Raw genomic sequence first — 54,885 nt, forward strand, 5'->3', positions numbered from 1 at the left:
TCAGGGTGATCAGGTTGGTGCCGTCCTGCACCTGCAGCGTCGGCGTGAACAACGCCGTCCAGGTGATGCCGCCGTCGATGCTGGTTACATTGCCGAGGGTGCCGTTGGCCACGCTCACGTCAAAGTTGTCGAAGCCGTTCACAGCCTCGCTGAAGGTGAAGGTCACCAGCGTGCTTTCGCCAGCGCTCAGCGCGGTGTCGGCCATGCTGATCACGGCAGTCGGGCGCTGGGTGTCGACGGCAAAGCTGTTCGACGCGGTAATGCCGATGCCGCTGTTGCCGGCCTGGTCGACGACGGCAGAGTTGCTCAGGTAAATGAAATTGACAGCGCTGGATACGTTGCTGGCTGGGGTCAGAGTGCCGGTCCAGGTGACCCCGCCATCGCTGCTGGTGAAGCTACTCAGCACGCCACCCGTGACAGACAGGTCAGCCTCGGTGAAGTCGATCACCGCCTCACTGAAGGTGACCGTAACAATCGAGGTTTCGCCGATGCCCAAGAGGTTGTCAGCGACCACGACAGTCGCGGTCGGGCGTTGGGTATCGATGGCGAAGCTGTTCGAGTCGGTGATGCCGATACCGGTGTTGCCCGCCTGGTCGCTGACTCCGCTGTTGTCCAGGCTGATCAGGTTACCGGTGCTGGTGATATCTGCGTCGGGGGTGAAGGTCGCCGTCCAGGTAACGCCGCCGTCGCTGCTGCTGACGCTGCTGAGCGAACCGTTGGCGACGCTCAGGTCAACGTTGCTGAAACCAGTGACGGCTTCGCTGAAGGTAATGGTGACCAAGCTGGTTTCACCGGCCCGCAGCGCCGTATCAGCAACCACAATGCTGGCGGTGGGCCGTGCCGTGTCGACGCTGTAGGCCGGTGACGGAGCCGAGCCGGCGCCGGCGTTGCCGCTCAGATCAGCAACCCCCGCCAAGTTGACGCTGACCACATTGGCGACGCTGGTCGAGTCTGCGGTCGGGGTCAACAGCGCGGTCCAGGTGATGCCGCCGTCGCTGCTGCTCAGACCACTCAAGGCGCCGTTGGAGACGCTCAGGTCGGCCAGGGTGAAGCCGCTCACGGCCTCGCTGAAGGTGATAGTCACCACGGCGGTCTGGCCCGCGAGCAAACTGCTGCTGGACAGGCTCACGACTGCCGTCGGAGGCTCGGTATCGATGGCGTAATTATTCGACTCGGTAGTACCGACGCCGGCATTGCCGGCGGCGTCGGTGACCCCTGCGTTATTCAGGGAAATCAGGTTGCTGCTGTCGGTGGTGGCGCTGCTGGGCGTGAGCGTGGCGGTCCAGGTGATGCCACCGTCGCCGCTGCTGAGGTTGCTCAATACGCCGTTGGCCACCGTGAAGTCGCCAACGGTCAGGCCGCTGACCGCCTCACTGAAGGTGATGCTGACCAGGGTGGTTTCACCGGCCAGCAAGGTGCTGTCGCTGACAACGATGGTTGCGGTTGGCGGCACGGTCTCGCGCACGGCAACCACGACGTTGGCGACGCTTGAGGTCGCGCCGTCACCATCGCTGACGGTCACGCTGAGCGTGCGGCTCGCCTGGCCAATCGCGTTGCTGGCATTGCTGTTGTCGTAGGTCAGGTTGCGCACCAGCGCCTCGACCGCAGCGGCGTTGGCATTGGCGTTGAGGCTGACGACCAGATTGCTACCGCCGCTGCCGCCGCTGAGCGTGCCGATCACGGTGCCGCCGTAGCTGACGCTGCTGCCACTGACGCCGATCTGGCCGGCACCGTTGCCTTGGTTGCGAATCGCCAGGCGGTCCTCGCCCGGCGCGGCATTGCCCGAGACCGACACGGTCAACGCACCACCGGCAAAATCGGTCGAGTCGCTGTCGCTCACCGTAGCGTTACCGCCGGCGTCAATCAGCACCGCGCCGCCACCTTGAGTGAAGGCGGCACTGTCGCCGTTGAGGTTGCCGATCACCGGCGCCGCATTCAGCGGCTGCACCACCACCAGCGCGGTGCGCGCGGTGCTGCCCATGTCATCGTTGACCCGCACTGTCACGCTGCGAGTGCCTGCGGTATAGGCCGGCGTGCTGTTGCTGTACTGCACTGCGGCCAGCACGGCGCGGTACTGGGCCAGCGTGGCGACACCGCTGAGGGCCAGTGTCGAGGTGCCCGAGCCGGTCACGCTGATGCCGTAGCTGGCAGCGGTAGCGAGCTGGCCGGCGCTGAGCAGCAGCACTTCGCTGTTGCCATCGAGGCTGCCGCTCAAGCTAAGGCTGGCCCCGCTGACCTGGGTGTCGCCGTCGCTCTGGGTGATGACGATGTTCGGCAGCAGCGTCACCGCGCTGCCGTTGAAATCGACGCTGCTGTCGTTACCGCCTGTAGTGCTGTCGAGGTCGACCAGCGGTGCGCTGTCGTACAGCACCTCGTAGGCACCGATATCCACCGCGCCGCCGCGCGGGCGCTCGAAGCCACGCAGGTCGGTGGTGGGGGCGCCCGCACTGGTGCCCTGGTTGATCGCATTGCTGGCGCTGGCCGCCAGGCGCAGGTCGCCATTGGCGGCGTCGACGAAGTTGACGGTGGTGCCAATCAGGTTGGTGGTGTTGGTGTAGGCGGTGCCAGCTTGCAGATTGGCATCAACGCTGTTGACCGTATTGCCGCTGATGATGGTGTTCTGCACGGCGATCAGGCCCGTCGCAGTTCCCGTCCAGCCGAGGCCGGCGCTGCTGATGCCGCCCGCGCCGGTATAGGTAAAGACGTTGTTGGCAATGGTGCTGTTGACGATCTGCACCGTGGCCGAGTTCAGGATCAGGATCCCCCCTGAAGCTACTGTGCCGCCGCCGGCATGGGTACCACTGTTGTTGTAGATCGCAACGTTCTCGAGCACATAACTACCGGTGCCGGCCAGCCGCACCAACGAGCTCATGGCGGTTGCCCCAACGATCGTGCTGCTGTTGTCGTGCAAGGTGCTGTTGCGCAGCGTGATGGCGGTGCCCACCGCCGTGGTGGAGTTGATCACGGTGCCCGAGTTGTTCTGGAAGTTCGAGTCTTCAACCGTCAGCGCGCCGCCGTTGGCACGCAGGACGCCGCCGTTGATGTTTCCGGAAAACCCGCGAAAATCCAGATTGCGCACCGTCAGTGCGCCGGAATTAATGGCGAGGCCGGAGGACTCCAGCGCGTCACGCGAGCCGTTGTTGTTGACGTCACCACTGAGGATGATGTCGCCGACGCCGTCGCCGTCGACATCACCGTTGATGGTGATCGTGCTGGTCACGGCCAAGGCGGTCGCAGATGACCAGCGAATGGTCTGGCCCTTGAGGTCCTGGTGGAAGACGATGATGTCACTGCCGCTGCCGGCCGCTGAGCCATCCACCGAGACATCGCTGTTGGCGGCCTGGATGGCCTCGGCGAGCGAGACCTTGCCGTTGACCACGGTCGACGAAGCATCGGTGTCGGTGACGGTGATGGTTGCCAGCGAGGTGGTGAACGCCGACATGTCGCCGCGCTGCACACCGACTCCGCTGGCGACTGCGCCAGCAACGGTTTCCAGCTGCCAATCCTCACCGGCACGGTTGCCGGTGGCGTCATTCGAGGCGCCGACATCAGCGCCGGTCAGGCGCGACACTTCGTTGACGAACTGCTGGCCCTCGGCGCCTGCGCCGGTATTGCAGGCGAAGAAGCGCACATCACCGCCTTCGGCCAGGCTGGCACCGATGCGCGCCAGGTCGGCCGCATGGGCGTCTAGCTGATTGGTCCAGATCGCATCGCCGGCCAGGTAGATATAGCCCGCGTCGCCATGGCTGATGATATCGATCGAGGCAATGTCCTTGCGCCCGTCGAGGTAGTCGGCGATCTGCTTGAGGCCGTCCTTGCTGTTGTCCAGCACTACCACTTCGACGCCTTCGGGCAGGCCGGCGATCAGCTTCTGGTAATCGCTGACCGCCGAGTCGATGAACACCACTTCATGGCCGCCGGCGACATCCGCCGATGCGGTGGCCGGCGCTGCTGTGGCAGGTGCGGGGTCATGCTCGCTGGCGGCATCCTGGCTGCTGGCCGGGTCGTGCCCCGCGGCAGCGGCTGCGGCTTCGACGGCCAGCGCCGCCTGGTCGGCAACCACCGGCACCGAGGCGTCGAACATCATGCGCGGTTCGAGGGCCTGAATCAGGCTCGGCGAACTCACGGAAACGGTAGGTGGGGTGGTGCGCGTGCCGCGTTTCCAGAATGCCATGATGTCCTCGCTCAGCCTTGTGCTGGTGTTTCCAGCCGGCCTCCTGACGGAAACCGGCAATGTCCTTGGGAATTGCCGGCGCCTGCCGCAGCGCGGTAGCTGCGGCAGGCGCCGTACCTGTCAGGCTTAGTTGCGCGACGGGTAAATACCTTCAACCGCAATGATCATGTTCACGCCCAGAGAGGGATTGCGCACGCTGATCGGTAGCGAACTGCCGCCAGCCGTAGCCGATCCGGTCAATGGCGCCTGGAACGCTGTGAGCGCGGTATCGGCGGCGCTTTCGCTGAAGATACTGACGTTCACACCACTACCGTCGGCATCCACCGACTTGGCCAGCACACGGTTGCTCGCAGGCAAGTTGCTGTCGGCGTCACCGCTGAATGCCGGCACAGCAACTGTGGCTTTCACCGCAGCCAGGTTGACCGGCACCTGCGGGATATTGTTCGCGGTCAGAGTGACCGCTTCGCTGCCCGATGATTCGCCCAGATCGATTTGAGACAAGGCGGGGCCTTGGCCGGTGCCGATCGCCGCGCGACCGCGCAAGTCAGGCAGGGCGAAGTTTGTCGTGCCGTTGCCACCGTAATAGGTGCCTAACAATGAGAACAGCGCCTGATTCTGCACGATGGGCAGCAACTGCCCCTGGCAGAGTGCCCAGCCGCGCGGCGCGTACGTGCCGGCGAACATTCTGATTTCACCAAGAAACGGATCACTCATCTACTGCGCTCCTTTGACTGCACTGAAAACCCGAGCCAGATGGCCCGCAAACAATGATTACTTACGCTGCGCTGAGCAAAGGTTGGCGCTGCATGTGCAGATACAAGCCGTCATCCGCGCTCGCTTGAAAACCGTGACGCAGGTACAGCCGCTGTGCCGGATTGCCGGCCAGCACTTGCAGGCTGACGAGCAAGCCGCTGGCATCGGCGCGGGCCAGCCATTGGCCGAGCAGCCGGGTACCGATGCCCTGCCCTTGCCAGGCCGGCAGCAAACTGATGTCGATGATGTGCAGCTGGGCTGCGCTCCAGTGCAGATAAGCGCGGCCGACAGGTTCACCAGCCGCCTCGATGATCATCTGCTGGGCGTCGCCATAGTGGCTTTGGTAGTGCTGCAGCTGAGCCGCGAATTGCTGGGCAACAAAGGCCTCGACCGCAGCCGCTGGCCAGCCCAGCTGGGCCATTTCCGCCGAGCGGGTGTGCGCGTACAGAGCACTCAGGAACGCCAGGTCGGCGTCCACACACGGACGAAGAGAAACCTCGGGCGATGACATGGCGGGATTGCTTCCGTGCAATGTTTCCCCAAGCCGGGGCGCGCTTCCATGATGGACTGTCAGACAATATGGGCGGCAGCGTAGCCGAACTGCCAGCCCGCCTGCTAGCGCAGAAGAAGCCAAATGCCACTATTTTATCAAACGCCTGTATGAGGCCTTTTTGACACCTTGCTTCAGCTGCGCTGCAAGCGAATGGATTCCAAGGAAATATACGCATCAGCCGCCCAGCGAGTGACCGCCTGACGTACCTCGGGGCTGGCGTCATCCCGCTTGCGCTGGCTGTCCGCCGCGAAGGCCATGTACGGCTGCTTGGCATCGAATGCGGCAGTCTGCTGCAACTGCGCGTGGTCCTCGGCAGTGACCGCGAACAGCGGCGCGAGTCGCCCCCAACAGGCGTGCGGCAGCTCGTTGTAGTTGACCGCGACCGCACCGTGGCGCTGGCACAGCTCAAGGCCCGCGCGCAGCACTTCGGCGATCATCCGGCAGGTGTACTGCAGCGGGTCCATGCCTGCTGCGTCCGGCAGCAGTTGATCCAGCGCGGTCACGCCAAGCAGGCCTGGCACCCGCTGCATGCCGGCCTGACGCATCTGCGAAACGACGATTTCCAAGGGGTCGCGGTAGAGAAAAATCCGTGGTGTGTCTGGGTACAACGTGCACAGTTGCGCGCCCTCGAACACGTTCCAGGCATCCAGTTTGATCAGCAACTGCTGCTCGTCACCGCGGCGGCGCTGGCCATAGGCAGACAACAACGCCGACAGCGCGCGCGGCTGCCAGGCGCTGGCGTCGGCATCCACAAGATGCGCGCGCAGCAGGTTGTCCAGCGGTGGTGGCTCTGACAGCACGATGTTGCGCTCAAGCCCCGCCAGCAGTTGTGCGATCAGCGTCGAGCCACACCGCGAGGCATGAAACACCAGCGCGCTGGGACTGATGCCCGGGCTGCGCTGCTGCCAGTCGAGCAACGCCTGGAGGCCGGTTTCGCGGCGAAACGCCTGGTTGAACGGCAGGCGCAGCGCGGCATCGACGTCGTCACGCAAAAACGGTCTGGTCAGGCGCTGCTGGCCAAACCAGCACCAGTCAACCCGCCACTCGCCGGCGCGCTGCCAACTGCGGATCGGCAGCCAGCCGGTAAAATCCAGTTCGGGGTTCACACTCGCCATTGGTCGTTCCATGCTTGTTTGCCTTGGCGCATCGCGCTGCGCACGTCTGCCTCGGCGAAATACAGGCCCGCTGCGGCGCCCAGCTGCCGGGTGTGCTCGATGAATGCCTGCGGCTCGGTCAGCGCCTGCAGGCTCGCGGCCAGCTCAGGCCGCGCCGTCAGCAGCAGCCTGAACTGGGCAAAGGCTTGCCCGGCGCGACTCGCCTGCAACTGCGGAGTTTGCTCAAGGCCTTGCTCGATCAGGCTGAGCAAGGCTGGCGTTGGCTCGCAGTCGAGGACCAGATTGATCCGCTCGGCCTCGCTGCAGTTGTCGACCCGATGCGGCCGCGACAGGTCGAGGAACCAGCATTCACCAGGCTGCATCGGCACCTGCTGGTCATCGAGCAAAAACTCCACCCCGGCCGGGCTGAGTAACGGTACATGCAGGCGCAGGCAGCCGTCGGGGCGGCCAAGGTCAGGGTCGCGGTGCTCATGAATCCGCGCGCCCGGCCCCAGGCGCAGCAACCGCGCCGCGCGCAAATCACTGCCCAGGCTTTCGCGCAGGCTATGCCAGGCGGGCTCGTGCTGCCAGGTCTGCTGCTGCACCGGCGCACCGGCACCGGGCGCCAGCGGCAGGTGCGCATCGGCGGCGGCGATCAGGTCGATGCCACTCCAGTCACCCTGGTGATAAGCGGTGTTGAAGTGGCCTCGCCAGAGGCCACTGTCGACTTGCGCCAAGGCCTGCAACAGCGCGGCCAGATCTACCGCCAGCGGCAACCGCGAACACAGGGGCAGCGGGACTTCAGGCATGGTCACTCCTTACCGTTGAGCACAACTCTAGAAACCGCTTTCGCGCACACCCAGCGCCGCCAGGCGTCGCCACAGACCACCGAGCAACGACTCGCCAGCACCCTCCAGCACCACCACGCCGCGCCGTGGCTGGTCGACTTCCGCTATGTCACTCAGCGGGCTCAGGCGCACGCCATATTGGGCCTGGACCGGCTCGGCGCGGTGCTGAGTGTCGCGGCGTACGGCAATCGGGCCGTGATGATCGGAGGTGAGCGCTTCAAGCTCGACATAGCTAACGCCGGTGGCGTCGATTGTGTCCAGACGCACCTCGATAGCCGCCCGCGCCGGATCATCGGCAATGAAGCGCCCGATACTGCCAGGCGCGACCCGCCACAGCGAGGCTTCGGCCAGATAACCCCGCAAGCGCACGCCAGGCTCGACGATTCGGCCGAGGGTCTGGCTCGGGCTGAGCCCCAGCCCGGGCGTCAACTCAGGCGGCAGGTCGCGCATTACCCCCGCTTGCGGCGCGCGGATCTGCAGGCGCTCGCGCTGAGCCGCCAGGCCGCGGTACTCGGCGACCGCCTCGGCCAGTTGCTGCTCCAGAATGCCCGCATCACCTGCGGTTTCGCTGCGGCTGGCCTGACGCCGTGACAGCAACTGCAGAATCTCGATTTCCCGGCGTACGATCACCTGCCGTGAATCCAGATCGGGCGACTCCAGTTCCAGCAGCAACTGGCCTTGGCTGACTACCTGGCCATCCTGCACATGCAGCGCGGTCAGGCGGGCGGCGACCGGCGCGTGCAATGCCGAAGTTCGTGAGGCTTCCAGCACTGCCGGCACTTCGACTGCGGTGCGCCACGGCAGCAACAACACCGCCAGCACGGCCAGCAAACCGGCGCCTAACCAGAACAACTTGTGCGGGGTCGCCTGAGCGCGCCGCTGCCACCAGTGGCGCAGCTCTTTGTACACCGGCAGGCCGATGAACCAGACCAGCTCCACCGCCATCAGAAATATCCCCAGCACCTTGAAGAACAGGTGATAGACCGCCAGGGCGATACCAAAAAACAGCACTGCGCGCCAGACCCACGAGCAGTAGCCCCACACCAGCAAACGTCGGCGCATCAACGTCGGCCACGGCTCCGGCGCAGGGTCGCCGTAGCCGAACAGCGTCTCGCGCAGCTGCCAGCGGCACAACGCAAACGAGCGGTTCTGCAGGTTCTCCACGCCCCACAGGTCGCTGACCAGAAAATATCCATCAAAGCGCATGAATGGGTTCAGGTTGATCAGCAAAGTGGTCACCCAGGTTGCAGTGGCCAGCATGAATGCCGCCGTGCGCGCCGGTCCGTCCGGCAGCAACGACCAGGCCAGCAGGGCCAACACTGCCAGCACCAGTTCGGCAAACACGCCACCGGCATCGATCAGCAAGCGCGAGCGACGGTCACTGACCCGCCAGGCATCGCTGACATCGGTGTAGAACATCGGCAGCAACACCATGAACGCCAGCCCCATGCTCTGCACTCGACAGCCCGCGCGCTTGGCCATGAACGCATGGCCAAATTCATGCAGCAGCTTGGCGAACGTCAACGCCACGCCAAACGCCAACACCCCGCCGAAGCTGAACAGGTGCGGAAAGGTCGCGATAAATCGCGACCAGTCACGCATCACCAGAAACAGGCCGAAGATGAACAGCAGCGGCAGGCAATAGCGCAGGATCCAGCCACCATTACGCTCAAGCACTGGCCAGGCACGATTGAGGAAAGCATCCGGACGCCACAGCGGGATGCGGAAAAACAGGTACTGGTGCAGCACCCGGGTACCCAGGCTCTGCCGGCTACCGGCGGCCTTGAGGCCATAGCTGGCGCGCTGGCGCGGGTCGAGTGCAGCGATCAGGTCGTGCTGGCCAAGAAATGTCAGCAGCTCTTCCAACAAGCCTTCCTGCAGGGGGATCCCTGGCTCGGCATTGGCAGCTGCCAACACCCGCTGCGGATCACCCAGCGCCCAGTGCCGCAGCAACCGCACCGCCGGGCTGCCCAACTTGAAATAACGCCCGCGCAGCGGGTCGGCCAGGGTCCATTGCGGCGCGCCATCGAACGCCGGGGCGGCCGCTGACAGCTGCAGGTCTGCACGCAGCGCCGGCAGCATCAAACACCCAGCCCTTGGCGCAGCGCGGCCAGCGGTTTACGCAGCAGGTAATACACCAGCGGCGCCCGCGCGCCATAAAGCTTGGCTGTGCCGCGCAGGCCAATGCGCGGCGGGCTGTCGGCAAAACTGGCATCCAGCCGATAGGCCAGTTGCCCGGCGGCGGTCAACTGCGCTTCATAGGCCGCACGTTCCAGGCTGGCGACGTGACGCTGCAACGGGTCACTGTCGAGAAACAGCGCCACTTCAGCGCCGGGCTGCAACGCGATGGCATCGCCCACCGGCAGCTCCATACGAAGCTGCGCCTGATTGGGGTCGGCAATCTGCATCAGCCGTTCACCGGTCTGCACCGGCTTGCCAGTCCAGCGCTCGGCATCGGCAAATACCGCGATGCCGGCGCGTTCGGCGCGAATCTCGCTGCGCGCCAGCAGTTGCCGGGCATAGTCGAGCTCGGCGCGTTTCTGCTCTACCCGCGCGGCGAGCAGATCGAGGCGGGCATTGGACTGCGCATCGGAGAACGCACGCTGGGTGCTGGCCTTGAGTTCAGCCTCGGCCACGTCCAGCGAGCGCTCGGCGACATCGGCCTGGGCCTTGAGGGTGGTAGCGTCGAGCCGCGCCAACAGCTCGCCCGCCTCCACCCGCTGGTTGGGTTTGACCAGGATCTCGGCCACCACCCCATCCAGCGGCGCGGCCACCACACGGCCGCCCAACGGCACCACTTCAGCGGGGGCCAGCACGGCCTGGCGCACCGGTACCAGTAGCACCAGCAAAGCTGCGCCAAGCACCATGGCAATGCGCCGCCGTGGCCAGCGCAGCCGCCACGGCTTGCCCGGGCGCAACGCCAACCAGGCATGCGCGTATGTCTCGGCCAGTTGCCCGAGCAAGGTCAGCTCGGCCTCGCTGAACGGCTGCTCGCGGGCCAGCCAGAGGCCACCGAAGGTTTCCCCCTGGCGATCGTTCAGCGGTAACCAGCAGGCGTGGGCGGCTGACAGCGCCTGCCACTCACCGGCCGTCTGCTCGTCCAGCTCAGCCGGATCAACCGGCCCGGCCTCGGCGCCACGGCTGTGCAAGCTGGCGGCGGCGCGCTCGACGAACGCCACGAACGGCGCGTTGGCCTCGACCACGCTGATGCCGGTCAGCGCCTGCACCTTGCCCGCGATCAACAGCGCGGCATGGCGAAAACCAAACAAGGCCTGGCCATCGTTGACCATGGTGAAGCCCAGCTGCTCGGCCGTGGCCGCCTGCCGGGCCTGGCGCTGCAAGCCGAGAAATACAGCGAACGCGCGCTCGACAGCGCCGCCCGCCGCCGCGGTCATTGCAGCTCCGCGAAGTGCGCCGAACCGCTCATGCCCGCCAGCAACCCGGGGGCCTGTTGCGGCAATGTGCCGATCAGCAGCAAGGTCTGGCTGCCTTCATCGATGCGCGCGCCAACCCGCTTGACCTGGGCCTGCAGCGGCTGGCCGGTTTCATCGGGGACGAACTCAAAGGCTTGCCCAGGCTTGAGCCGGCCGAGCCAGCGCGACGGCACCAGCAACTGAATTTCCAGCGAGCGGTTGTCGACCACTTCCAGTAGCGGCGTGCCGCTGGCGACGCTTTCGTGCGGCTGGGCGCGGCGCTGCACCACGCGGCCATCGAACGGTGCGGTGATCACGCAGCGTTTGACCTGCACCTGGTAGACCTGCGCCTCGGCCTGCGCCTGCGCTTGCTTGGCTTCGGCCAACGACACGGCAAACTGGCCGACCGACTTCAGCGCGGCCAGTTGCTTGTTGTGATTGAGTTCTTCGCGGGCGGCGCGCACGGCGGCCTGAGCGGCATTGAGCTGGGCTTGATAGGCGCTGCAATCGAAGCGCGCCAGCACACTGCCCTTCTGGAACGCTTCACCGTCGCCGTAAGGCATCTCGACGATGCGCCCGGCCAGTTCGCTCGACAGCACCGCCTGGTCGCGCGCCCTGAGCACGCCGCGGGCGCTGGCCGGTGCCGCTTGCGCAGTGGCCTGGGGCGCGTCCAGCAGCGGATCTTTTGCAGGTTCGCTGGCCAGCGCCGGCACCAGATACAACATACCCATAACCACGGCCAATCCAGCAGCACGACGCATGTTGCGCACTCCATTGCGAACTCAGTGCGCGGAGTGTACGAAAAAAGTGATGGCACGGATACATCACGGCCATCCACTCTTTACGCCTGTTATCAGGGCAACTGCGATGAAGATGATCACCAGCCAGGTCAGGTCCGGGGGCAATCGCCGCATGCGTTCTTGGGCAAGCTGAGGGCACTGACAAAGCCGCTCCAGACCGCGCACAGCAATGCCATGCACGGATCCCTGTAGGAGCGGCCTCGTGTCGCGAAAGGGTCGCGTAGCGGCCCCAAATTTTCCGCTTCGCCGCCAACATCGCCGGGCCAGCTGCGCTGGCCTTTCCGACCGGTCCGGCGCTCCGGCAAGGACGCCCCTACAGGGGCAGCGCCTTGGCTGCGGCGGTGCGGGCGTGGCCGCGGGTAGTGATGATGCCAAGGAACGAGATGGCAATTGCCAGGCCCAGGGTTGCCGACACTTCAGCGCGGTGCTCGGGGGTGTACATCATCACGCTCAAGGCCGCGGCGATGAAGATGATCACCAGCCAGGTCAGGTACGGGAACAGCCACATGCGGAACTTGAGCTCGGTGTTCTCCCGCTCCAGGCGGCGGCGCATGCGCAGCTGCGAGATGGCGATCACCATGTACACCAACAGCGCAATCGCCCCAGAGCTGGCCAGCAGAAACTCGAACACACCGGCCGGAGCGAAATAGTTGAGGATCGCAATCGCCGCGCCGATCAAGGTGCTGCCGAACACAGCGGCACGCGGCACGCCGACCTTCGAGGTGTTTTTCAGCAGAGCCGGGGCGTCACCGCGTTTGGCCAGCGAATACATCATCCGTGAGGCGATGTAGATCGACGAGTTCATGCAGCTGGCCACGGCGACCAGCACCACGAAGTCGACCATGAACGCAGCGTTGGGGATGTTCATGATTTCCAGGGCGCGCTGGTACGAGCCTACCACCGCCAGTTGCGGGTCATTCCACGGCACGATCGAGATGATCACGAAGATCGACAGAATATAGAAGGTGCTGATCCGCCAGATCACCGAGCGGGTGGCCTTGGCGATGTTGCGCGACGGGTCGCTGGACTCGGAGGCGGCGATGGTTACGGCCTCGGTGCCGATAAAGCTGAACATCACGGTGATGAACGCGCCGATCACGGCCGACCAGCCTTTTGGTGCGAAGCCGCCGTACTCGTCTACCAACGTGCTGAGGCCGCTGACTTCGCGGTTGGGCAACCAGCCCAGCAACGCAGCAAAGCCCAGCCCGATAAAACCGAGGATGGCCACGACCTTGAGAATGGCAAACCAGAACTCGAACTCGCCGTACTTGGCCACGCTGAACAGGTTGGTGCCGGCCAGCAGAATGATCGAGGCCAGGGCAAAGATCCAACTGTCCACCTGTGGGAACCAGGCGTTGAGCACATGCCCGGCGGCAAGGGCCTCGATGGGGATCACCAGGACCCAGAACCACCAGTACAGCCAGCCGATGGTGTAGCCGGCCCAGCGGCCGATGGCCTGGTCGGCGTAGGTTGAAAACGAACCGGTGTCGGGGTGCGCGACGGCCATTTCGCCGAGCATGCGCATCACCAGCACCACCAGGGTACCGGCAACGAAATAAGAAATGATGGTGGCTGGGCCGGCTGCCGCAATGGCATGCCCGGAGCCGACGAAGAGCCCCGCTCCGATAATGCCGGCGATGGACAGCATCGTGACGTGACGGGGTTTGAACCCTTGCGCGAGGTTACTTCCAGCAGATCCCACGGTGTTCATTGATCTTGTTCTCTTTTTGCTGACACAAGGAAGGACGGGCAGGCGTAGGCGAAAATAATCTCCTTCGAATACAAGGGGGTAGGCACATTTCTTGTGCTCTTGGCGGGACGTTTTACACGCTTTACAGAGCAGCGCGCCAGCTCGAATGCACATCCATTTAACCGGGCCAGAGCGGCTGGAAATTATGCGAGACCGCCTTGCAGGTGCGCGATCACGACAGCGGATATCGAATCGCGGCAAATGTCGTGAATGGCATATCTGATTGCGCCATGGCGCGCTGGAGGGGTAGCAACGGACAGGGTTTTCTGTCGGGTACAGCCGTGGATTGCCGATGATGCGCGGTCTATGCAGGAGCGGCCTTGCCGGGGCGCTCCTACAAAGACCGCGTCGCTGGAATGCTACACGGTCTTCTAGCGCACCAGGCAAGGCCGCTTGTTATCGAATTTCCAGCCCGGAATCAGGTACTGCATCGCCACCCCATCATCCCGCGCACCCAAACCCATGTTGCGATAGCACTCATGCGCCTTGGCCAACTGATCTTCATCCAGCTCCACCCCCAACCCCGGTAGCGCCGGCACGCGCACATGGCCATCGATAATCCGCAGCGGCTCACGGGTCAAACGCTGGCCGTCCTGCCATATCCAATGTGTGTCGATCGCCGTGATCTCCCCCGGCGCCGCGGCCGCCACCTGAGTGAACATTGCCAGGGAAATATCAAAGTGGTTGTTCGAATGCGAACCCCAGGTCAGGCCCCAGTCATGGCACATCTGCGCGACGCGCACCGAGCCTTGCATGGTCCAGAAGTGCGGATCGGCCAGCGGGATATCCACCGACTGCAGCTGGATCGCATGGCCCATCTGCCGCCAGTCGGTGGCGATCATGTTGGTCGCGGTCGGCAGCCCGGTGGCGCGGCGGAACTCGGCCATCACCTCACGCCCGGAGTAACCGTTTTCGGCACCGCAAGGGTCTTCGGCGTAGGCCAGCACATGGTGCTGGTCACGGCACAGGGCAATCGCTTCCTTGAGTGACCAGGCGCCGTTGGGGTCGAGGGTGATGCGCGCTTGCGGGAAGCGTTCGGCCAGGGCGGTAACAGCTTCGATCTCGTCCTCACCCCGCAGCACGCCGCCCTTGAGCTTGAAGTGGCTGAAGCCGTAACGGGCCTTGGCGGCCTCGGCCAGGCGCACGATCGCTTCTGGGGTCATGGCTTTTTCGTGCCGCAGGCGCAGCCAGTCGTCATCGGCATCGTGTTCGTTACGGTAGGCCAGATCGGTCTGCTGGCGGTCGCCGATGTAGAACAGGTAGCCGAGCATCTTCACCGCATCGCGCTGCTGGCCTTCACCGAGCAAGGCGGCGATGGGCACGCCGAGGTGCTGGCCGAGCAGGTCGAGCAGCGCTGACTCGATGGCGGTCACCGCGTGTACGGTGATACGCAGGTCGAAGGTTTGCAGGCCGCGGCCGCCGACGTCGCGCCCGGCAAAGGTCTGGCGCATGGCGTTGAGCACGCGCTGGTAATGGCCGATGGGCTGGCCGACTACCAGGCTGCGGGCGTCTTCGAGGGTCTGGCGGATGGTCTCGCCACCAGGTACTTCGCCCACGCCGGTGTTGCCGGCGCTGTCGCGCAGCACGACGATATTGCGCGTGAAGTACGGGCCATGGGCGCCGCTGAGGTTGAGCAGCATGCTGTCGTGGCCGGCTACCGGCACCACGCGCAAATCGGTGACCACGGGGGTGCCATTGTGAGCCTGGGTGGCGTTCAAGGTGTCTGCTGGGTTATGCATAGTCATTATTGTTGTCCTGCCGGGTCAGTGGGTCTGGCTCAGGGCCGACTGCGGTTTGAGGTCATTGGGCGTGTTGGCCTTGGGGCCGGTGCGCACGAAGAACACCACGATCGCCGCCAGTACCGAGGTCACCGCCAGGCCATACAGGCCGCCCTGGATCGAGCCGGTGTGCTGCTCGAGCAAGCCGAAGGTGGTTGGCGCGACAAAGCCGCCGAGGTTGCCGACCGAGTTGATCAAGGCGATCACCGCCGCGGCGATGCGCGCATCCAGGTAGCCCTGCGGGATCGGCCAGAACAGCGCCGAAGCCGACTTGAAGCCGATGGCGGCAAAGCACACCGCGACAAAGGCGAACACCGGGCCACCGGTGGTGGACATGAACATGCCGATGGCGGCGATGATCAGCGCCGCGGCGACCCACGCTTGCTGGAACTTCCAGCGGGCAGAACCGGCGGCGAAGGCATACATGGCGATGATCGAGATCAGCCACGGGATCGAGTTGAAGAAGCCGACCTGGATGTCGGACAGATCACCCATGCGCTTGATGATGCTCGGCAGCCAGAAGGTCGCGGCGTAAATGGTCAGCTGGATGCAGAAGTAGATGCCGCAAAACAGCAGAATCTGCCGGTCCTTGAGCAGGCGCCAGGCCGAGGTCTTTACCACCCCGCTCGCCTCGCGCTCACGCTGCTCGCGGTCGATGGTCTCGACCAGCGCGTCCTGCTCGGCACGGCTCAGCCACTTGGCGTCGTGGGGTTTGGAGTCGAGCCAGAACCACACCACAAAGGTCAGGCACACCGAGGCCATGCCTTCGATGAACAGCATCCATTGCCAGCCATGCATGCCGAAGCCCTGAATCTGCATGAGCATGCCGGCCAACGGCCCGGAGATCAGCGAGGCGACTGCCGAACCACTGAGGAATATCGCAATCGCCTTGCCACGCTCAGCCGCAGGCAACCAGCGGGTGAAGTAATAGATCACCCCCGGGAAGAACCCCGCCTCGGCCACGCCAAGCAAAAAGCGCAGCACATAGAACTGGGTTTCGGTCTGGACGAAGGCCATGGCGGTTGCCACCAGGCCCCAGGTGAACATGATGCGGGTCAGCCACACACGGGCGCCGACGCGCTGCAGGAGCATGTTCGACGGCACCTCGAACAAGGCGTAGCCGATAAAGAACAGCCCGGCGCCAAAGCCGTAGGCGGCGGCGCTGATGCCGAGGTCGCTCTCCAGGTGCGGGCGGACGAAGCCGATATTGACGCGGTCCAGGTAATTGACGATGAACATGATGACGAACAGCGGCAGGACGTGGCGTTTGACCTTGGCCACGGCGCTGGTCAACACGTCGTCACGCCGTGCGGACGGAGCGAGGGTGTCGTTCACTGCAGAATCTCCCACTAATTGTTTTTGTGCGGGTCGATGGCGGTCACAGCGGCGGGCAGCGCGCTTGGTTGTCTGACATGCCAGTGGAGGCCAGAATAGGCCTCACGCAGTTGTACGACAAGATGCTGAACGGTCAGCAAAAAGCGAAATACAAGCTTATAAAGTGAATAAAATCGGCAAAAATAATGAATAGGGTTTAAACAACGACAGCACCTGTCTGATTTGTGCCGATGAAAATAATTTGAAATTTCAACTTGTCAGACAAGCTCTGATGCTAATCTCGCCGCGAGCCTCTGGCACTTGTCTGAACCGTTGCGGAGCCGCCCATGACCGCCCCCGAAGCCATCGATCCCCCGCGTAAACGTGGCCACAGCCGCGCCCATGATCTGGTCTCGAGCCTGACCCAGCAGATTCTGCTCGGCACCTTCAAGCCCGGCGACAAGCTGCCCTCGGAAAACACCCTGGTACGCGAGCACGCCGTCAGCCGCACCGTGGTGCGCGAGGCGTTATCCAAGTTGCAGGCTTCCGGGCTGGTCGAGCCGCGCCATGGCATCGGCACCTTCGTTATCGAACGCCAGGCACAAAGCGGCCTGCGCGTCGGCGCCGAAAGCGCAGCCAGCGTGCGTGATCTGCTGGAATTACGGATTGGTCTGGAGGGCCAGGCTGCGGCATTGGCCGCGCTGCGCCGGACTGACAGCCAGTTGCAGCGTATGCGCCAGGCGCTGGATGACCATCAGGACCTCGCCGCCGCCGGCGACAGTTGCATCGAACCCGACCGGCGCTTTCACCTGCTGATTGCCGAGGCCACCGGCAACCTGTATTTCAGCGAGACCATGGCGCAACTGGGCAGCGGCTTGATCCCGCGCAACCGCATGGCGGCCGATGAGCGCTCAGGCGCCAAGCTGGCCCGGCATGCCTACCTGGCCAACCTGGAACATGAGGCGATCCTCAATGCCATCCGCCGGCAGGACCCGGATGCGGCGCGGGCAGCGATCTGCCTGCACCTGTCCAACAGCCGCGACCGCTTGCTGCCCGAGTGAAGAGTCGGGGACGCCGGGGGCGCTTCGCGCCCCTTTCGCGACACAAGGCCGCTCCTACAGGTGACCGCGTAAGTCGTTGGTACGCGGTAGTCTGTAGGAGCGGCCTTGAGCCCCCAACGTCCTCAAAACGTCAGGCAGATCTTGCCGAAGTGGCGATTGCTTTCCTGATGCTGGAACGCCTCGACGATCTGTTCCAGCTCGAAGTGCTTATCGACCACCGGCCGCAAGCCATTGGCGTCGATAGCGCGAACCATGGCCTGCTGCTGCGCGCGGCTGCCGACCAGCACGCCTTGCAGACGAATCTGCCGCACCAGTGCCTGCACCAATGGCAACTCCCCGGCGACGCCGGTAAGAATCCCGATCAGCGAGATATGCCCGCCAATCCGCGCCGCGATCATCGACTGCTCAAGGGTGGCCGGGCCGCCGACTTCAATCACATGATCGACGCCGCGATTGTCGGTCAGCTTGCGCACCTGCTCGCCCCAGGCCGGGGTGCTGCGGTAGTTGATCACATGATCGGCGCCCAGCGCCTTGAGCCGCTCCAGCTTGGCATCGCTGGATGAGGTGGCGATCACCGTAGCGCCGGCCAGCTTGGCGAACTGCAGAGCAAAGATAGACACACCACCTGTGCCCTGCACCAGCACGCTATCGCCGGGTTTCAGCTGATCATCGGCCATCAGTGCACGCCAGGCAGTCAGCCCTGCCGTGGTCAGGGTTGCGGCCTCGGCATGGCTATAGCCGCTCGGCGCACGGGTGAACGAGGTCGCGCGCGCAGTAACCTGCTGGCGCGCATAGCCATCGATACCATCGCCAGGCACGCTGGCAAAACCCTCGACCAGCGGCTGGCCGTCGAGCCAGTCGGGGAAGAACGTGCTGACCACCGCATCGCCGACCTTGAACTCGGTGACGCCCGCGCCCACCGCCGTCACTTGCCCAGCGCCATCGGCCATCGGAATGCGCCGCTCGCTCGGCCCCCACATGCCGCTGACCACGGCAAAGTCATGGTAGTTGAGCGAGCTGGCGTGCAGGCGCACGCTGATCTCGCCGGCCTGCGGCGCGGCAGCCTCGCAGGTGCCGATCTGGACGTTGGCGTAACCGCCGCCGGGCTGAACGTAGATGGCCTTGCTGGTCATGACAGCTGTTCCTCTGTGAGTGGTTGGGGGGCTGTGCAGCTTAGCCGAGCAGCGCCTGCAGCTGGCGGCAGTCGGCGGCGTGCCAGTCGGTCAGCTCTGGCCAGGGGTTGTCCGGCAGGTTGACCAGTACCGTGCGTGCGCCCGCGGTGCGGCCGCATTCCAGGTCGATGCGGTAATCGCCGACCATCACCAGCTCGCTGGGATCGACGTCCCAGGCCTGGGCGATTTTCAGCAGACCATCGGGGCTTGGCTTGGGCGCGGCTTCGTCGCGGCCGAGCACCAGCTCCTTGTCGAAACAATCGGCCAGGCCGATGGCCTCAAGGGTGACGTGGGCCAGCTCGCGGGCATTACGGGTGAGGATCGCCAACTGGCAACCACGCCCGGCCAGTTCGCGCACCAGCTCGACCGCGCCCGTTGCGGCAGTCGACGCCACGGCCAGGTCACGCTCGTGTTCGAGCAACCAGGCGTGCTTGGCTTCGGCCTCGGCAGCAGGCAAGGCGGCCAGATGGGTAAGAATATCGTCCTCGGGCGGAATGCCCAGCGCTACCCGGATGGCGGCAAAATCATGCACCGCCACGGTCAGCGTGCCGTCCATGTCGAACACCCAGTTGCGTACTGTCGAGAGGCTCATGACCAGTCCTTGCGATGGCGAATCAGGCCTTCCTGGGCCGATGAGGCAACCAGTTGCCCGGCGCGGTTGTAGATGCTGCCGCGGCAGAAGCCACGGGCGTTGCCGGCCCACGGGCTGTCGGTGGCATACAGCAGCCAGTCATCGGCGCGCAGGTCACGGTGGAACCACAGCGAGTGATCGAGGCTGGCGATCTGCATGTCCTTCTGCCACACCGACTTGGCATGGGGCAGCAGCGCGGTGGTCAGCAGGCCAAAGTCGGAGGCGTAGGCGAGCAGGTATTTGTGCAGCGCGGGCACGTCCGGCAGGCTGCCGCTGGTACGGAACCAGGCGTATTTGACCGGGTCGCCGGGCTTGGGGTTGAACGGGTCGCGCTCGGTTACCGGGCGCACTTCGATCGGCCGATCACACAGCACCTTGTCGCGGATGCGCTCGGGCAGTTGCTCGGCCATGGCGCTGGCCAGTTCGACTTCGCTGGGGAGGTTTTCCGGGCCGACCACATCGGGCATCTGCGCCTGGTGCTCGAAGCTTTCTTCGTCGTACTGGAACGAGGCGCTGCAGGTAAAGATGGTGTGGCCTTTCTGGATCGCAGTCACCCGACGGGTGCTGAAGCTGCCACCGTCACGCACGCGATCAACCGAATACACCACCGGCAGGCTGGCATCGCCCGGGCGCAAGAAATAGCCATGCAGCGAATGCACATGGCGGGCGTCTTCGACTGTCTGGCTGGCAGCCGACAGCGCCTGGCCGAGCACCTGGCCGCCGTACAACTGGCGAAAGCCCAGGTCCTGGCTGCGGCCACGGAACAGGTTTTCCTCGATCGCTTCAAGGCTCAACAGGTCGACCAGGTCGTCCAACACGTGGCTCATGGGGGTGTTCTCCTAGCTAGGCAGCACGGCGCTACAGCATTTTTGAAAGACAAGATGATACAGAATTTGTCATCAGCGCTATGCATGCAGCGCCATTCAGCCGTGCAGGGTGTCCTGCCAGTGGGCGCGGTCGATGCGGTACAGCACATGCCGGCGCAGCGGGTCATCGGCGGCAAGCTTGGGGTGGTCGAAGCTGCCGTCGAGGTCCTGCTGCATGCCGATGGCCTGCATGACCTTCTGCGACGCCAGGTTGCTCTCGCTGGTGAACGACACCACCTGCTCCAGACGCAGCTGGGCGAAGGCGCAGCGCAGGCAGGTCCAGGCCGCTTCGCTGGCAAAACCCAGGCCCCAGTGCCGGCGGGCCAGGCGCCAGCCGATTTCCACCGCCGGGGCGAACGGCGCGTCGAAGTTGACGTTGAGCAGGCCGGTCATGCCGATGAACGCGCCGGTGTCCTTGCGCTCCAGCGCCCACAGGCCGTAGCCGTATTCATTGAAGTGACCGCGCACCCGGCCGATCAACGCAGCCGCCTCGACCCGGCTCAACGGCGCCGGGAAGTAACGCATTACCTGGGGGTCAGCAGACATCGCGGCAAACTCGGCGAGGTCTTCGTCGTGCCACTGGCGCAAGATCAGGCGGGCGCTCTCAAGTTTGGGGATCAGCGTCATCAGCCAGCTCCGAAAAGATCGTATCGCATCTTACAGGGTAGGCCCAGCAACGCGGCGGCGCCCGGCAATAGCCCAACGGCCACCGGAGCTGGCACTATCCACACACATCTCTAGTGCGATCCCATCATGCCGTTGCCGCTGATCTACCACGACGACTACAGCCCGGAGTTTCCCGCCGAGCACCGCTTCCCGATGGACAAGTTTCGCCTGCTGCGCGACCACCTGATCGACAGCGGCCTGACCCGCGACGAAGATTTGCTGCGCCCCGAGATCTGCCCCAACGACATCCTCGCGCTGGCCCACGACCGTAGCTATATCGAGCGCTACATGAGCGGCGAGTTGTCCCGCGAGGACCAGCGCCGGCTTGGCCTACCCTGGAGCGAAGCGCTCGCCCGGCGCACCGTGCGGGCGGTCGGTGGCTCGCTGTTGAGCGCCGAGATGGCCCTGCGCGACGGCGTCGCCTGCCACCTCGCCGGCGGTACTCATCATGCCCACTACGACCACCCGGCAGGCTTTTGCATCTTCAATGACCTGGCGGTGATCAGCCGTTATCTGCTGGAGGCCGGGCGCGTGCACCGGGTGCTGATCTTCGACTGCGACGTGCATCAAGGCGACGGCACCGCACGCATGCTGCAAGACACGCCGGAGGCGATCACCGTGTCGCTGCACTGCGAGCAGAACTTCCCCGCGCGCAAGGCGCAGAGCGATTGGGACATCCCGCTGCCGCGGGGCATGGGCGACGCCGAGTACTTACAGGTGGTGGATGACGCGCTCAACTATTTGCTGCCGCTGTACCAGCCCGACCTGGTGCTGTACGACGCCGGAGTCGATGTGCACAAGGATGACGCGCTGGGTTACCTGCAACTGACCGACGAAGGCCTGGCGGCGCGCGATGAAAAGGTCCTGCGGCATTGCCTGGGGCGGGATATCCCGGTGGTCGGGGTGATTGGTGGCGGCTACAGCAAGGACCGCCTGGCCTTGGCCAAGCGCCATGGCATCCTTCATCACACTGCAGCGCGTGTCATCAGTTGTTCACAATGACTGTGGAACCGCCTGTGGATAACCTGCTGGCAACCCGCTGCAGGCCTCTAGCTGTATGGCCTGCAAAGCACTGATCATTTTTTGACCAGTGCTTGCGAAAGCGTGCTTGGGGTAGAATGCCGGCTCTTTTCCACAGCCCGTTGCCGCCGACCATGTCTGATCTTCACCCTGCTCGCCCTCCTCTGGTTGCCGTTATCGGTGCCGGTCCCGCCGGGCTGATGGCCGCCGAAGCCCTGGCGGCGTCGGGCGCAGCGGTGCAGGTGTTCGACGCCATGCCGTCGGTTGGGCGCAAGTTTCTCCTGGCGGGTGTTGGCGGGATGAACATCACCCATTCCGAGCCCTACCCCGCGTTTGTCGGCCGCTACGCCGAGCGCAGCCGCGAGATCGACGCGCTGTTACGCGACTTTGATGCCGACGCGCTGCGCCAGTGGATACATGATCTCGGCATCGAGACCTTTGTCGGCACCTCAGGGCGGGTGTTCCCCACCGATATGAAAGCCGCGCCGTTGCTGCGCGCCTGGCTCAAGCGCCTGCGCGACAGCGGCGTAGTTATCCACACCCGCCATCGTTGGTTGGGCTGGAATGCCGAGGGCGCGCTGCGGATAGCTTATCCACAGGGCGAACTGAGCGTACAGGCTGATGCCGTGGTGCTGGCGCTGGGTGGCGGCAGTTGGGCACGGCTTGGTTCGGACGGCGCATGGCTGCCATTGCTGGCAGAGCGGGCTGTGGATATCTCGCCATTGCAGCCGAGCAACTGTGGTTTTGAAGTGGCAAGCTGGAGCGAACTGCTGGTGAACAAGTTTGCCGGGGCACCACTGAAGAACATCGCTCTGGCCATGCCCGGCAGCCCGCCGCGCAAGGGCGAATTCATCCTCACCGCCCAAGGCGTCGAAGGCAGCCTGGTGTATGCCTGGTCGGCGCCGGTACGGGAGGCGATCAACCGCGAGGGCCGCGCTACCCTGCTGCTCGATCTGCTGCCAGACAAGCCTGTGGACAAAATCGCCCTGGCCCTGGCCAAGCCACGTGGCTCGCGCTCGATGGCCAAGCATCTGCACAGTCAGTTGGGCATCGATGGCGTGAAGGCGGGGTTGTTGCGTGAGCTGACCGATCAGGCCACGTTTGCTGACCCGCAGGCACTGGCGGCGGCGATCAAGGCGCTGCCGATCGAGCTGGTACGCACGCGGCCGCTGGACGAGGCCATCAGCAGTGCCGGTGGGGTGCGTTTTACTGGGCTGGATGAGGGCTTGATGCTGCGTCAGCTACCGGGGGTGTTCTGCGCTGGCGAGATGCTCGACTGGGAGGCACCGACCGGCGGCTATCTGCTCACGGCGTGCTTTGCCAGTGGCTTGCGTGCGGGCAAGGCTGCGGCCGAGTGGCTCAACGCACGCTGATGGCGAGTCGAGCCGAACGCAGGGTCTGCGCTCGGCTCTGATCAGCCTACGGCTTGCGCTTGCGCGGGCCACCGTTGAAGCTCGGCACCTTGCGCACGGCTTTCACCGCTGGCTTGGCGTCGGCCGAATCAGTGCTGTCCATCCATTTGCCCAGACCACGCTTGGCGCTGTTTTCCTTGGGCTTCTTGGGCTTTTTCGGTTTCTTGATCACTTGCCCGCTGGCGTCGGTCAGCGGCACCCGGTGCTCGGGGATAAAGTCCGGTTCTTCGTGGCGCGGCAGGGTCTGGCGGATCAGCGTTTCAATCGCCGAGAGCATCTGCACTTCATCGGCGCATACCAGCGAAATCGCCTCGCCTTTGTTGCCGGCCCGGCCGGTACGGCCAATCCGGTGCACGTAGTCTTCGGCGACGATTGGCATGTCGAGGTTGACCACCAGCGGCAGGTCGTCGATGTCCAGGCCACGGGCGGCCACGTCGGTAGCAACCAGCACCTGAATCTCGCGGGCCTTGAAGGTATCCAGCGCGCGCTGGCGAGTCGCTTGCGGGCGATCGCCGTGGATGCCGTCGGCCACTACGCCTTCGGCGAGCAGGCGCTCGACCAGTTGATCGACACCGTTACGGGTCTTGGCAAACACCAACACCTGCTTCCAGCGCTGCTTGCGCAGCAGGTAGCAGAACAGGTCGGCCTTGCGCTTCTTGTCGACCGGCACCAGCCACTGTTTGACGGTATTGGCAGCGGCGTTGCGCGGGCTGACTTCGATGCTCAGTGGGTCGTTCAGGGCGAGGCCTGCGAGCATGCGGATCTGCTCGGAGAAGGTCGCCGAAAACAGCAGGGTCTGGCGCTTGCGCGGCAGTGCGGCGTACACCGCTTGCAGTTCTTCGGCAAAGCCCAGGTCGAGCATGCGGTCGGCTTCGTCGAGCACCAGCATCTGCACCTGGCTGAACTTGACCGCTTTTTGCCGGAACAGGTCGAGCAGCCGGCCTGGGGTCGCCACCAGCAGATCGACACCACGGCGCAGGCGCATCATCTGCGGGTTGATGCTGACCCCGCCGTACACGGCGTAGGTCGAGACCGGCAGGTTTTCGGCGTATTGCTGGACGTTGGCATGGACCTGCTCGGCCAGCTCGCGGGTCGGCACCAGGATCAGCGCGCGGATCGAATTGCTGGCGACCTTCTCACCTTCCAGCGCCAGCCGCTGCAACACCGGCAGGGCAAAGCCTGCGGTCTTGCCGGTGCCGGTCTGGGCGGCGGCCATCAGGTCGCGGCCAGCCAGCACGGCGGGGATGGCCTGGGCCTGCACGGGCGTCGGGGTGGAGTAGTCGCGCTGCTGCAAGGTGCGCAGCAGCGGTTCGATCAGGCCGAGTTGGGCGAAATTCATTTCAATACCGTCAGGGGGGTTCAGCGAAGGCGGCAGTTTAACCTGCGAACACCGCTGCCTGACAGATCGAACACGATCCCCGTAGGAGCGGCCTTGTGTCGCGAAAGGGCTGCGCAGCGGCCCCGACTATTTGTGATGCGGCATAAATCCTGGGGCCGCTACGCGACCCCTTCGCGACACAAGGCCGCTCCTACAGAGGGACCGCGTACGATCAGTGGCGCAACAACAGATGCCCCTCGATCGGCACATAGCGGCTGGCCGCGCGTATCAACGACAACGCCGTCAACCCCGGCGTGCCATACACCACTGCTTCTACCCCGTGACGCTGAATCGCCCGCTCCAGCAGCAGATCAAAGTCACCATCGCCAGACGCCAGCACGACCTGGTCGACCCGGCTGGCCGCTTCGATCACATCCAGGGTAATGCCGACATCCCAATCGCCCTTGGCCGAGCCATCGCTGCGCTGGATATACGGCTTGAGGCGCACCTCGAAACCGAGGTTGCGCAGAATCTGCTGAAACTGCTGTTGCTTGCTGTCGCCGCGATCAATTGCATAGGCCACCGCTTCGACAATGGTGCCTTCGCGGCTCACTTCGGCCCACAGCGCTGCATAGTTGAAGTGGCAGCCGTGGGCCTGGCGGACGGTGTAGTAGAGGTTCTGCACGTCGGCGAACAGCGCGATTTTTTTCATCCAGGCCTCGGCTGAGCGGGCAGGCGCCCGCAAAGCTGAGCAGTATGCCAGCTGTCAGACGAAGCTGTCGTCGTCGCTGAAGAAGCCGCCATCGTCATTGCCATAGTCAGTGTCGGCGTAGCCGCCCTGGTCAGCGCCGTAGCCACCGTTGTCGGCAACCTGCTGCTGCGCGCCCTGGTCTTGCCAGCCGCCGCTGTCACTGGCCGGCGCTGGTTCTTCCTTGATCACCTCGACCACTTCGTCTGGCTGCGAGTTGTGGTGGAACATGCTGCTGATGCCCTGCGCCAGCAGCACGCCACCGGCAACTCCGGCTGCCGTCTGCATGGCCCCACCGAGAAAACTCGATGCACCCGAGCGGGCCGGCGCGGCATTGAACGCCGATTGCTGCTGCGGTTGCTGGGCTGGTGCTGGCGCGTTGTACGCAGCAGGCGCAGGGTCACGCCAGCCGCCGCCAGACGTTGCTGGAGCTGCCGGGCGCTGCGGCTGCGGATCAGGGCTGCGGCTACCGGCACCAAAGATGCTCGACAGGAAGCCACCGCTGTTGGTGTTGCTGCTGCGGGTCGCATCGACCTGGGCGCGGGCCTGCTTCAGCTCGGCCTCCAGCTGCTTGTTCTTTTCATCCAGCTGCTTGAGCGCAGCCTCCTGCACCAGGATCGCCTGGGCCATGTAGTACGGCGCCGCCGGTTGCGTGCGCAGGTGCGCTTCGATGCAGGCCTGGGCCTGGGCATCGCGCGGCTGGTTGGGGTCTTCGGCTTGCTTGATGCGGCCAAACAGGCCATCGATCAGCGATTGTTCTTCGGTATTCATGCTTACCTCACGCGCTGGGCGGGACATCGGATGCGTCAAAGATGGGGGGTGGCGGCGCGGGATTCAATCGGCGCACGGGTGAAACTTTTTTCAGCAAGAGCCGGAGTGGGCTAAAGTTACGCCCCTGCTATTACTGCCATGCGATGTTGACTGATGAATCCGCTGAGCGTTCTGCGCGACTCCCTGTACTTTTTCCGCCGCCACCTGGCGAGCATCGTCCAGCTCTGCCTGCCGTTGATCGTGCTCGAGGCACTGGCCACCCAACTGCTCTATCGCCAGCTCGGCGACAGCGCCTCGCCGGTCTACGGCATGCTTGTCAGCCTGCTGCTGTACCCGCTGTACAGTGCGGCGCTGATCCTCTACCTGGACACCCGCAGCCAAGACCAGCACATCGCCAAGCGCGATCTGTTTGCCCGCGCCGTGCAGCTGTGGCCGCCGCTGGCCTTGCTGATCATGATCAGCACCTTGTTGATCATGGCCGGCCTGGCACTGTTCGTGTTCCCCGGCATCTGGATCATGATCAACCTGGTGTTTGCCGAGTACCTGCTGGTGCTGCGCGGCATGCCGTTGATGCAGGCCATGCGCGAAAGCGCGCGGATGACCACTGGCCATTTCATGCGCATTCTGGTCTGCGTGTTCGTTTCGCTGGCACCGGCATGGTTGCTCGACGGCCTGTTGCTGATGGCCTTCCCCGACCCCGCCGGTGGCGTGCAATTGGCCATGGACAGCCTCAGTGGGCTGCTGCAGTTGTTCAGCAGCGTGGTGCTGTTCCGCATCTTCATGCTGCTTGAGGCCAATGCTGGCGCCTGAGCCACGCTGACACGGCGCCACCACCTTGGGTATGCTGGCGCCATTCGCACCGACAAGCCGAGCCGATGATCCGACTACTGCGCAACGTCCTGTTGTTGATTTTCCTGGCGCTGGCCTTGCTTTGGTTGCTGGCCAACCATCTGGGCTGGCAACCTGCCCCGCGTGAGGCGCTGCCAGTCGCCTGTCAGAACCCGGCGCCACTCTTGCAAGCCGGCCAGCCGCTGAAAGTGATGAGCTGGAACGTGCAGCACCTGGCCGGCAAGCGCTATGTGTTCTGGAACGACCAGGGCCAGGGCAGCGATACCCGCGCCACCGCGGAAGACCTGGCGTTCACCCTCGATGAGGTTGCGCGGGTGATCCGTGCCGAGCAGCCTGATGTGGTACTGCTGCAGGAGCTGGACAAAGACGCCAAGGCCAGCGATTACCAGGACCAGCTCGGCCTGCTCCACGAGCGTCTGGCCGACCTCTACCCGTGCAGCGTGCAGAGCTATCAGTGGCAGGCTGGCTTTGTCCCCGACCGGCATATCTTCGGCAGCGTGGGCCGCACCCTGGCTACCCTCAGTCGCTACTCGATCGCCAAGGCCGAGCGCCTGCAACTGCCCAATGACGTGAGCGGCCCGCTGAGCCGGCTGCTCGAGCAGCAACCGGCGTTGCAGGTCAGCTATCTGCCGTTGAGCGACGGCAGCCGGCTGGCGGTGCTCAACACCCAGCTGTCGCCCTACCGCGCCGGCAGCGACCTGCAAAGGCGGCAGATGAACCACGTCAGCAAGGTCGTCGACCGCCTCGAAAGCCAGGGTACGCTGTGGCTGCTAGGCGGCGACTTCAAGCAGTTGCCGCTAGGCCAGTATCGCCGCCTGCCGCCTGCCCAGCGTGGCAGCTACGCCCCGGACAGCGACCTGCACCTGCTCTGGGACAAGTACCCGATGATCCCCAGCAATCCTGAAGCCAGCGGCGCCGAGCGGGCATTGTGGCTGACCCACTTCCCCAACGACCCGGCCCTCAGCGGGCCCGATCGCAGTGTCGACTTCATCTTCCATAGCCCGCGCCTGCTGCGCTTGCAGGCCTATGTGCTGGGCAACGGCACCGAGCAGATTTCCGATCACCTGCCCGTACGCGCCGACCTCGCCATGCCTGGGCCGCAGCGCCCGCCTCGGGGTGAATGAGCACAGCCAGGAAAGGCTTCAGGCTCCGTTGAGCTGAGCTCGCAACCTAAGGTGTAACGCCGCCCGGGACCGTGCGGCTCATTCCCTAGGCACTGCGAGGCACACTCCATGAACCCAAGCATCATCGATACATACGCCAATTCATTTCGCGCCAGGCTGTATCTGCATGAAGAGGGTCGAAATACGCCACTGCGGCTGAGCCAGCCGAACGATAAGTTCTCTTGGGGCGTGAGCCCAGAAAACGACTGGCTGCAAACGGGGGGCAATGAACCTTCATTGATCATCTCCTTCGACTACCACTCGATGGAAGACAACCGCTTGCACTATCACTTGCACATCCCTGGCCGGAGCAAGCAAGGCTCCGCCCCGCAGGTACCGCGCAGACTGGGAGTCAGCACGAACGGCTATCTGGGCTTCTACTGGATCGCAGAGGTGACCGATTACTGGAAAATTGAACCCCTGCAAGAGACCGAAGAAGGCCTGCTGTGTCATCTGCGCGACCACCTCGGACACAGAGTCGGTACCTTGGAAGACACTCCCCATCACCAACCTGGCCGGTTCAACTACCTGAATATCAGCGAAAGTGAGATCGCCACCTTCCTCCTGCAAAAAACCAGCTAGCCCTCACTGCTCAGGTCCCTCGCGGTTTGACCCGCGCGGTGGCCTGCGCGATCAGCGGATCATCAGGCCAGTAGTGCTTGGGATAACGGCCTTTAAGGTCTTTCTTCACCTCGGCATAAGTCATGCGCCAAAAGTTGGCCAGATCCTGGGTCACCTGCACTGGCCGGCGTGCCGGCGACAGCAGGTGCAGCTTGACCTGCTGGCGGCCCTGGGCGATGCGTGGGGTGTCGGCCAGACCGAACAGCTCTTGCAGGCGCACCGCCAGAATCGGCGGCGTCTCGCTGTAGTCCAGGCGGATGCTCGAGCCGGAGGGCACATCCAGATGCTGCGGCGCCCACTCTTCCAGCCGCTGCGGCAGCGGCCAGGGCAGCAGATTGCGCAGGATCGACGACAGATCCAGCTGGGCGAAATGGCTTAGCCGCGAGACTTTGCCCAGATACGGCTGTAACCAAGCTTCGAGGCTGTCGAGCAGGGCCTGGTCAGACAGATCGGGCCAGTCGCTGGCGCCGTTCTGCGCCCTATCAAGCTGGCGCAGCAGAGCCACCCGCGCTTGCCACTGGCGCAGCTCCGGGGTCCACGGCAACAAGGCCAGGCTCTTGCGTCGGACCAGACCGAGCAGCGCCTGCGCGCGGGCTTCATCGTTGAGCCCCGGCAGGGCTTCACGGCTCAGCACCAGCTCACCGACCTTGCGCTGGCGCTCGGCACGCAGGACCTGCTCACGCTCATCCCAGTCGAGCAGGTCGAGGGTTTGCACCTGCTCGGCGAGCACCCCGTCGAACAACCCAGGGTCGAACTCGGCAGCCAGATAGATCCGCTCTTCGCGCTGGCCCTGACGGCTGCCGAGGTCAGCAATCACCAGCCACGGGCACTTCATCAGCCCATCGACCTCGGCAAACAACGCTGCGCGACCATTGGCCAGACGGTACTCGGCACTGCCTTCACGGCGCTGTTGGGCGACGCGGTCTGGATAGGCCAGCGCCAGCAGTGCCCCGAGCCAGCGTGGATGCTGCGGGTCGGCGACCGGCGTCTGCGCGCTGCCACGCAGCAGACCGCGGTATTGGCGCGCCAACTGGCGGGCACGCTGCACGCCGCCTTGCGCACCGCGCACTGCTTTGCTCTGGCCGCTGAGCAGTGCCAGCCGGCTGTGCAGATCAGCGCCGCCACCGCGCTGGATGTCACGCTCGCCCAGCAGCGCGGCGACGTCACAGGCCATTTCGCTCAGACCCAGTTGCTGCCCGCGCAGCAACAGATGGGCGATCCGTGGATGCGCGGGCAGTTCGGCCATGGCCTGGCCATGACTACTCAGGTTGCTGCGGCTGGCCGGTTTGAAGGCGCCAAGCCGGGCCAGCAGGTCTTGTGACTGGGCGTAGGCAGCGGCAGGCGGCTGGTCGAGCCAGCTCAACTGGTCCGGGCTCACGCCCCAGCGCGCCAGTTGCAGCGCCAGCCCGGCCAGGTCGGCCTGGAGAATTTCTGCGGTGCCGTGGGCGGCCAATTGTTCATGCTGCGCTTCGGACCACAGCCGGTAGCACACGCCCGGCTCCAGCCGCCCTGCCCGCCCGGCGCGCTGGGTGGCGCTGGCGCGGGAGATGCGTTGAGTGTCGAGGCGGGTCATGCCGCTGCCCGGGTCAAACCGCGGCACCCGCGCCAGGCCGGCGTCGATCACCACCCGCACGCCATCGATGGTCAGGCTGGTTTCGGCAATGTTGGTCGCCAGCACCACCTTGCGCTGGCCGCTGGCAGGCGGCTCGATGGCAGCACGCTGGGCGTTCAGGTCAAGCTCGCCGTGCAGCGGGCAGAGGATGATGTCGGAGCGCTCGCCGACGGCTTCCTGCAAGCTTTGATGGACTCGGCGGATCTCGGCCTGGCCGGGCAGAAACACCAGCAGGCTGCCGCTTTGATCGGCCAGCGCCTGCAGCACGCAGTCGACCACCCGCGGCTCGACGAACTCACCCGGCTGCATCGGCCGGCCCCACTGGATCGTTACCGGGTGCATGCGGCCCTGGCTGCTGACCACCGGGGCGTCGTCGAGCAGGCGCGCCAAGCGCTCGCCTTCGAGGGTTGCCGACATCAAGAGGATTTTCAGCGCTGGCTCGTCGCGCAGCAGCGCCCGCCCGTTGAGGGTCAGCGCCAGCGCCAGATCGGCGTCCAGTGAGCGCTCGTGAAACTCGTCGAAAATCAGCAGGCCTACACCTTCCAGCGCCGGGTCCGACTGCAGCCGGCGGGTCAGGATGCCTTCGGTGACCACTTCGATGCGGGTGTTCGGCCCGACCTTGCTGTCCAGCCGAATCCGATAGCCGACCGTTTCCCCGACCTGCTCGCCCAGCTCGCTGGCGAGCCGCTCGGCTGCGGCCCGGGCGGCCAGGCGGCGTGGCTCGAGCATGATGATGCGCTGGCCGGCCAGCCACGGCTCGTCGAGCAGGGCCAGCGGCACGCGGGTGGTCTTGCCGGCGCCAGGCGGCGCTTCCAGCACGGCTTCGTGGCGCGCGCTGAGCGCCTGGCGCAGGGCGGGCAGTACGGCATCGATTGGTAATGAAATCATGGTGGTCCTCGAACGAGGCGCCGAGTATAACGGCGAACCGGGCGAGGCCCGATAGGTCATACTATCGGCAGCAGGCCGCTGGCCTGTTTCGTTGCGATTTTCCATCGGAGATTTACATGCGCATTCATTCCCGCGTCATCGGTGGCGCCCTGGTTGCCACCCTGCTGACTCAGCTGACGGCCTGCGGCACGTTGTTCTATCCAGATCGCCGTGGCCAGATCGAAGGCAAGGTCGACCCGGTGATCGTCGCCCTCGATGCCATCGGCATTCTGTTCTACGTGATCCCGGGCCTGATCGCCTTTGGTGTCGACTTTGCCACTGGCGCGATCTACTACCCCGGCGGCACCACCGCCCAGGTCGACCCGGCCAAGCTCAAGCCGGCGGTGAATGCCGATGGCAGCATCGACAACAGCAAGCTGCAGGCTATTCTCGAAAGCGAACTGGGCCAGCGCCTGCCGCTCAACGACCCGCGCCTGATCCAGCACCGCGGCAGCGTCGAGCAGTTGGCCAGCTACGGCCTGATCCCGGCCGCCTGACACTTCGCAGGATGCTCAACGCATGACGCCCACTGCCGAACAGCAACGCTTGCTCCGCCTGGCCACTCGCGCTTCGCTGGCGGTGGCCTGCATTCTGGTGGTGAGCAAGGCGATTGCCTGGTGGCTGAGCGACTCGGTCAGCCTGCTGGCCGGGCTGACCGACTCGGCGCTGGATGCGGTGGCCTCGCTGCTCAACTTGCTGGCAGTGCACTACGCCCTGCGCCCGGCCGACGACGATCACCGCTTTGGCCATGGCAAGGCGGAAGCGCTGGCCGGCATGGCCCAGGCGTTGTTCATCGGCGCCAGCGCGGTGCTGATCGGGGTGCAGGCGGTGAGTCGTCTGCAGTCACCGCAGCCGCTGGGTGATACGGCGGCCGGTATCGGTGTGATGGTGTTATCGCTGGTGCTGACCGTGGCCCTGCTGGCGCTGCAGCGCAAAGTGATCAAGGCCACCGGCTCGACCGCAGTGCGTGCCGATTCCCTGCATTACCGCTCCGACCTGTTGCTCAACGGCAGCATCCTGCTGGCGTTGCTGCTGGCCGGTTATGGCTGGCCGCAGCTGGACGCGCTGTTCGGCCTGGGCATTGCCTTGTATATCCTCTGGAGTGCAGTGCAGATTGCTCGGGAAAGTACGGCGATCCTGATGGACAAGGAGCTGCCCGGCGATGTGGCCGAGCAGATGCTGGCGCTGGTCACGGCTATCCCCGGGGTGCTCGGCGCGCATGATCTGCGTACGCGCGTGTCCGGCAGCTACTGGTTTGTGCAACTGCACCTTGAGCTGCCCGGCACGCTGTCACTGCATGATGCCCACGAGCTGTGCGTGCAAGCCTCGGCAGTGATCCGCGAGCGCTATCCGCAGGCGGATGTGATGGTGCATGCCGACCCGCTGTGATGGCAGTCAGGAAGCCGGGGGGCGCTCTGCGCCCCTTTCGCGACACAAGGCCGCTCCTACAGGGACCGCGTAGCGCCTGGCTTGCGCGGTCAACTGTAGGAGCGGCCTTGTGTCGCGAAAGGGCTGCAAAGCAGCCCCCGACATACTCGAATCAGACAAAAAAATCAGAAACGAGCGCTATCAGTTGATGCTGTACCCACGCCCACTAAGACACGCCCCAAGCGAGCGCCGATACAGGTCGGCGACATTTGCCGCCGGCGCATAGCTGGCCTGGGCCGGATCGAAGCCGGACTGCTCGACAGCCCAGCGATGGCACTGATAGCGGTCCTGATCCTGCTGCTGTTGGTTTTGCCCGTAGCTTGGGTAAGCGACCACGTCATAACCACTGCTGGCCTGCAACGGCGGCACCGGTTGGCTGATCGGTGGATTCACCACCACGTACTCACGACTGTCGGCCAGGTATTGGTAGTAGGTGTCAGCGACCAGAAAGAACAGCGCACCGCCGCGCCAGACTTCTCGCGCATACGGCGGCAGGTAACCGACGCGCACGCCGTAAGGTGGGCGCACCACTACGTAGCGCGGTCCCTGCGGCTGATACCAGTAGCCACCGGAGTAGAAATAATCGCGGCCGTGATAGGGCACCTTCCAGTGCTGTTCGGGGAAGCGGTCGATCGCCTGCCCGGGGTGGTACTGCGGGCCTGGCCCCCAACCATTGCCGTGACCATCGGGGCGACCTGACCAGTTTTCACCGGGGCGCTGACCGGGGCCGCCCGCCTGCCAATGGCGATTGTCGGGGCCACGGCGCGGGATGTCCTGGTAATAACCCTGACGGGGTTGCTCGGTCTGGCGTACTTCATCCCGAGAATTCAATGACGAGCCGGAACTACCGCCGCCATTCGGGTCTTGTGGCCCACGGCCATCGCCAGGCCCTTGCGCCTGCACTGCGGCGCTGATAGCCATTGCCAGCACACCTACCCCTGCCAACTGCCAGCCGCGCGACCTCATGGTATTCCTCTCGACAAGTAAAACCGCAACTGCCGCCAGTTTACCGCGCAGCATGCGTGGGCAGATGAAAATCCAGCCATAAAAAAGGGAGGCCAAGTGGCCTCCCTTTGCAATTGTCGTCCGTGCTCGGCACTTGTGGCGCCGGCTCACCTCACCCCGTCTGGTAGACAGTGCGTAGCCCGGGGGCCGGCTAATCGTGTTGATCGCGGGCCGCGAGCGGCCTTCTGGGCCGGTCGCCGTGGACTGATGTCCGGGCAGTGATTCTGTTGATAAAGATACCGGCCAGAGCCCGGCACAGGATTGCGAAGATTGCTCAGATAAATAGCACTTGCGCAATTTTTAACCCTGGATTGATAATTCGCCGCAATCCGAACAGAAAAGGCCCCTTTCATGAGCAAGCTCGACCGCTACGACCTGAGCATCCTTGCCGAATTGCAGCGCGATGCGCGCATCTCCAACCAGGAACTGGCCGAACGCATCGGCCTGTCGCCCTCGCCGTGCTCGCGTCGGGTCAAGCAACTGGAAGACGACGGCTACATCTCGCGCCAGGTTGCACTGCTGGACCGCAAGAAGCTCGGCTTGAGCCTGACCGCCTATGTTTTGATCGGCATGGACCGGCATACCCCTGAGCGTTTCGAGACGTTTGAAGCCGCCGTGCGCAGCCTGCCGCAGGTGCTCGAGTGCAGCCTGGTGACCGGCATGGATGCCGACTATCAACTCAAGGTGGTGGTGCCGGACATGGACCATTACCAGAAACTGCTACTGGGCAGTCTGACCCGCATCGAAGGCGTTACCAGCGTGCGTTCCAGCTTCGTGCTCAACCAGGTGCTGGCCAGCACCGAGCTGCCATTGACCCATCTGCGTTAACAGCTTCGAGGCCCGGGCGTATACTCCGCCGCTTGAGCCTGCCTGGAGCGCACAGATGGATCCTGAAAAATTCGAAGAATGGATGATGATCATCCTGGTGACCATTCTCATCGGTTTCATGGGATTCATCGTCTGGGACCTGGCGAAAAAATCCAAGGCAGGCCGCTTCGGCACGCTGATCCTGTTCTTCGTGCTCGGCCTGGGCGTGCTCGCGTTCATCATCAAGAGCGTGGTGGTGGGAATGATCGAGGGCGTCTGACGCACACGCCCTGCTCATCTACAGCTTGGGCGGTGCGTCGCGCCAGCAGCCCTGATCCAACCCGTCCAACGTCCAGTCGCCGATCTTCACCCGCACCAGACGCAAAGTCGGCAAGCCGACCGCAGCGGTCATGCGCCGCACCTGACGGTTGCGCCCTTCACGAATCACCAGCTCCAGCCAGGCCGTCGGCACGCTCTTGCGAAAGCGCACCGGCGGCTCGCGTGGCCACAACTGCGGCTCGGCCAACAGCCGCGCCTCGGCTGGCAAGGTCATGCCGTCATTGAGCTCGACGCCCTGGCGCAAGCGCTGCAACTGCTCCTCGCTGGGCTCACCTTCAACCTGGACCCAATAGGTCTTGGCCAGCTTGTGCTTGGGGTCGGCAATCCGTGCTTGCAGGCGACCGTCGTTGGTCAGCAACAGCAAGCCTTCGCTGTCGCGGTCCAGGCGCCCGGCGGGATAGATCCCGGGGATATCGATGAAATCCTTGAGGGTGGCGCGGCCGTCGCCGTCACTGAACTGGGTCAGTACGTCGAACGGCTTGTTGAACAGCACCAGGCGCGGCTCGGCCGGTGGCGCCTTGGCCGGCCGGCGGGGGCCGGCAGGCCGCGGCGCTGGGGTGCGGCGCGGCTTGGAACGGGGTGGCAGGGGCATGGATCCTCAGCGGAACGGCGGCTCATCGAAGCTGCGCAGTTTACGCGAGTGCAACGAATTGAGCTCGGTACGCAGCAGATCCAGCGCCGCGATGCCGATTTTCAAGTGCTGGCTGACCGCGCGGTTGTAGAACGCATTGGCCGAACCTGGCAGCTTGATCTCGCTGTGCAGGGGTTTGTCCGACACGCAGAGCAAGGTCCCGTAAGGCACCCGCAGGCGATAACCCTGGGCGGCGATGGTGCCGCTTTCCATGTCGACCGCCACCGCCCGCGAGAGGTTGATCAGCGGCCGTTCCTGGGCCCAGCGCAGCTCCCAGTTGCGGTCGTCGTAGGTCAGCACGGTGCCGGTGCGCAGGCGTTTTTTCAGCTCGTCGCCGCGCTCGCCGGTGACTTGCGCCGCTGCTTCCTGCAACGCCATCTGCACCTCGGCCAGGGCCGGGATAGGAATGTTCGGCGGCACCACTCGATCAAGAATGCCGTCGCGGCGCATGTAGGCGTGGGCCAGCACGTAATCGCCGATGGTCTGCGACTGACGCAGGCCGCCACAGTGGCCGATCATCAGCCAGCAATGCGGGCGCAGCACGGCCAGGTGGTCGGTGATGTTCTTGGCGTTGGACGGGCCGACGCCGATGTTGACCAGGGTCACACCGTCGCCATCGGCGGCGATCAGGTGATAGGCCGGCATCTGGAAGCGGTGCCAGACCACGCTGGCCACCAGCGCCTGGGTCTCGCCTTCGTTCAGGCCTTTATCGATGACCACGTTGCCGGGCAAGACCATGCGCACAAAGCGCGGGTCGTCACGCAGCTGCTCAAGGCCATGGGCGATGAACTGGTCAACGTAGCGGTGGTAGTTGGTCAGCAGGATCCATGGCTGCACATGGCGCCAGTCGCTGCCGGTGTAGTGCACCAGGCGGCGCAGCGAGAAGTCCACGCGGGCGGCGTCGAACAGCGCCAGCGGCAGATTGTCGGCATTGCTCCAGTCCCACAGGCCGTCGGCGATATCGTCGGTGGCAGCCGACAGGTCGGTGCTGGGGAACACCCGCGCCAGGGCGGCGGCGGTGATGCCGGTGCCGGCCAGTTCATCGCCCTGCTCGACCACGTACGGGTAGGGGATGTTCTGCTCGCTGACGCCGACTTCCACGGTCACCGTGTAGTCGTGCATCAGGGGCCGCAACTGGTCGAGCAGGTAACTGCGGAAGGCTTCAGGCTGGGTCACGGTGACGCTGTAGGTGCCAGCGACCTGGACCTTGCCATAGGCACGGGTGGTGGCCGCGACTTCGCCGTTGCTGTAGTAGGTCAGGCGCAAGGCTGGGTAGCGGTACAGGGCGCGCTCTTCGGCGTCCGGTTCGGTGCGGTCCTTGAGGTAACGCTTGAGGGCCTGACTGAGGGCACCGGTGGCCTGTTCATGCAGGGCCGCCAGACGGTCGACGGCCTGTTCGGGGGTATCAACGACTACAAACGCTTGGCTCACGCTGGGCTTCCTGTTTTCTGTCATGCGTGCAGCCATCTTGCCTTGCTTCGGTAGCAAATACACCCCTGCGGATGCATTAGCCTCAGCACGGCCACGGCGGCGTCGCCCGCGCGACCAGCGCCTGCACGTCGACACCGCGCGGCAAGGCGCCGTAGACCCTGCCCGAGCCGCCCAGGCGGCTGGCGATGAAGCCATCGCTGACCTGCGCATTGCCCGCTTCGAGGAGTAGTTTGGCCTGCACCGCCAGGGCAATGTCTTCGCTCAGCTGGCGGGCGCGGTACTGGATGTCACTGGTGTCGGCCAAGGCGCTCTTGAGCCTGGCAATATGCGCCGCCAGCCGCGGTTCGCCGTGGCCATCGCCCAGCTCGGCGAACAACGCGTCCTGAATACCGGGCTCCTTGCTCAGTGCACGCAGCACATCCAGACACTGCACATTGCCCGAGCCCTCCCAGGTCGAGTTGACCGGCGCCTCGCGGTACAACCGCGGCAGGATACTGTCTTCGACGTAGCCCGCGCCGCCCATGCATTCCGCCGCTTCGTTGATCATCGCCGGGGCGCGCTTGCAGATCCAGTATTTGCCTACCGCAGTCATCAGCCGGGCGAAATGCGCCTGCTGCGGATCTTCGAGCTGGTCCAATGCCTGGCCCATGCGCAGGCTCAGCGCCAGCGCGGCCTCGCTTTCCAGGGCGAGGTCAGCGAGCACGTTCTGCATCAAGGGTTGCTCAGCGAGCAGGCGCCCACCGACCTGGCGATGGGCGCAGTGGTGCGCGGCCTGGGTCAGCGCCTGGCGCATCAGCGCGCTGGAGCCGACCATGCAGTCGAAGCGGGTCATCGCCACCATTTCGATGATGGTCGGCACGCCGCGGCCCTCTTCGCCGATCATCCACGCCAGGGCGCCGCGCAATTCGATTTCGCTGGAAGCATTGGAGCAGTTGCCCAGTTTGTTTTTCAGGCGCTGGATATAGAACTGGTTGCGGCTGTCATCGGGGCGATGGCGCGGCAGCAAAAAGCAGCTCAAGCCTTTGTCGGTCTGCGCCAGGGTCAGAAACGCATCGCACATCGGCGCCGAGCAGAACCACTTGTGCCCGACCAGCTCGTACGCCTGGCCGGGGCCACCGGCGCCGACCGGATAGGCCCGCGTGGTGTTGGCGCGCACGTCGGTGCCGCCCTGCTTTTCGGTCATGGCCATGCCGAGGGTGACACCGGCCTTGTGCCGGTCGCCGACATTGCGCGGGTCGTAGTCGCGGGCCAGCAGCTTGGGCAGCCAGTACTCGGCAAGCTCCGGCTGTACGCGCAGCGCAGGCACCGCGGCAAAGGTCATGGTCAGTGGGCAGCCGGTGCCGGCTTCAGCTTGCGAGTGCAGATAGGTCAGCCCGGCGCGGGCAACATGCGCACCAGGCTGCGGCGCAGCCCAGGGCAAGGATGGCAAGCCATGCTCGACAGCAGTGCGCATCAACTGGTGATAGGCCGGATGAAATTCGACCAGGTCGATGCGATGGCCATAGCGGTCGTGGCTGTGGAACTCGGGCTTGTGCGCGTTGGCCAGAAACCCCGCCGCCATCAGCGGCCCACCGGCCAGCGCGCCATAGCTGTCCAGCTGCGCCTGCGCCCAGCCGGCGCCAAAGCGCTGTGACCATTGCTGCAACGGCAGATCGAGCCGGTACAGGTTGGCGCCATCCAATGAAGGCGGCTGATTGCTGACCTGGTGAGTCTCTGCGTACTGGTGCAGGTTCATGGGCGCGCTCCTGGTGCCGTGCTGGCCTTGGACTGCCAGTGAAGCACCGTTGCGCGGTCAGTCAAAGTGACGAATCGGCCTATCGCGGCGGCGCTTTACGACAACGCCGTGCACTCAGAACCTGGCAACGCGGCCCGGCGGCGCCTGAACCTGGGCCGCGCTCAGGTTCAGGGTCAGTTCGAAACGGCTGCCCAGCCCGCGGGTCGACTCATGCGACAGGCTCGCTTCAAGCAAATCGCCCAACTGCCGGCAGATCGACAGGCCGATGCCCAGCCCGCCATAGCGCCGGGTCATCGAGCCATCGACCTGGAAGAAGCGCTGATAAAGCGTGGCCTGATCAAGGTCATCAAAACCAATGCCGCTGTCACTGACGATAAACGACAGCGCCAGGCTGTGCGGGCCAACCCGGCGGCCACGGACCTTGATCATCACCCCACCCTGCTCGGTGAACTTCAAGCCGTTGTCGACCAGGCAACGCAGGCAGCGCATCAGCTTTGGCGCATCACCGACCAGCTCGTCGGGCAGGTCGGCCGGGATATCCAAACTCAGGTACAGGCCTTTGCTCAACGCCAGCCCGGCAAAGCTGGCGCGCAGTTCCTGCAACTCGCGGCGCAGGTTGAACGACAACGGATGCGCACGCAGCCTGCCCGCCTGCAGTTCGCTCAGGATGAGGATGTCGTCGACCATCACCATCATGTCTTGGGCGGAGCGTGTGGCGGTGTGTTGGTACTGGCTGAGTTCGCTGTCCATCGGCAGGGTCTGCATCAGCTGCAGCGAGCCGATCACGCCATTCATCGGGGTGCGCAGCTCGTGGGTCACGGTCGACAGGAACTCGTCCTTCAAACGGTTGCTGCGGGCCAGTTGCTGGTTGAGCTGCTCCAAGGCCTGGCCGGTGTCGCGCAGGGTCTGCGCCTGCTGCTCGCGCAAGCTGTTGATGCGATCGGCCAGAGCCAGCGACAGCAAGGCGACTTCCAGCGCGGAGCCGAGCTGGCTGGCGTACATGGTGATGAACACGTTGGGCAGATAGCCCAGCACCATCAAGGTATTGACCAGCCCGCCGAGCAAAAACGCCGACCAGGCGATGATGAACCAGCGCGCCACCCGCAGCCCGCGCCACCAGGCATACAGCCCGGCGCTGAAGATACTCACGGTGAACAGCAGCGCCAGCACCGTGGCCATGCGCAGAGCCACGCCGTAGCGCAGGGTCACCGCCAGCACCATGACCAGCGCGCCGCCGAGCATCAGCACTTGCAGCAGCCGGTCGAAGCCGCGGCTGAGCAGGCCCATCTGCAGGAAGTGGCGGGCAAACTGGCAGCCGAACAAGCCGGCGGCACCGATGAACAGCGGTGTCGCCGCGTTTGCCCACCACGGGCTGTCCGGCCAGAAATACGCCACTCCGGCGCCGTTGACCGACACCTGGTACAAGCCGAACGAGGCTATATAGAGGATGTAATAGAGGTAGCTGACGTCGCGCACACTGATGTAGATGAACAGGTTGTACACCAGCATCACCAGCAACACGCCGTAGATCATCCCCAGCACATACAGGCGGGTAGGCTGATCTTCCATGTAGGCATTCACCGACCATAGCGTCAGCGGCGCCTGAACCGAGCCTTCGCTCTGCAGGCGCAGATACACCGTGGTCGGCTGGCCGGGCTGCAGCGGTAGTTCGAACAGGTAGTTGTTCTGCTGGATCTGCCGGCTGGCATACGGCAAGGCATCACCGGTGCGCTGCGCCAGCTTGAAATGGCCATGGGCGTCGGCCAGGTACAGCTCGAGGTGATCGAGCGGCGGGTAGGCGAGTTCCAGCAGCCATTGGCGGGCGGCCTGGGTGGCCGGCGCGACGTAGCGCAGATCAAGGCGCAGCCAGAACACCGAGTTGGAATAACCGGCGTTGAGCACGTCTTCTTTATGGGTGACAAAACGCTCGGCAAATTCCGCCGAGCTGACCTCGGCAATGGTCGCACTGGCCGTGCGGTCCTCATACACCTGCATGATTTTGCCTAGCGGCAGACGCCGGGTCGCGTCGTCAAAATCCACAGCTGCGGCGAGCACGGGCAAGCAGCCCAGCAAGATGATCAGCAAATAGCGCATTACAGCCCCAGCATGGCCCTTTCGGTTGCGTCGCGTTGGCCCCCTTTCCCTTTGAGGCGACGTAATCCGGTAGAGCCCGTTATCGAATTATTTGTGCACTCTAGCATAGCCATCAGTGATGGCGATCAAGTCCGCATGATTTTGACTGAACAGCTCTAGCACGCCATTTACAGGCGAAATAACCGTCCCATCCCGAGCAACGCCCTGCACTATCGACACGCGGGGCGCTTCGCCGAAATAGGTTTGGTGGTAAGCTCGCCGACCATGAATATCTACAGCTCCCGCCCCGTTGTCCTCTGTCTCTCCGGCCACGACCCCAGTGGCGGCGCCGGCCTGCAGGCAGATATCGAAGCCCTGATCGCCCAAGGCTGTCACGCCGCGCCCGCCGTGACCGCTCTGACCGTGCAGGATACCGTCAACGTCTCCGACTTCCGCGTGCTCGACCGCGAGTGGGTGCTGGCCCAGGCCAACGCCGTACTCAACGACTCGCAGGTGGCGGCGGTGAAGCTGGGCATGCTCGGCTCGATCGAAATGGTCGACACCGTAGCCGAGCTGCTGGCCGCGCACCCGCACCTGCCGCTGGTCTGTGACCCGGTACTGCGCGCTGGCGGCGGTGGTCGGCTGGGCAAGGATGAGGTCGGCTATGCCGTGCGCGAACGGCTGTTGCCGCTGGCGACCATCGCCACGCCCAACCTGCCCGAGGCACGCATTCTCGCCGAGCTGCCCGAAGGCACTGCCGACGAGTGCGCAGCCAAGCTGCTGCCGTTCTGCAAAAACCTGTTGATTACCGGCGGCCACGGTGACGAAGACGCCATTCATAACCGCCTGTACAGCCGCGATGGCAGCAGCCAGACCTGGCTCTGCCAGCGCTTGCCGGGCAGCTATCACGGTTCCGGTTGCACCTTGGCCAGCGCTCTGGCCGGTCGCCTGGCCCTTGGCGAAGAACTGCAAAGCGCCGTACGCAGCGCCCTCGACTACACCTGGCGGACTCTGCGCGACGCCGAACAACTGGGCCGTGGCCAATTCGTGCCGCGCCGCCTGCCGCTGGATTTCTGCTCCTGAGCTACGCACACGAGGCCTGACATGAAGCTACGCGGTCTGTACGCGATCACCGACAGCCAGCTGCTCGCTGGCCGCTTTGAATCCCATGTAGAAGCGGCGCTGGCCGGCGGTGTGCGCCTGCTGCAGTACCGCGACAAGAGCGACGATGCGGCCAAGCGCCTGCGCGAAGCGGAAGCCTTGAAGGTGCTCTGCGAGCGTTACGGCACCCAACTGATCATCAACGACGACGCCGAGCTGGCCGCGCGCCTGGGCGTCGGCGTGCACCTGGGCCAGACCGACGGCCCGCTGACACCTGCCAGAGCCTTGCTCGGGCGCAATGCAATCATCGGCTCGACCTGTCACGCTCAACTCGAGCTGGCCGAGCAGGCCGCCCGTGAAGGCGCCAACTATGTCGCTTTCGGGCGCTTTTTCAACTCCGTGACCAAACCCGGCGCGCCGGCTGCCAGCCTGGAGTTGCTGGCCCAGGCCCGCGCCACGGTGAAACTGCCGATCGCCGTGATCGGCGGCGTCACCCTCGACAACGCCTCGGCATTGATCGACCACGGCGCCGACCTGCTGGCCGTCATTCATGGCCTGTTTGCGGCTGACGACGCCCACGAAGTCACCCGCCGGGCCCGCGCGTTCAACGCGCTGTTCGCTTCCTGAATTCGAGAGAAAACCATGTCCCGTTCCGAACTCCTTTTTGCCCAGGCCCAGAAGCACATCCCCGGTGGCGTCAACTCGCCGGTGCGTGCCTTCAAGAGCGTCGGTGGCACGCCGCTGTTCTTCAAGCACGCCCAGGGCGCCTACGTCATCGATGAAGACGACAAGCGCTACGTCGACTATGTCGGCTCGTGGGGGCCGATGATTCTCGGCCACAGCCACCCGGACGTGCTCGACTCGGTGCGCAAGCAGCTCGAACACGGCTTGTCGTACGGCGCGCCGACCGCGATGGAAACCGAGATGGCCGACCTGGTCTGCTCGCTGGTGCCGTCGATGGAGATGGTGCGTATGGTCAGCTCCGGCACCGAAGCGACCATGAGCGCCATTCGCCTGGCTCGTGGCTACACCGGCCGCGACGCTATCATCAAGTTCGAAGGCTGCTACCACGGCCACTCCGACAGCCTGCTGGTCAAGGCCGGCTCCGGCCTGCTGACCCAGGGCGTGCCGAGTTCGGCCGGGGTCCCGGCAGACTTTGCCAAGCACACCCTGACCCTGCCGTTCAACGACCTCGCCGAAGTCGAAAAGACCCTCGCCGAAGTCGGCCAGAGTGTCGCCTGTATCATCGTCGAGCCGGTTGCCGGCAACATGAACTGCGTGCCGCCGGCGCCGGGCTTTCTTGAAGGCCTGCGCGAGCAGTGCGACAAGCATGGCGTGGTGTTGATCTTCGACGAAGTGATGACTGGCTTCCGGGTATCGCTGGGCGGCGCCCAGGGTCATTACGGCATCACCCCGGACCTGTCTACCTTCGGCAAGATCGTCGGTGGCGGCATGCCGGTCGGCTGCTTCGGCGGCAAGCGCGCGATCATGGAATGCATCGCCCCGCTCGGCCCGGTCTACCAGGCCGGTACCCTGTCGGGTAACCCACTGGCCATGGCCGCCGGCCTGACTACCCTCAAGCTGATCAGCCGTCCGGGCTTCCACGATGAGCTGAGCCGCTTCACCAGCAACCTGCTCGACGGCCTGCAACAGCGCGCCGATGCTGCGGGCGTGCCGTTTGTCACCACTCAAGCGGGTGGTATGTTTGGCCTGTACTTCACCGGCGCGGACGATATCGTCACCTTCGACGACGTCATGGCCAGCGACACCGAGCGCTTCAAGCGCTTCTTCCACCTGATGCTAGAAGGCGGTGTGTACCTGGCGCCAAGCGCTTATGAGGCTGGTTTCACCTCGATCGTGCATGGCGATACCGAGCTGAAAATCACTTTGGATGCGGCCGAGCGGGCGTTTGCCAAGCTGAAGTAAATCAGCGCGGCTGAGGGCCTATTCGCGGCGGTCCGCCGCGAATAGGCCCCCGCAGACCCACCTTCAACAGAAAATCGAGTAAAACTTTGTAAGGTTGGCGCTGCTTATCCCATAATGTGCCACCAGAGACATCGGACAGCTTGCAGAGGTAAGTCGATCCCCATGAACCGCACCGGCCGCGCCCTGACCCTGGGCTGCCTGTTGCTCCTTCAGCCCCTGCTGGCCTTGGCAGAGGGCGGTAACTCGTTGCTGATTCCAGCGACGGGCCGCTGCACTCTCAACGTTCAGCCAGAGGACCTGCAGAACGCCCTCAAGGCGTGCGAGCACACTGCCGAGTCTGGGGATGCCCAGGCGCAGTACGAGCTGGGCGAGTTCTACTACAGCGGTAACGGCGAGCAAGCCGCACGCGACCTCAACAAAGCCCTCAACTGGTTCCAGCAAGCCTCGTTGCAAGGCCATGCTCAGGCCCAGTATCGGCTTGGCTCGATGTTCTTCCATGGTGAAGGGGTCAAGGCCAACAATGTCCAGGCGTACATTCTGCTGAAGATGGCCGCGGTCAACGGTGCCGAGGATGCCCTCGACCTGGCTGACGAAGTCACCGAGCAGATGCCCCGCGACGAACTCGAGCATGCCACCCAGGTGCTCGGCCAGATCTTCCGCAAATACCTGCTCGAACTGCAGAACGCCGAGGGCCGCAGCCCTTTCGCCCCGCTGCCGTAAGGATTATTTGGTAGGTATTGGCATCGGGAACGGCATCACGTTGCCGGTGATCTTGGCTTCGCTGATCTTCGCCGTACCCAACCGCTCGACTTCATCGATGCGCACGATCGAGTGCATCGGCACGAAGCTGCGGATCACTCCCTCAAACTGGGCCTTGAGCTTTTCTTCGCTCGGATCGACCACCACCTGGGTGCGCTCGCCGAAGACGAACTCTTCGATTTCGAGAAAACCCCAGAGGTCGCTCTGGAAGATCTGCTTGGCATACATTTCAAAGACCTGCCCCTGATTGAGGAAGATCACTTTGTAGATCGCGGGTTCGCTTTTGCTCATGATCGGCGTATAGGCACACTGGTCTGAAAATGGCCCGCATCATAGCAGAGCCCGGCCCACTGCGAGGCCTCACATGGCGCCGACGGCGGGTCAATTGGTCGGCAAAAGCGCCCGCACCGACCCTTGATCGTTTCAGTGCTTTCGCCACTGTCAGACAAGGGTTATTCTTGAGTTCACCTCTATAGCCGGCGAGCGGCCTAAAACGACCTTGAACGCACCCATAGAACCCCATCGTTTCATCCTCGAACCCTTCGAGGCCCATCGTTTCGCCAACCTGTGTGGCCAGTTCGACGAGCACCTGCGGCTCATCGAGCAGCGTCTGTCCATCCAGATCCGCAACCGCGGCAACCAGTTCGAACTGGTCGGCGAACCCAAGACCACCTCCGCTGCCGAACAGCTGCTGCGCCGTCTCTATCGTGAGACCAAGGCCACCGAGCTGTCGCCGGAAACGGTCCACCTGTATCTGCAGGAGTCGGCGGTCGAACACATCGCCAACCCGGCGGTCAACGAGGTCAGCGTTTCGCTGCGCACGCGCAAGGGCAAGATCACCCCGCGCGGTGCCAACCAGCAACGCTACGTCAAAGAGATCCTCGCCAACGACATCAACTTCGGTGTTGGCCCGGCCGGTACCGGCAAGACCTACCTGGCCGTAGCCTGCGCAGTCGATGCGCTGGAGCGCGAACAGGTGCGGCGCATCCTGCTGGTGCGTCCGGCGGTCGAAGCGGGCGAAAAGCTCGGTTTCCTGCCCGGCGACCTGTCGCAGAAGATCGACCCGTACCTGCGTCCGCTGTACGACGCTCTCTACGAAATGCTCGGTTTCGAGCATGTGGCCAAGCTGATCGAGCGTCAGGTCATCGAGATCGCGCCGCTGGCGTACATGCGCGGTCGTACCTTGAACAACAGCTTCATTATCCTCGACGAAAGCCAGAACACCACGCTCGAGCAGATGAAGATGTTCCTCACCCGGATCGGCTTCGGCTCGACCGCGGTGATCACCGGTGACATCACCCAGGTCGACCTGCCACGCGGCACCAAGTCGGGCCTGACCCATGTCATCGATGTGCTCAAGGACGTGCAGGGCATCAGCTTTACCCACTTCCAGTCCAAGGACGTCGTGCGTCATCCATTGGTGCAGCGCATCGTCGAGGCCTACGACCGTTTCGAGAGCCGCCAGGCCGAGGCACCCGCACGCGATGCTTGAACTCGACCTGCAACGGGCTACCGATGCGGCCAGCCCTGATGACGCCGACTTCCGCCGCTGGTGTGAGCTGGCCTTGCGCCAGCGCACTGCCGATTCGGAAATGACCATTCGCCTGGTCGATGAAAGCGAAGGCCGTGAGCTCAATCACACCTACCGTCATAAAGATTACGCAACCAATGTGTTGTCATTTCCTGCCGACGTCCCCGACGAACTGCTCGATATTCCCCTGCTGGGCGATCTGGTGATCTGCGTGGCCGTGGTCGAGCGCGAAGCGGCCGAACAGGGCAAGGCACTTGAAGCACATTGGGCACACCTGGTTATCCATGGTTGCCTGCATCTGCTTGGCTACGATCACATCGATGATGACGAAGCCGAAGAGATGGAAGCACTGGAACGAACATTGCTGGCAGAACTGGGTCACCCTGACCCGTATGCCGACGACCACCTCCCTACTACCGACATCAGCAAGGAACACGAGTAACCGCCATGAGCGAAGACCGATCGAGCAACGGGCAAAAGTCCTGGCTGGGCAAACTGACCCAGGCTTTTGCCCATGAGCCGAAAAACCGCCAGGAGCTCCTCGAGCTGCTGCGCGAAGCCCATCAGAACAAGCTGCTCGACAGCGAAGCGCTGACCATCGTCGAAGGTGCAATTCAGGTCGCCGACCTGCAGGTACGCGACATCATGGTGCCGCGCTCGCAGATGATCAGCATCAAGGCCAGCCAGACCCCGCGCGAGTTTCTGCCGTCGGTGATCGATGCCGCGCACTCGCGTTATCCGGTGGTCGGCGAAAGCCATGACGATGTGCTCGGGATCCTCCTGGCCAAGGATCTGCTGCCGCTGATCCTTCAGGAGAACGGCGACAGCTTCAACATCAAGGACCTGCTGCGCCCGGCCACCTTCGTGCCGGAGTCCAAGCGCCTGAATGTGCTGCTGCGCGAGTTTCGCGCCAACCACAACCACATGGCCGTGGTGATCGACGAATACGGCGGCGTCGCCGGCCTGGTCACCATCGAAGACGTGCTTGAGCAGATCGTCGGCGACATCGAAGACGAACACGATGTCGAGGAAGACAGCTACATCAAGCCGCTGCCAAGTGGCGACTTCCTGGTCAAGGCGCTGACGCCGATCGAGAACTTCAACGAGTTCTTCGACAGCGAGTTCTCCGATGACGAGTTCGACACCGTCGGCGGCCTGGTGATGAGTGCCTTCGGTCACCTGCCCAAGCGCAACGAAACCACCGAAATCGGCGCGTATCGCTTCCGCGTGCTCAACGCCGACAGCCGCCGCGTGCACTTGCTGCGCCTGACCCCGATTAGCCGTTAAGGAACACCATGCGTTGGATCACCCGCCCCGGCTGGCCCGGTAACCTGCTGGCCATGGCGGCCGGCGCGTCTACCCTGCTGGCCCTGTCGCCGTTCGACCTGTGGCCGCTGGCCCTGCTTGCCGTCGGCCTGTTCTACGCTGGCCTGCGCGAGCTGAGCCCACGCCAGGCCCTGGGTCGCGGCTGGTGCTTCGGCTTCGGTCTGTACGGCGCCGGCACCAGCTGGATCTACATCAGCATGACCACCTACGGCGGCGCCTCGCCGTTGTTGGCGGTACTGCTGCTGGTGGCATTCTTTGCCGCCATTGCCTGGTTCTTTGCCCTGCCCGCCTGGCTCTGGGCGCGCTGGCTGCGCCGGAACGAAGCGCCGCTAGCCGACGCCTTGTGCTTTGCCGCGCTGTGGCTGCTGCAAGAGGCCTTCCGCGGCTGGTTCCTGACCGGCTTCCCGTGGCTGTACTCCGGTTACAGCCAGCTGCATGGCCCGCTAGCCGGCCTCGCGCCGCTCGGCGGGGTGTGGCTGATCTCGTTCGCCCTGGCCCTCAGCGCTGCATTGCTGTGCAACCTGCACCGACTGCGCGCACGCCCGGCATTCATGGCAGTTGGCGCACTGTTGCTGGTGGCGCCATGGGGACTCGGCATGGCCCTCAAGGACCACGCCTGGACGCGCCCTGCCGGCGAGCCGCTGAGCGTCGCCGCCGTGCAAGGCAATGTCGAGCAGGACCTGAAGTGGGACCCGGCGCACATCGACGCGCAACTGGCGCTGTACCGCGACATGAGCTTTACCTCCAAGCGAGTGGATCTGCTGGTCTGGCCCGAGACGGCCGTGCCGGTCCTCAAGGATCAGGCCCAGGGCTACATCGACGTGATGGGACGCTTTGCCGCCGAGCGCAACTCGGCCTTGATTACCGGGGTACCGGTGCGCGAAGTGGTGCATCAGCAACGGCGCTACTTCAACGGCATCACCGTGACCGGTGAAGGCGATGGCACCTACCTCAAGCAGAAGCTGGTGCCGTTTGGCGAGTACGTGCCGCTGCAGGACATGCTGCGCGGGGCGATCGAATTCTTCAACCTGCCGATGTCGGACTTCGCCCGCGGCCCGGATGACCAGCCGCTGCTGCAGGCCAAGGGTTATCAGATCGCCCCGTACATCTGCTACGAAGTGGTCTACCCCGAGTTTGCCGCCAGCCTGGCGGCGCGCAGCGATCTGCTCCTGACCATCAGCAACGACACCTGGTTCGGCACCTCGATCGGCCCGCTGCAGCACCTGCAGATGGCGCAGATGCGTGCGCTTGAAGCGGGGCGCTGGATGATCCGTGCGACCAACAATGGCGTTACCGCGCTGATCGACCCGTTTGGCCGCATCACCACGCAGATCCCGCAGTTCCAGCAGGCGATCCTGTATGGCGAAGTGGTGCCGATGCAGCAACTGACGCCCTACCTGCAATGGCGCTCGTGGCCGCTGGCGATTGTTTGCCTGCTGCTGATGGGCTGGGCGTTGGCCGCCAGGCGCATAGCCAAAACCGTGTGAGCCAACCGCGCAACACCTGCCGGCGCGGTCCCCTGTAGGAGCGGCCTTGTGTCGCGAAAGGCCCGCAAAGCGGGCCCGGGGATCTCGGCGGCGAAGCTGAAATCTGGGGCCGCTACGCAGCCCCTTCGCGACACAAGGCCGCTCCTACAAGGGGCGGTGTAATGAGCGGAAGGCGCATTGCCTCAGTAGAACAGCCGATAACCGATCATACCCGCCACCTCATTGAGCAATTGCCCGCTCTGCCAGACTGCTCTGCTTTCAGGCAGCAGCCCGGCAAACGGCCGCGCATGATCCTGGCCGAGGAAGCCCACCGGCGCCGGCACTACCTCGAAGCCCGCCTGCTCGAAGCTCCAGCGCGAGCGCTGCATGTGCCAGGCCTGGGTCACTACCACCACCCGGCGAATGCCCAACGGCTGCAACAGTTGCGCACTCATCTGGGCGTTTTCCCAGGTGGTTCGGCTGGCCTGCTCCTGCCACTTCACCGTAACGCCAAAGTCATCGCGCAGCCGATCGGCCATCAACTGCGCCTCGCTGGGCGGGGTACCGTAGTGTAAGCCACCGCTGGTCAATACCGGCAAACCAGAGGCCTTGGCCAATTGCGCGGCATAGCGCATGCGCTCCAGCGCGTGCCCGGTAGGTTGATCCTGACCACCCCAGGCAGGATCGCCGCGCTCGCGGCCGGCGCCGAGTACCACGATCGCATCTGCCCGCTGGGCCAGCCCCGACCACTGCGCCAGGCTCAGCGGCGTCTCGGTTTCCAGCTGGCGCGCGACCTGCTCCACCACCAGCGGCAGACTCATCAGCCATAAACCGCCCAGCCCCAACGTAAAGCAGGCAAATGCCAGCCGCGGCCGGCGCTTGCGCAACCACCACGCGGCCAGCAGCAAGATGAACAGCAAGCCAGGCGGCATCAGCCACTGCTTGATAAAGAATCGAATAGGCATTGCCTGCACCTCCTGTGAAGGCGTGCAGACTAAGAGGATCGACACCGAGCGACAAGTAGCGCCCGGCGCCGATCATGCTATGTAGATGATTGAACCGGCGCGCGGCGTTTTGCGCGCCAGCAGGCCAGCACGGCTACCGATGCGGCAGCGTCCTGGATCTGACCGGGGCGACGGAGCGCTTCCTGTCCTTGAGCCAGATGATCTTGGCTGAGCTCGGCTCCGCTGGTTTGACCGCAGCGGCGCTGGCAATGCGGCTCTCTGGAAAGATCTCCAGATAGGCCTTGATCACTTCGAACTCTGCGGGGCTCAGGCCACGCAACTCAAGTTCCGCTGGCATCTCGTCGCGCAATCGCACCGCCGTGCGGGCAGCTTCCAAGGCCAGCCCAAGGCGGTCGATCAAGCGTTCATACAGCTCCGGTTTGCTTGCGGGTAACTGCGACTCTCCCATCCGTTCACCTCATTGAAGATAACGATATCTCCCCCCACACCTGAGCTTAGCGGCGTTGTGCAAAGCAGCAGAGCGCTGCGACCAACGGCCCCCGGCGCCGCTGCGGGCCAATTGGGTTTCCCACGATACACAGCGCTCATGTATGCTACGGCGTTCACTCTCACCGACACCGGAGTGCCGGATGCAGCGAGGTTCCGCTGCCGGGAACAAGGTCTTCTCTCTCTCAGCCAAAAGTAGCCATGCACGAACAATACACGCCCCGTGACATAGAAGCCGCCGCCCAGAAATCCTGGGACGAGCAACAATCGTTCGCTGTTACCGAACAGCCAGGCAAAGACACTTTCTATTGCCTATCGATGTTCCCGTACCCGAGCGGCAAGCTACACATGGGCCACGTGCGCAACTACACCATTGGTGACGTGATCGCGCGCTACCAGCGCATGCTCGGCAAGAACGTGCTGCAGCCGATGGGCTGGGACGCCTTCGGCATGCCGGCGGAAAACGCCGCGATGAAGAACAACGTCGCCCCGGCCAAGTGGACCTACGAAAACATCGACTACATGAAGACCCAGCTCAAGAGCCTGGGTCTGGCCATCGACTGGTCGCGTGAAGTCACCACCTGCAAGCCGGACTACTACCGCTGGGAACAGTGGCTGTTCACTCGTCTGTTCGAAAAAGGCGTCATCTACCGCAAGAACGGTACGGTCAACTGGGACCCTGTCGATCAGACGGTACTGGCCAACGAACAGGTTATCGACGGCCGTGGCTGGCGTTCGGGCGCGCTGATCGAAAAGCGCGAAATCCCGATGTACTACTTCCGCATCACCGCATACGCAGACGAGCTGCTGGAAAGCCTCGACGAGTTGCCGGGCTGGCCTGAACAGGTCAAGACCATGCAGCGCAACTGGATCGGCAAGTCGCGCGGGATGGAAGTGCAGTTCCCCTATGACCAGGCAAGCATTGGTCATCCCGGCGCACTTAAAGTCTTCACCACCCGCCCCGACACGCTGATGGGCGCGACCTACGTCGCCGTCGCCGCCGAGCACCCGCTGGCTACCCAGGCTGCCCAAGGCAACCCGGCGCTGCAGGCGTTCATCGACGAATGCAAAGGCGGCAGCGTTGCCGAGGCCGACATGGCCACCCAGGAAAAGAAAGGCCTCGCCACGTCACTGTTCGTCGAGCACCCACTGACCGGTGAGAAACTGCCGGTCTGGGTCGCCAACTATGTGCTGATGCACTACGGCGACGGCGCTGTCATGGCGGTGCCGGCCCACGACGAGCGTGACTTCGAGTTCGCCCAGAAGTACTCGCTGCCGATCAAGGCCGTGGTGCGCACCAGCGCTGGCGACGAAGTCGGCAGCACCTGGGAAGCCGCCTACGGCGAGCACGGCACCCTGATCAACTCCGGCGCCTTTGACGGCCTCGACTTCGCTGGCGCGTTCGACGCCATCGAAGCCGCGCTGATCAGCAAGGAGCTGGGCAAATCGCGCACGCAGTTCCGTCTGCGCGACTGGGGCATCAGCCGCCAGCGCTACTGGGGCTGCCCGATCCCGATCATCCACTGCCCATCGTGCGGCGACGTGCCGGTGCCGGAAGACCAACTGCCAGTCACCCTGCCAGAGAACGTCGTACCCGATGGCGCCGGCTCGCCACTGGCACGCCTGCCTGAGTTCTATGAATGCAGCTGCCCCAAGTGCGGCGCTGCGGCCAAGCGCGAAACCGACACCATGGACACCTTTGTCGAGTCGTCCTGGTACTTCGCCCGTTACGCCTCGCCGAACTACGAAGGTGGCATGGTCGACCCGAAAGCGGCCAACCACTGGCTGCCAGTCGATCAGTACATCGGTGGCATCGAGCACGCCATCCTGCACCTGCTGTATGCGCGCTTCTTCCACAAGCTGATGCGCGATGAAGGCCTGGTCACATCGAACGAGCCGTTCAAGAACCTGCTGACCCAGGGCATGGTTGTTGCCGAAACCTACTACCGTGTAGCCAGCAATGGCGGCAAGGACTGGTTCAACCCGGCTGATGTCGAGCTGGAGCGCGACAGCAAGGCCAAGGTCATCAGTGCTCGCCTCAAGACCGACGGCCTGCCGGTGGAAATCGGCGGCACCGAGAAGATGTCCAAGTCGAAGAACAACGGCGTCGACCCACAGTCGATGATCGACGTCTACGGCGCCGACACCTGCCGCCTGTTCATGATGTTCGCCTCGCCGCCGGACATGAGCCTGGAATGGTCCGATTCCGGCGTTGAAGGCGCAAGCCGCTTCCTGCGTCGCGTCTGGCGCCTGGCCCAGGCCCATGTGAGCCTCGGCTTGCCGGGCAAGCTGGACACTGCGGCACTGGATGACGGGCAAAAGGCGATCCGCCGCGCGATTCACGTGGCGATCAAGCAAGCCAGCAGCGATGTTGGCCTGCACCATAAATTCAACACTGCCATCGCCCAGGTGATGACAGTGATGAACGTACTGGAAAAAGCCCCGACCGCTACCGCCCAGGACCGTGCCCTGCTGCAGGAAGGCCTGGAAGCAGTCACCCTGCTGCTGGCACCGATCACCCCGCACATCAGCCATTCGCTGTGGCAGCACCTGGGCCACAGCGAGGCGGTGATCGACGCCACCTGGCCGAGCGTGGATGAAAGCGCCCTGGTGCAAGACAGCGTGACACTGGTGGTACAGGTCAACGGCAAGCTGCGTGGTCAAGTCGAAATGCCCGCCACTGCCAGCCGCGAAGAAGTCGAAGCTGCGGCGCGCGCCAACGAAAACGTGGTGCGCTTCACCGACGGCCTGACCATTCGCAAGGTCATCGTGGTTCCAGGCAAACTGGTCAACATCGTCGCCAACTGATGGCAACGCTCGCCCGCAGGCACTGCGGGCGAGCGGAATCGGCCCACAAGGGAGCTTCAACATGATCAAACGCAATCTGCTGGTAATGGGCCTGGCCGTCATGCTCAGCGCCTGCGGTTTCCAGCTGCGCGGCACCGGCACTACCGAGCTGACCATCAAGGAACTTGATGTCAGCGCGCGTGACGCCTACGGCCAGACCGTTACCCAACTGCGCCAGGTACTTGAGCGCAGCGGCGTCAGCCTGCGCAGCGGTGCGCCGTATCGCCTGTCGCTCGACAACGAGCAGCAGACCCAGCGCGCAGTCACCTACAGCAGCGGCAGTCGCTCGGCCGAGTACGAACTCACCACCGTGCTCAACTACAGCATCAACGGCCTGAACAACGTGCCGCTGCTAAGCGACAAGCTCGAAGTGCGCAAGATCTACGTGCGTGACGGCGACAACATCACCGGTTCCGACCAGGAAGGCACCCAGACCCGCGACGAGATGCGCCGTGATCTGGTCCAGGCCATGGTCGTACGCCTGCAGATGCTGACCCCAGCTCACCTCGACGAACTGCAGCAGCAAGCGGATCAACGTGCCAAGGCTGAAGCCGAAGCCGCCGCAGCCGCGCAGCGCTATCGTGACGAAACCCCGCAGCAGTCGCCACTGGAAATCCCGGGCACCTAAGCCCGTGCGGGGCACCGCCAGGTGCCCCGACCTCTGCTCATGAAGCTCGCCCCCGCCCAACTCAACAAGCATCTGCAAGGTACTCTTGCGCCTGTCTATATCGTTAGCGGCGATGACCCGCTGCTGTGCCAGGAGGCCGCCGACGCGATTCGCGCCGCCGCCCGCCAGCAGGGTTTTGACGAGCGCCAGGTGTTCAGTGCCGATGCCAACTTCGACTGGGGTACGCTGCTGCAAGCCGGTGCCAGCCTGTCGCTGTTCGCCCAGCGGCGCCTGCTCGAGCTGCGCCTGCCCTCGGGCAAGCCTGGTGACAAGGGCGCGGCGGCGCTGATCGAGTACTGCTCGCGGCCCGCTGAAGACACTTTGCTGTTGATCAGCCTGCCCAAGCTCGACGGCAGCGCGCAGAAAACCAAATGGGGCAAGGCGCTGGTCGAGGGCAGTCAGTGCCAGTTCATCCAGATCTGGCCGATCGATGCGCAGCAGTTGCCGCAGTGGATCAATCAGCGTTTGGCCCAGGCCGGGCTGTCGGCCCAGCGGGATGCGGTCGACCTGATTGCGGCGCGGGTCGAGGGCAACCTGCTCGCAGCCGCCCAAGAGATCGAAAAGCTCAAGCTGCTCGCCGAAGGCAACCAGATCACCGTCGAAACCGTGCAGAGCGCGGTGGCCGACAGTGCTCGCTTCGATGTGTTTGGCCTGGTCGATGCCATTCTCAAAGGCGATGCGACCCATGCCCTGCGCATGCTTGAAGGCCTGCGCGGCGAGGGCGTCGAGCCCCCGGTGATTCTCTGGGCCCTGGCCCGCGAGCTGCGCCTGCTGGCGGGTATCGCCTTGCAGTTCAGCCAGGGCATCCCGCTCGACAAAGCCTTCAGCCAGGCGCGTCCGCCGGTATGGGACAAGCGCCGGCCACTGGTCAGCAAGGCCCTGCAACGGCTGTCGGCGCAGCGCTGGGCGCAGTTGCTGCAGGATGCTCAGCGTATCGATGCGCAGATCAAGGGCCAGGCGCCTGGTTCGCCTTGGACGGGGTTGACGCGGTTGGCGCTGTTGATGGCTGGGCAGCGATTGGTATTGCCTTCGGAATAGCCGGGGCCGC

General features: G+C 64.3%; 48 protein-coding genes. 21 read left to right on the plus strand and 27 right to left on the minus strand.

All coding sequences use genetic code 11. The features are described from left to right. The 11 genes from IDM28_RS19485 to IDM28_RS19535 all read right to left on the minus strand — a co-directional run. Nucleotides 1-4,174: Ig-like domain-containing protein (locus tag IDM28_RS19485; protein WP_262500173.1), on the minus strand; the 4,174-nt coding region annotated here is incomplete at its 3' end. A 126-nt stretch (nucleotides 4,175-4,300) separates the two neighbouring features. Then, the gene (locus IDM28_RS19490; RefSeq protein ID WP_188036706.1) at nucleotides 4,301-4,888 is read right to left on the minus strand and encodes a phage tail protein; all 588 of its coding nucleotides are present in this window, start codon (nucleotides 4,886-4,888) and stop codon (nucleotides 4,301-4,303) included. A 61-nt stretch (nucleotides 4,889-4,949) separates the two neighbouring features. Next, on the minus strand, nucleotides 4,950-5,438 hold the full coding sequence (locus tag IDM28_RS19495) for a GNAT family N-acetyltransferase (protein WP_150573883.1): 489 nt from the start codon (nucleotides 5,436-5,438) through the stop codon (nucleotides 4,950-4,952). A 173-nt stretch (nucleotides 5,439-5,611) separates the two neighbouring features. Further along, nucleotides 5,612-6,595: a sulfotransferase family protein gene (locus tag IDM28_RS19500; RefSeq protein ID WP_188036707.1), complete on the minus strand. Its 984-nt coding sequence runs from the start codon at nucleotides 6,593-6,595 to the stop codon at nucleotides 5,612-5,614. Then, entirely contained in the window at nucleotides 6,583-7,383 is an 801-nt protein-coding gene (locus tag IDM28_RS19505; protein WP_188036708.1) for an aspartyl/asparaginyl beta-hydroxylase domain-containing protein, read from the minus strand. Before IDM28_RS19505 ends, IDM28_RS19500 begins: the two co-directional genes overlap by 13 nt. Before the next feature lie 27 nt (nucleotides 7,384-7,410). After that, nucleotides 7,411-9,507, minus strand: a complete 2,097-nt coding sequence (locus IDM28_RS19510) for a biotin/lipoyl-binding protein (protein WP_188036709.1) — start codon at nucleotides 9,505-9,507, stop codon at nucleotides 7,411-7,413. Then, nucleotides 9,504-10,817: an efflux RND transporter periplasmic adaptor subunit gene (locus tag IDM28_RS19515; RefSeq protein WP_150571270.1), complete on the minus strand. Its 1,314-nt coding sequence runs from the start codon at nucleotides 10,815-10,817 to the stop codon at nucleotides 9,504-9,506. The genes IDM28_RS19510 and IDM28_RS19515 overlap by 4 nt, the downstream gene beginning before the upstream one ends. After that, entirely contained in the window at nucleotides 10,814-11,596 is a 783-nt protein-coding gene (locus IDM28_RS19520; RefSeq protein ID WP_150571271.1) for an efflux RND transporter periplasmic adaptor subunit, read from the minus strand. Before IDM28_RS19520 ends, IDM28_RS19515 begins: the two co-directional genes overlap by 4 nt. Before the next feature lie 352 nt (nucleotides 11,597-11,948). Further along, complete coding sequence (gene gabP / locus IDM28_RS19525) at nucleotides 11,949-13,346, minus strand: GABA permease (protein WP_101322219.1); 1,398 nt, start codon at nucleotides 13,344-13,346, stop codon at nucleotides 11,949-11,951. A 410-nt stretch (nucleotides 13,347-13,756) separates the two neighbouring features. Beyond that, entirely contained in the window at nucleotides 13,757-15,124 is a 1,368-nt protein-coding gene (gene gudD, locus IDM28_RS19530) for a glucarate dehydratase (protein ID WP_188036727.1), read from the minus strand. Between the two features lie 24 nt (nucleotides 15,125-15,148). Beyond that, nucleotides 15,149-16,498 (minus strand): MFS transporter, encoded by a 1,350-nt coding sequence (locus IDM28_RS19535; protein ID WP_101322220.1) that lies wholly within the window; start codon nucleotides 16,496-16,498, stop codon nucleotides 15,149-15,151. 326 nt (nucleotides 16,499-16,824) lie between these two features. Here IDM28_RS19535 and IDM28_RS19540 point away from each other — a divergent pair, with 326 nt between their 5' ends. Continuing rightward, nucleotides 16,825-17,538, plus strand: a complete 714-nt coding sequence (locus tag IDM28_RS19540) for a FadR/GntR family transcriptional regulator (RefSeq protein WP_101322221.1) — start codon at nucleotides 16,825-16,827, stop codon at nucleotides 17,536-17,538. A 122-nt stretch (nucleotides 17,539-17,660) separates the two neighbouring features. Here IDM28_RS19540 and IDM28_RS19545 read toward each other — a convergent pair whose 3' ends face one another. From IDM28_RS19545 to IDM28_RS19560, 4 genes are all read right to left on the minus strand, one after another. Next, nucleotides 17,661-18,671: a zinc-dependent alcohol dehydrogenase family protein gene (locus tag IDM28_RS19545; protein ID WP_150571272.1), complete on the minus strand. Its 1,011-nt coding sequence runs from the start codon at nucleotides 18,669-18,671 to the stop codon at nucleotides 17,661-17,663. 40 nt (nucleotides 18,672-18,711) lie between these two features. Beyond that, nucleotides 18,712-19,302, minus strand: a complete 591-nt coding sequence (locus tag IDM28_RS19550) for an HAD family hydrolase (protein WP_188036710.1) — start codon at nucleotides 19,300-19,302, stop codon at nucleotides 18,712-18,714. Next, the gene (gene tesB, locus IDM28_RS19555; RefSeq protein ID WP_101322224.1) at nucleotides 19,299-20,168 is read right to left on the minus strand and encodes an acyl-CoA thioesterase II; all 870 of its coding nucleotides are present in this window, start codon (nucleotides 20,166-20,168) and stop codon (nucleotides 19,299-19,301) included. The genes IDM28_RS19550 and tesB overlap by 4 nt, the downstream gene beginning before the upstream one ends. Nucleotides 20,169-20,264: 96 nt before the next feature. After that, a complete protein-coding gene (locus IDM28_RS19560) occupies nucleotides 20,265-20,834 on the minus strand; it encodes a GNAT family N-acetyltransferase (RefSeq protein ID WP_101322225.1) in 570 nt (189 codons plus the stop codon). Nucleotides 20,835-20,960: 126 nt separating this feature from the next. Here IDM28_RS19560 and IDM28_RS19565 point away from each other — a divergent pair, with 126 nt between their 5' ends. Together IDM28_RS19565 and IDM28_RS19570 are read left to right on the plus strand one after the other, a co-directional pair. Continuing rightward, nucleotides 20,961-21,875: a histone deacetylase gene (locus IDM28_RS19565; RefSeq protein ID WP_188036711.1), complete on the plus strand. Its 915-nt coding sequence runs from the start codon at nucleotides 20,961-20,963 to the stop codon at nucleotides 21,873-21,875. Nucleotides 21,876-22,027: 152 nt separating this feature from the next. Beyond that, nucleotides 22,028-23,266 (plus strand): TIGR03862 family flavoprotein, encoded by a 1,239-nt coding sequence (locus tag IDM28_RS19570; RefSeq protein ID WP_188036712.1) that lies wholly within the window; start codon nucleotides 22,028-22,030, stop codon nucleotides 23,264-23,266. A 46-nt stretch (nucleotides 23,267-23,312) separates the two neighbouring features. Here the strand turns inward: IDM28_RS19570 and IDM28_RS19575 are convergent, their stop codons facing one another. From IDM28_RS19575 to IDM28_RS19585, 3 genes are all read right to left on the minus strand, one after another. Next, complete coding sequence (locus tag IDM28_RS19575) at nucleotides 23,313-24,644, minus strand: DEAD/DEAH box helicase (RefSeq protein ID WP_188036713.1); 1,332 nt, start codon at nucleotides 24,642-24,644, stop codon at nucleotides 23,313-23,315. A 211-nt stretch (nucleotides 24,645-24,855) separates the two neighbouring features. Then, on the minus strand, nucleotides 24,856-25,335 hold the full coding sequence (locus IDM28_RS19580; RefSeq protein WP_101322228.1) for an NYN domain-containing protein: 480 nt from the start codon (nucleotides 25,333-25,335) through the stop codon (nucleotides 24,856-24,858). Nucleotides 25,336-25,389: 54 nt separating this feature from the next. Further along, complete coding sequence (locus IDM28_RS19585) at nucleotides 25,390-26,142, minus strand: DUF2076 domain-containing protein (RefSeq protein ID WP_188036714.1); 753 nt, start codon at nucleotides 26,140-26,142, stop codon at nucleotides 25,390-25,392. Between the two features lie 153 nt (nucleotides 26,143-26,295). Between IDM28_RS19585 and IDM28_RS19590 the strand changes: the two genes are divergently transcribed. From IDM28_RS19590 to IDM28_RS19600, 3 genes are all read left to right on the plus strand, one after another. Continuing rightward, on the plus strand, nucleotides 26,296-26,952 hold the full coding sequence (locus tag IDM28_RS19590; RefSeq protein ID WP_101322230.1) for a YciC family protein: 657 nt from the start codon (nucleotides 26,296-26,298) through the stop codon (nucleotides 26,950-26,952). A 65-nt stretch (nucleotides 26,953-27,017) separates the two neighbouring features. After that, nucleotides 27,018-28,115 carry an endonuclease/exonuclease/phosphatase family protein gene (locus IDM28_RS19595; protein WP_188036715.1) on the plus strand — a complete coding sequence of 366 codons (1,098 nt, stop codon included), beginning with the start codon at nucleotides 27,018-27,020 and terminating at the stop codon, nucleotides 28,113-28,115. A 108-nt stretch (nucleotides 28,116-28,223) separates the two neighbouring features. Then, on the plus strand, nucleotides 28,224-28,736 hold the full coding sequence (locus tag IDM28_RS19600) for a hypothetical protein (protein WP_188036716.1): 513 nt from the start codon (nucleotides 28,224-28,226) through the stop codon (nucleotides 28,734-28,736). Between the two features lie 10 nt (nucleotides 28,737-28,746). On the opposite strand, the gene hrpB is transcribed toward IDM28_RS19600, so the two are convergent. Continuing rightward, nucleotides 28,747-31,275, minus strand: a complete 2,529-nt coding sequence (gene hrpB / locus IDM28_RS19605; protein WP_188036717.1) for an ATP-dependent helicase HrpB — start codon at nucleotides 31,273-31,275, stop codon at nucleotides 28,747-28,749. Nucleotides 31,276-31,391: 116 nt separating this feature from the next. Here hrpB and IDM28_RS19610 point away from each other — a divergent pair, with 116 nt between their 5' ends. Together IDM28_RS19610 and IDM28_RS19615 are read left to right on the plus strand one after the other, a co-directional pair. After that, nucleotides 31,392-31,811: a polyribonucleotide nucleotidyltransferase gene (locus IDM28_RS19610; protein ID WP_101322234.1), complete on the plus strand. Its 420-nt coding sequence runs from the start codon at nucleotides 31,392-31,394 to the stop codon at nucleotides 31,809-31,811. Nucleotides 31,812-31,833: 22 nt separating this feature from the next. After that, the gene (locus IDM28_RS19615; protein ID WP_101322235.1) at nucleotides 31,834-32,703 is read left to right on the plus strand and encodes a cation diffusion facilitator family transporter; all 870 of its coding nucleotides are present in this window, start codon (nucleotides 31,834-31,836) and stop codon (nucleotides 32,701-32,703) included. A 180-nt stretch (nucleotides 32,704-32,883) separates the two neighbouring features. Here IDM28_RS19615 and IDM28_RS19620 read toward each other — a convergent pair whose 3' ends face one another. Next, nucleotides 32,884-33,708 (minus strand): DUF6515 family protein, encoded by an 825-nt coding sequence (locus IDM28_RS19620; RefSeq protein WP_188036718.1) that lies wholly within the window; start codon nucleotides 33,706-33,708, stop codon nucleotides 32,884-32,886. 390 nt (nucleotides 33,709-34,098) lie between these two features. Between IDM28_RS19620 and IDM28_RS19625 the strand changes: the two genes are divergently transcribed. After that, nucleotides 34,099-34,575 (plus strand): Lrp/AsnC family transcriptional regulator, encoded by a 477-nt coding sequence (locus IDM28_RS19625; protein WP_101322237.1) that lies wholly within the window; start codon nucleotides 34,099-34,101, stop codon nucleotides 34,573-34,575. A 55-nt stretch (nucleotides 34,576-34,630) separates the two neighbouring features. Beyond that, nucleotides 34,631-34,834, plus strand: coding sequence for a DUF2788 domain-containing protein (locus tag IDM28_RS19630; protein WP_101322238.1), 204 nt, complete (start codon nucleotides 34,631-34,633; stop codon nucleotides 34,832-34,834). 18 nt (nucleotides 34,835-34,852) lie between these two features. On the opposite strand, the gene IDM28_RS19635 is transcribed toward IDM28_RS19630, so the two are convergent. From IDM28_RS19635 to IDM28_RS19650, 4 genes are all read right to left on the minus strand, one after another. Continuing rightward, entirely contained in the window at nucleotides 34,853-35,485 is a 633-nt protein-coding gene (locus IDM28_RS19635; protein WP_101322239.1) for a pseudouridine synthase, read from the minus strand. 6 nt (nucleotides 35,486-35,491) lie between these two features. After that, nucleotides 35,492-36,979, minus strand: a complete 1,488-nt coding sequence (gene amn, locus IDM28_RS19640; RefSeq protein ID WP_188036719.1) for an AMP nucleosidase — start codon at nucleotides 36,977-36,979, stop codon at nucleotides 35,492-35,494. A gap of 58 nt (nucleotides 36,980-37,037) precedes the next feature. Further along, complete coding sequence (locus tag IDM28_RS19645) at nucleotides 37,038-38,690, minus strand: acyl-CoA dehydrogenase family protein (protein WP_188036720.1); 1,653 nt, start codon at nucleotides 38,688-38,690, stop codon at nucleotides 37,038-37,040. Nucleotides 38,691-38,804: 114 nt separating this feature from the next. Continuing rightward, on the minus strand, nucleotides 38,805-40,784 hold the full coding sequence (locus tag IDM28_RS19650) for a hybrid sensor histidine kinase/response regulator (protein ID WP_188036721.1): 1,980 nt from the start codon (nucleotides 40,782-40,784) through the stop codon (nucleotides 38,805-38,807). Nucleotides 40,785-41,048: 264 nt separating this feature from the next. Between IDM28_RS19650 and IDM28_RS19655 the strand changes: the two genes are divergently transcribed. From IDM28_RS19655 to IDM28_RS19670, 4 genes are all read left to right on the plus strand, one after another. Then, the gene (locus IDM28_RS19655; RefSeq protein WP_188036722.1) at nucleotides 41,049-41,846 is read left to right on the plus strand and encodes a hydroxymethylpyrimidine/phosphomethylpyrimidine kinase; all 798 of its coding nucleotides are present in this window, start codon (nucleotides 41,049-41,051) and stop codon (nucleotides 41,844-41,846) included. A gap of 21 nt (nucleotides 41,847-41,867) precedes the next feature. Continuing rightward, complete coding sequence (gene thiE, locus IDM28_RS19660; RefSeq protein ID WP_188036723.1) at nucleotides 41,868-42,491, plus strand: thiamine phosphate synthase; 624 nt, start codon at nucleotides 41,868-41,870, stop codon at nucleotides 42,489-42,491. 15 nt (nucleotides 42,492-42,506) lie between these two features. Further along, a complete protein-coding gene (gene hemL, locus IDM28_RS19665; RefSeq protein ID WP_101322245.1) occupies nucleotides 42,507-43,790 on the plus strand; it encodes a glutamate-1-semialdehyde 2,1-aminomutase in 1,284 nt (427 codons plus the stop codon). 162 nt (nucleotides 43,791-43,952) lie between these two features. Then, complete coding sequence (locus IDM28_RS19670) at nucleotides 43,953-44,510, plus strand: tetratricopeptide repeat protein (RefSeq protein WP_101322246.1); 558 nt, start codon at nucleotides 43,953-43,955, stop codon at nucleotides 44,508-44,510. A 3-nt stretch (nucleotides 44,511-44,513) separates the two neighbouring features. Here IDM28_RS19670 and IDM28_RS19675 read toward each other — a convergent pair whose 3' ends face one another. Further along, nucleotides 44,514-44,840 carry a DUF1820 family protein gene (locus IDM28_RS19675; protein WP_101322247.1) on the minus strand — a complete coding sequence of 109 codons (327 nt, stop codon included), beginning with the start codon at nucleotides 44,838-44,840 and terminating at the stop codon, nucleotides 44,514-44,516. Nucleotides 44,841-45,048: 208 nt separating this feature from the next. Here IDM28_RS19675 and IDM28_RS19680 point away from each other — a divergent pair, with 208 nt between their 5' ends. Genes IDM28_RS19680 through lnt form a run of 4 tightly spaced genes read left to right on the plus strand, consistent with a single transcriptional unit; the run spans nucleotide 45,049 to nucleotide 48,893 of the window. Continuing rightward, a complete protein-coding gene (locus IDM28_RS19680; protein WP_101322248.1) occupies nucleotides 45,049-46,041 on the plus strand; it encodes a PhoH family protein in 993 nt (330 codons plus the stop codon). Further along, nucleotides 46,034-46,522, plus strand: coding sequence for an rRNA maturation RNase YbeY (gene ybeY, locus IDM28_RS19685; protein WP_101322249.1), 489 nt, complete (start codon nucleotides 46,034-46,036; stop codon nucleotides 46,520-46,522). Before IDM28_RS19680 ends, ybeY begins: the two co-directional genes overlap by 8 nt. A gap of 5 nt (nucleotides 46,523-46,527) precedes the next feature. Then, on the plus strand, nucleotides 46,528-47,367 hold the full coding sequence (locus IDM28_RS19690) for an HlyC/CorC family transporter (protein WP_101322250.1): 840 nt from the start codon (nucleotides 46,528-46,530) through the stop codon (nucleotides 47,365-47,367). Nucleotides 47,368-47,375: 8 nt separating this feature from the next. Beyond that, nucleotides 47,376-48,893: an apolipoprotein N-acyltransferase gene (gene lnt / locus IDM28_RS19695; protein WP_188036724.1), complete on the plus strand. Its 1,518-nt coding sequence runs from the start codon at nucleotides 47,376-47,378 to the stop codon at nucleotides 48,891-48,893. Nucleotides 48,894-49,075: 182 nt separating this feature from the next. Here the strand turns inward: lnt and IDM28_RS19700 are convergent, their stop codons facing one another. After that, the gene (locus IDM28_RS19700) at nucleotides 49,076-49,837 is read right to left on the minus strand and encodes a YdcF family protein (protein WP_101322252.1); all 762 of its coding nucleotides are present in this window, start codon (nucleotides 49,835-49,837) and stop codon (nucleotides 49,076-49,078) included. Nucleotides 49,838-49,970: 133 nt separating this feature from the next. Beyond that, nucleotides 49,971-50,285 carry a hypothetical protein gene (locus IDM28_RS19705; protein ID WP_101322253.1) on the minus strand — a complete coding sequence of 105 codons (315 nt, stop codon included), beginning with the start codon at nucleotides 50,283-50,285 and terminating at the stop codon, nucleotides 49,971-49,973. 239 nt (nucleotides 50,286-50,524) lie between these two features. Between IDM28_RS19705 and leuS the strand changes: the two genes are divergently transcribed. From leuS to holA, 3 genes are all read left to right on the plus strand, one after another. Next, the gene (gene leuS / locus IDM28_RS19710; RefSeq protein ID WP_188036725.1) at nucleotides 50,525-53,131 is read left to right on the plus strand and encodes a leucine--tRNA ligase; all 2,607 of its coding nucleotides are present in this window, start codon (nucleotides 50,525-50,527) and stop codon (nucleotides 53,129-53,131) included. Nucleotides 53,132-53,192: 61 nt separating this feature from the next. After that, nucleotides 53,193-53,798 carry an LPS assembly lipoprotein LptE gene (gene lptE, locus IDM28_RS19715; protein WP_101322255.1) on the plus strand — a complete coding sequence of 202 codons (606 nt, stop codon included), beginning with the start codon at nucleotides 53,193-53,195 and terminating at the stop codon, nucleotides 53,796-53,798. Between the two features lie 39 nt (nucleotides 53,799-53,837). Continuing rightward, nucleotides 53,838-54,875: a DNA polymerase III subunit delta gene (holA, locus tag IDM28_RS19720; protein ID WP_101322256.1), complete on the plus strand. Its 1,038-nt coding sequence runs from the start codon at nucleotides 53,838-53,840 to the stop codon at nucleotides 54,873-54,875. Nucleotides 54,876-54,885 lie beyond the last annotated feature (10 nt).

The organism is Pseudomonas sp. EZ-C24 (assembly GCF_014525325.1).
Taxonomy (GTDB): domain Bacteria; phylum Pseudomonadota; class Gammaproteobacteria; order Pseudomonadales; family Pseudomonadaceae; genus Aquipseudomonas; species Aquipseudomonas shirazensis.

What these genes read in the sequence shown, in the direction of transcription:
- IDM28_RS19540 (WP_101322221.1), top strand. Translation starts at nt 16,825, where the DNA reads ATGACCGCCCCCGAAGCCATCGATCCCCCGCGTAAACGTGGCCACAGC.
- IDM28_RS19655 (WP_188036722.1), top strand. Translation starts at nt 41,049, where the DNA reads ATGAATATCTACAGCTCCCGCCCCGTTGTCCTCTGTCTCTCCGGCCAC.
- IDM28_RS19675 (WP_101322247.1), bottom strand. Translation starts at nt 44,840, where the DNA reads ATGAGCAAAAGCGAACCCGCGATCTACAAAGTGATCTTCCTCAATCAG.
- IDM28_RS19585 (WP_188036714.1), bottom strand. Translation starts at nt 26,142, where the DNA reads ATGAATACCGAAGAACAATCGCTGATCGATGGCCTGTTTGGCCGCATC.
- IDM28_RS19520 (WP_150571271.1), bottom strand. Translation starts at nt 11,596, where the DNA reads ATGCGTCGTGCTGCTGGATTGGCCGTGGTTATGGGTATGTTGTATCTG.
- IDM28_RS19595 (WP_188036715.1), top strand. Translation starts at nt 27,018, where the DNA reads ATGATCCGACTACTGCGCAACGTCCTGTTGTTGATTTTCCTGGCGCTG.
- IDM28_RS19580 (WP_101322228.1), bottom strand. Translation starts at nt 25,335, where the DNA reads ATGAAAAAAATCGCGCTGTTCGCCGACGTGCAGAACCTCTACTACACC.
- IDM28_RS19505 (WP_188036708.1), bottom strand. Translation starts at nt 7,383, where the DNA reads ATGCCTGAAGTCCCGCTGCCCCTGTGTTCGCGGTTGCCGCTGGCGGTA.
- ybeY (WP_101322249.1), top strand. Translation starts at nt 46,034, where the DNA reads ATGCTTGAACTCGACCTGCAACGGGCTACCGATGCGGCCAGCCCTGAT.
- IDM28_RS19575 (WP_188036713.1), bottom strand. Translation starts at nt 24,644, where the DNA reads ATGAATTTCGCCCAACTCGGCCTGATCGAACCGCTGCTGCGCACCTTG.
- holA (WP_101322256.1), top strand. Translation starts at nt 53,838, where the DNA reads ATGAAGCTCGCCCCCGCCCAACTCAACAAGCATCTGCAAGGTACTCTT.
- IDM28_RS19620 (WP_188036718.1), bottom strand. Translation starts at nt 33,708, where the DNA reads ATGAGGTCGCGCGGCTGGCAGTTGGCAGGGGTAGGTGTGCTGGCAATG.
- tesB (WP_101322224.1), bottom strand. Translation starts at nt 20,168, where the DNA reads ATGAGCCACGTGTTGGACGACCTGGTCGACCTGTTGAGCCTTGAAGCG.
- leuS (WP_188036725.1), top strand. Translation starts at nt 50,525, where the DNA reads ATGCACGAACAATACACGCCCCGTGACATAGAAGCCGCCGCCCAGAAA.
- IDM28_RS19545 (WP_150571272.1), bottom strand. Translation starts at nt 18,671, where the DNA reads ATGACCAGCAAGGCCATCTACGTTCAGCCCGGCGGCGGTTACGCCAAC.
- IDM28_RS19705 (WP_101322253.1), bottom strand. Translation starts at nt 50,285, where the DNA reads ATGGGAGAGTCGCAGTTACCCGCAAGCAAACCGGAGCTGTATGAACGC.
- hemL (WP_101322245.1), top strand. Translation starts at nt 42,507, where the DNA reads ATGTCCCGTTCCGAACTCCTTTTTGCCCAGGCCCAGAAGCACATCCCC.
- lptE (WP_101322255.1), top strand. Translation starts at nt 53,193, where the DNA reads ATGATCAAACGCAATCTGCTGGTAATGGGCCTGGCCGTCATGCTCAGC.
- IDM28_RS19670 (WP_101322246.1), top strand. Translation starts at nt 43,953, where the DNA reads ATGAACCGCACCGGCCGCGCCCTGACCCTGGGCTGCCTGTTGCTCCTT.
- IDM28_RS19625 (WP_101322237.1), top strand. Translation starts at nt 34,099, where the DNA reads ATGAGCAAGCTCGACCGCTACGACCTGAGCATCCTTGCCGAATTGCAG.
- hrpB (WP_188036717.1), bottom strand. Translation starts at nt 31,275, where the DNA reads ATGATTTCATTACCAATCGATGCCGTACTGCCCGCCCTGCGCCAGGCG.
- IDM28_RS19495 (WP_150573883.1), bottom strand. Translation starts at nt 5,438, where the DNA reads ATGTCATCGCCCGAGGTTTCTCTTCGTCCGTGTGTGGACGCCGACCTG.
- IDM28_RS19635 (WP_101322239.1), bottom strand. Translation starts at nt 35,485, where the DNA reads ATGCCCCTGCCACCCCGTTCCAAGCCGCGCCGCACCCCAGCGCCGCGG.
- IDM28_RS19590 (WP_101322230.1), top strand. Translation starts at nt 26,296, where the DNA reads ATGAATCCGCTGAGCGTTCTGCGCGACTCCCTGTACTTTTTCCGCCGC.
- IDM28_RS19490 (WP_188036706.1), bottom strand. Translation starts at nt 4,888, where the DNA reads ATGAGTGATCCGTTTCTTGGTGAAATCAGAATGTTCGCCGGCACGTAC.
- IDM28_RS19570 (WP_188036712.1), top strand. Translation starts at nt 22,028, where the DNA reads ATGTCTGATCTTCACCCTGCTCGCCCTCCTCTGGTTGCCGTTATCGGT.
- IDM28_RS19690 (WP_101322250.1), top strand. Translation starts at nt 46,528, where the DNA reads ATGAGCGAAGACCGATCGAGCAACGGGCAAAAGTCCTGGCTGGGCAAA.
- IDM28_RS19650 (WP_188036721.1), bottom strand. Translation starts at nt 40,784, where the DNA reads ATGCGCTATTTGCTGATCATCTTGCTGGGCTGCTTGCCCGTGCTCGCC.
- IDM28_RS19565 (WP_188036711.1), top strand. Translation starts at nt 20,961, where the DNA reads ATGCCGTTGCCGCTGATCTACCACGACGACTACAGCCCGGAGTTTCCC.
- IDM28_RS19700 (WP_101322252.1), bottom strand. Translation starts at nt 49,837, where the DNA reads ATGCCTATTCGATTCTTTATCAAGCAGTGGCTGATGCCGCCTGGCTTG.
- IDM28_RS19560 (WP_101322225.1), bottom strand. Translation starts at nt 20,834, where the DNA reads ATGACGCTGATCCCCAAACTTGAGAGCGCCCGCCTGATCTTGCGCCAG.
- IDM28_RS19610 (WP_101322234.1), top strand. Translation starts at nt 31,392, where the DNA reads ATGCGCATTCATTCCCGCGTCATCGGTGGCGCCCTGGTTGCCACCCTG.
- IDM28_RS19550 (WP_188036710.1), bottom strand. Translation starts at nt 19,302, where the DNA reads ATGAGCCTCTCGACAGTACGCAACTGGGTGTTCGACATGGACGGCACG.
- gudD (WP_188036727.1), bottom strand. Translation starts at nt 15,124, where the DNA reads ATGCATAACCCAGCAGACACCTTGAACGCCACCCAGGCTCACAATGGC.
- IDM28_RS19630 (WP_101322238.1), top strand. Translation starts at nt 34,631, where the DNA reads ATGGATCCTGAAAAATTCGAAGAATGGATGATGATCATCCTGGTGACC.
- IDM28_RS19500 (WP_188036707.1), bottom strand. Translation starts at nt 6,595, where the DNA reads ATGGCGAGTGTGAACCCCGAACTGGATTTTACCGGCTGGCTGCCGATC.
- IDM28_RS19515 (WP_150571270.1), bottom strand. Translation starts at nt 10,817, where the DNA reads ATGACCGCGGCGGCGGGCGGCGCTGTCGAGCGCGCGTTCGCTGTATTT.
- amn (WP_188036719.1), bottom strand. Translation starts at nt 36,979, where the DNA reads ATGACAGAAAACAGGAAGCCCAGCGTGAGCCAAGCGTTTGTAGTCGTT.
- thiE (WP_188036723.1), top strand. Translation starts at nt 41,868, where the DNA reads ATGAAGCTACGCGGTCTGTACGCGATCACCGACAGCCAGCTGCTCGCT.
- IDM28_RS19645 (WP_188036720.1), bottom strand. Translation starts at nt 38,690, where the DNA reads ATGAACCTGCACCAGTACGCAGAGACTCACCAGGTCAGCAATCAGCCG.
- IDM28_RS19615 (WP_101322235.1), top strand. Translation starts at nt 31,834, where the DNA reads ATGACGCCCACTGCCGAACAGCAACGCTTGCTCCGCCTGGCCACTCGC.
- lnt (WP_188036724.1), top strand. Translation starts at nt 47,376, where the DNA reads ATGCGTTGGATCACCCGCCCCGGCTGGCCCGGTAACCTGCTGGCCATG.
- gabP (WP_101322219.1), bottom strand. Translation starts at nt 13,346, where the DNA reads ATGAACACCGTGGGATCTGCTGGAAGTAACCTCGCGCAAGGGTTCAAA.
- IDM28_RS19600 (WP_188036716.1), top strand. Translation starts at nt 28,224, where the DNA reads ATGAACCCAAGCATCATCGATACATACGCCAATTCATTTCGCGCCAGG.